51 protein-coding genes and 2 pseudogenes (1 of these 53 running past the window's edge) are annotated in these 57,671 nt (G+C 45.8%); 33 read left to right on the top strand and 20 right to left on the bottom strand.

What is annotated here, in order from left to right:
* Both PJF56_RS02455 and PJF56_RS02450 read left to right on the top strand, forming a co-directional pair.
* Positions 1-404, top strand: the 3' end of a protein-coding gene (locus tag PJF56_RS02455; protein WP_283761050.1) for an alpha-E domain-containing protein. 553 nt of this gene lie to the left of the window's left edge; the window shows 404 of its 957 coding nt (coding positions 554-957); its start codon lies off the left edge, out of view; the stop codon is at positions 402-404.
* Positions 405-428: 24 nt separating this feature from the next.
* Complete coding sequence (locus tag PJF56_RS02450) at positions 429-1,289, top strand: transglutaminase family protein (protein ID WP_283761049.1); 861 nt, start codon at positions 429-431, stop codon at positions 1,287-1,289.
* Position 1,290: 1 nt separating this feature from the next.
* On the opposite strand, the gene PJF56_RS02445 is transcribed toward PJF56_RS02450, so the two are convergent.
* Positions 1,291-2,058: a proteasome-type protease gene (locus tag PJF56_RS02445; protein ID WP_283761048.1), complete on the bottom strand. Its 768-nt coding sequence runs from the start codon at positions 2,056-2,058 to the stop codon at positions 1,291-1,293.
* A 98-nt stretch (positions 2,059-2,156) separates the two neighbouring features.
* On the opposite strand from PJF56_RS02445, the gene PJF56_RS02440 reads away from it, so the two are divergent.
* Positions 2,157-2,819: a PEP-CTERM sorting domain-containing protein gene (locus tag PJF56_RS02440; RefSeq protein WP_283761047.1), complete on the top strand. Its 663-nt coding sequence runs from the start codon at positions 2,157-2,159 to the stop codon at positions 2,817-2,819.
* Positions 2,820-2,851: 32 nt separating this feature from the next.
* Here the strand turns inward: PJF56_RS02440 and PJF56_RS02435 are convergent, their stop codons facing one another.
* The gene (locus tag PJF56_RS02435) at positions 2,852-3,802 is read right to left on the bottom strand and encodes an RpnC/YadD family protein (protein WP_283761046.1); all 951 of its coding nucleotides are present in this window, start codon (positions 3,800-3,802) and stop codon (positions 2,852-2,854) included.
* A 93-nt stretch (positions 3,803-3,895) separates the two neighbouring features.
* On the opposite strand from PJF56_RS02435, the gene folK reads away from it, so the two are divergent.
* The 3 genes from folK (at position 3,896) to PJF56_RS02420 (ending at position 6,288) form a co-directional block, all read left to right on the top strand.
* On the top strand, positions 3,896-4,417 hold the full coding sequence (folK, locus tag PJF56_RS02430) for a 2-amino-4-hydroxy-6-hydroxymethyldihydropteridine diphosphokinase (RefSeq protein ID WP_283761045.1): 522 nt from the start codon (positions 3,896-3,898) through the stop codon (positions 4,415-4,417).
* A gap of 58 nt (positions 4,418-4,475) precedes the next feature.
* Positions 4,476-5,366 carry a glycosyltransferase family 2 protein gene (locus PJF56_RS02425; protein ID WP_283761044.1) on the top strand — a complete coding sequence of 297 codons (891 nt, stop codon included), beginning with the start codon at positions 4,476-4,478 and terminating at the stop codon, positions 5,364-5,366.
* Between the two features lie 64 nt (positions 5,367-5,430).
* Positions 5,431-6,288, top strand: coding sequence for a glycosyltransferase family 2 protein (locus tag PJF56_RS02420; RefSeq protein ID WP_283761043.1), 858 nt, complete (start codon positions 5,431-5,433; stop codon positions 6,286-6,288).
* Here the strand turns inward: PJF56_RS02420 and PJF56_RS02415 are convergent.
* The 7 genes from PJF56_RS02415 to PJF56_RS02385 form a co-directional block, all read right to left on the bottom strand.
* Positions 6,275-6,958 (bottom strand): methyltransferase domain-containing protein, encoded by a 684-nt coding sequence (locus PJF56_RS02415; RefSeq protein WP_283761042.1) that lies wholly within the window; start codon positions 6,956-6,958, stop codon positions 6,275-6,277. The two genes, PJF56_RS02420 and PJF56_RS02415, sit on opposite strands and share 14 nt — an antisense overlap.
* Positions 6,959-7,137: 179 nt before the next feature.
* Positions 7,138-7,878: an SDR family oxidoreductase gene (locus PJF56_RS02410; protein ID WP_283761041.1), complete on the bottom strand. Its 741-nt coding sequence runs from the start codon at positions 7,876-7,878 to the stop codon at positions 7,138-7,140.
* Between the two features lie 79 nt (positions 7,879-7,957).
* The gene (locus tag PJF56_RS02405) at positions 7,958-8,752 is read right to left on the bottom strand and encodes a YdcF family protein (protein WP_283761040.1); all 795 of its coding nucleotides are present in this window, start codon (positions 8,750-8,752) and stop codon (positions 7,958-7,960) included.
* 195 nt (positions 8,753-8,947) lie between these two features.
* Entirely contained in the window at positions 8,948-9,271 is a 324-nt protein-coding gene (locus PJF56_RS02400; protein ID WP_283761039.1) for a hypothetical protein, read from the bottom strand.
* Positions 9,272-9,348: 77 nt separating this feature from the next.
* A complete protein-coding gene (cysH, locus tag PJF56_RS02395; protein WP_283761038.1) occupies positions 9,349-10,107 on the bottom strand; it encodes a phosphoadenosine phosphosulfate reductase in 759 nt (252 codons plus the stop codon).
* An 83-nt stretch (positions 10,108-10,190) separates the two neighbouring features.
* Positions 10,191-11,579 carry a folate/biopterin family MFS transporter gene (locus PJF56_RS02390; protein ID WP_283761037.1) on the bottom strand — a complete coding sequence of 463 codons (1,389 nt, stop codon included), beginning with the start codon at positions 11,577-11,579 and terminating at the stop codon, positions 10,191-10,193.
* A 131-nt stretch (positions 11,580-11,710) separates the two neighbouring features.
* The gene (locus PJF56_RS02385; RefSeq protein WP_283761036.1) at positions 11,711-12,121 is read right to left on the bottom strand and encodes a hypothetical protein; all 411 of its coding nucleotides are present in this window, start codon (positions 12,119-12,121) and stop codon (positions 11,711-11,713) included.
* 248 nt (positions 12,122-12,369) lie between these two features.
* Between PJF56_RS02385 and glpX the strand changes: the two genes are divergently transcribed.
* From glpX to PJF56_RS02370, 3 genes are all read left to right on the top strand, one after another.
* Positions 12,370-13,407 carry a class II fructose-bisphosphatase gene (glpX, locus tag PJF56_RS02380; RefSeq protein ID WP_347179420.1) on the top strand — a complete coding sequence of 346 codons (1,038 nt, stop codon included), beginning with the start codon at positions 12,370-12,372 and terminating at the stop codon, positions 13,405-13,407.
* 212 nt (positions 13,408-13,619) lie between these two features.
* On the top strand, positions 13,620-14,918 hold the full coding sequence (locus tag PJF56_RS02375) for a glutamyl-tRNA reductase (protein WP_283761034.1): 1,299 nt from the start codon (positions 13,620-13,622) through the stop codon (positions 14,916-14,918).
* A gap of 110 nt (positions 14,919-15,028) precedes the next feature.
* On the top strand, positions 15,029-15,583 hold the full coding sequence (locus tag PJF56_RS02370; RefSeq protein ID WP_283761033.1) for a zinc ribbon domain-containing protein: 555 nt from the start codon (positions 15,029-15,031) through the stop codon (positions 15,581-15,583).
* Between the two features lie 50 nt (positions 15,584-15,633).
* Here the strand turns inward: PJF56_RS02370 and PJF56_RS02365 are convergent, their stop codons facing one another.
* From PJF56_RS02365 to PJF56_RS02350, 4 genes are all read right to left on the bottom strand, one after another.
* Complete coding sequence (locus PJF56_RS02365) at positions 15,634-16,068, bottom strand: hypothetical protein (RefSeq protein WP_283761032.1); 435 nt, start codon at positions 16,066-16,068, stop codon at positions 15,634-15,636.
* Positions 16,069-16,343: 275 nt separating this feature from the next.
* A complete protein-coding gene (locus PJF56_RS02360) occupies positions 16,344-16,694 on the bottom strand; it encodes a phenylpyruvate tautomerase MIF-related protein (protein WP_283761031.1) in 351 nt (116 codons plus the stop codon).
* A 47-nt stretch (positions 16,695-16,741) separates the two neighbouring features.
* Entirely contained in the window at positions 16,742-17,221 is a 480-nt protein-coding gene (locus PJF56_RS02355; protein ID WP_283761030.1) for a flavin reductase family protein, read from the bottom strand.
* Between the two features lie 166 nt (positions 17,222-17,387).
* The gene (locus PJF56_RS02350) at positions 17,388-18,281 is read right to left on the bottom strand and encodes an S-methyl-5'-thioadenosine phosphorylase (RefSeq protein WP_283761029.1); all 894 of its coding nucleotides are present in this window, start codon (positions 18,279-18,281) and stop codon (positions 17,388-17,390) included.
* Positions 18,282-18,375: 94 nt separating this feature from the next.
* On the opposite strand from PJF56_RS02350, the gene PJF56_RS02345 reads away from it, so the two are divergent.
* The 3 genes from PJF56_RS02345 to PJF56_RS02335 all read left to right on the top strand — a co-directional run bounded on the left by PJF56_RS02345 (position 18,376) and on the right by PJF56_RS02335 (position 20,832).
* Positions 18,376-18,780, top strand: a complete 405-nt coding sequence (locus PJF56_RS02345) for a TMEM165/GDT1 family protein (RefSeq protein ID WP_283761028.1) — start codon at positions 18,376-18,378, stop codon at positions 18,778-18,780.
* A gap of 170 nt (positions 18,781-18,950) precedes the next feature.
* Positions 18,951-19,535, top strand: a complete 585-nt coding sequence (locus PJF56_RS02340; RefSeq protein WP_283761027.1) for an RNA 2'-phosphotransferase — start codon at positions 18,951-18,953, stop codon at positions 19,533-19,535.
* 40 nt (positions 19,536-19,575) lie between these two features.
* Positions 19,576-20,832 carry an AAA family ATPase gene (locus tag PJF56_RS02335; protein ID WP_283761026.1) on the top strand — a complete coding sequence of 419 codons (1,257 nt, stop codon included), beginning with the start codon at positions 19,576-19,578 and terminating at the stop codon, positions 20,830-20,832.
* A 38-nt stretch (positions 20,833-20,870) separates the two neighbouring features.
* Here the strand turns inward: PJF56_RS02335 and PJF56_RS02330 are convergent, their stop codons facing one another.
* A complete protein-coding gene (locus tag PJF56_RS02330) occupies positions 20,871-21,602 on the bottom strand; it encodes a phytochelatin synthase family protein (protein WP_283761025.1) in 732 nt (243 codons plus the stop codon).
* Between the two features lie 162 nt (positions 21,603-21,764).
* Between PJF56_RS02330 and PJF56_RS02325 the strand changes: the two genes are divergently transcribed.
* The 3 genes from PJF56_RS02325 (at position 21,765) to PJF56_RS02315 (ending at position 24,778) form a co-directional block, all read left to right on the top strand.
* Entirely contained in the window at positions 21,765-23,069 is a 1,305-nt protein-coding gene (locus tag PJF56_RS02325; RefSeq protein WP_283761024.1) for a glucose-1-phosphate adenylyltransferase, read from the top strand.
* A 3-nt stretch (positions 23,070-23,072) separates the two neighbouring features.
* Entirely contained in the window at positions 23,073-23,561 is a 489-nt protein-coding gene (locus PJF56_RS02320) for an AAA family ATPase (protein ID WP_283761023.1), read from the top strand.
* Between the two features lie 188 nt (positions 23,562-23,749).
* On the top strand, positions 23,750-24,778 hold the full coding sequence (locus PJF56_RS02315) for a DnaJ C-terminal domain-containing protein (RefSeq protein ID WP_283761022.1): 1,029 nt from the start codon (positions 23,750-23,752) through the stop codon (positions 24,776-24,778).
* Positions 24,779-24,804: 26 nt separating this feature from the next.
* Here PJF56_RS02315 and PJF56_RS02310 read toward each other — a convergent pair whose 3' ends face one another.
* Positions 24,805-25,347 carry a peroxiredoxin family protein gene (locus tag PJF56_RS02310; RefSeq protein WP_283761021.1) on the bottom strand — a complete coding sequence of 181 codons (543 nt, stop codon included), beginning with the start codon at positions 25,345-25,347 and terminating at the stop codon, positions 24,805-24,807.
* A gap of 179 nt (positions 25,348-25,526) precedes the next feature.
* Between PJF56_RS02310 and PJF56_RS02305 the strand changes: the two genes are divergently transcribed.
* The 15 genes from PJF56_RS02305 to PJF56_RS02235 all read left to right on the top strand — a co-directional run bounded on the left by PJF56_RS02305 (position 25,527) and on the right by PJF56_RS02235 (position 49,085).
* Positions 25,527-26,978 carry a polysaccharide deacetylase family protein gene (locus PJF56_RS02305; protein WP_283761020.1) on the top strand — a complete coding sequence of 484 codons (1,452 nt, stop codon included), beginning with the start codon at positions 25,527-25,529 and terminating at the stop codon, positions 26,976-26,978.
* Between the two features lie 167 nt (positions 26,979-27,145).
* Positions 27,146-28,438: a glutamate-5-semialdehyde dehydrogenase gene (locus PJF56_RS02300; RefSeq protein WP_283761019.1), complete on the top strand. Its 1,293-nt coding sequence runs from the start codon at positions 27,146-27,148 to the stop codon at positions 28,436-28,438.
* 163 nt (positions 28,439-28,601) lie between these two features.
* Positions 28,602-29,438: an ABC transporter permease gene (locus PJF56_RS02295; protein WP_283761018.1), complete on the top strand. Its 837-nt coding sequence runs from the start codon at positions 28,602-28,604 to the stop codon at positions 29,436-29,438.
* A gap of 554 nt (positions 29,439-29,992) precedes the next feature.
* Complete coding sequence (locus PJF56_RS02290; RefSeq protein WP_283761017.1) at positions 29,993-31,654, top strand: hypothetical protein; 1,662 nt, start codon at positions 29,993-29,995, stop codon at positions 31,652-31,654.
* A 19-nt stretch (positions 31,655-31,673) separates the two neighbouring features.
* A complete protein-coding gene (locus tag PJF56_RS02285) occupies positions 31,674-34,763 on the top strand; it encodes an alpha-mannosidase (protein ID WP_283761016.1) in 3,090 nt (1,029 codons plus the stop codon).
* A 161-nt stretch (positions 34,764-34,924) separates the two neighbouring features.
* Positions 34,925-35,206 (top strand): RNA-binding regulator, encoded by a 282-nt coding sequence (gene rbp, locus PJF56_RS02280; protein WP_283761015.1) that lies wholly within the window; start codon positions 34,925-34,927, stop codon positions 35,204-35,206.
* A gap of 30 nt (positions 35,207-35,236) precedes the next feature.
* Complete coding sequence (locus PJF56_RS02275) at positions 35,237-35,383, top strand: hypothetical protein (RefSeq protein WP_283761014.1); 147 nt, start codon at positions 35,237-35,239, stop codon at positions 35,381-35,383.
* Positions 35,384-35,487: 104 nt separating this feature from the next.
* Positions 35,488-35,778 (top strand): RNA-binding regulator, encoded by a 291-nt coding sequence (rbp, locus tag PJF56_RS02270; protein WP_283761013.1) that lies wholly within the window; start codon positions 35,488-35,490, stop codon positions 35,776-35,778.
* 130 nt (positions 35,779-35,908) lie between these two features.
* Complete coding sequence (gene rbp / locus PJF56_RS02265) at positions 35,909-36,196, top strand: RNA-binding regulator (protein ID WP_283761012.1); 288 nt, start codon at positions 35,909-35,911, stop codon at positions 36,194-36,196.
* Between the two features lie 313 nt (positions 36,197-36,509).
* Complete coding sequence (gene cbiQ, locus PJF56_RS02260) at positions 36,510-37,280, top strand: cobalt ECF transporter T component CbiQ (protein WP_283761011.1); 771 nt, start codon at positions 36,510-36,512, stop codon at positions 37,278-37,280.
* A gap of 36 nt (positions 37,281-37,316) precedes the next feature.
* Positions 37,317-39,545 carry an ATP-binding protein gene (locus PJF56_RS02255; protein ID WP_283761010.1) on the top strand — a complete coding sequence of 743 codons (2,229 nt, stop codon included), beginning with the start codon at positions 37,317-37,319 and terminating at the stop codon, positions 39,543-39,545.
* 111 nt (positions 39,546-39,656) lie between these two features.
* Entirely contained in the window at positions 39,657-40,097 is a 441-nt protein-coding gene (locus PJF56_RS02250; protein ID WP_283761009.1) for a response regulator, read from the top strand.
* 143 nt (positions 40,098-40,240) lie between these two features.
* Entirely contained in the window at positions 40,241-42,490 is a 2,250-nt protein-coding gene (locus PJF56_RS02245; protein WP_283761008.1) for an EAL domain-containing protein, read from the top strand.
* A gap of 132 nt (positions 42,491-42,622) precedes the next feature.
* The gene (locus PJF56_RS02240; RefSeq protein ID WP_283761007.1) at positions 42,623-43,624 is read left to right on the top strand and encodes a GNAT family N-acetyltransferase; all 1,002 of its coding nucleotides are present in this window, start codon (positions 42,623-42,625) and stop codon (positions 43,622-43,624) included.
* A 313-nt stretch (positions 43,625-43,937) separates the two neighbouring features.
* Positions 43,938-49,085: a CHAT domain-containing protein gene (locus PJF56_RS02235; protein ID WP_283761006.1), complete on the top strand. Its 5,148-nt coding sequence runs from the start codon at positions 43,938-43,940 to the stop codon at positions 49,083-49,085.
* A gap of 131 nt (positions 49,086-49,216) precedes the next feature.
* Here the strand turns inward: PJF56_RS02235 and PJF56_RS02230 are convergent, their stop codons facing one another.
* Complete coding sequence (locus PJF56_RS02230) at positions 49,217-49,798, bottom strand: hypothetical protein (RefSeq protein WP_283761005.1); 582 nt, start codon at positions 49,796-49,798, stop codon at positions 49,217-49,219.
* 17 nt (positions 49,799-49,815) lie between these two features.
* Positions 49,816-50,988: a glycoside hydrolase family 10-like protein gene (locus PJF56_RS02225; RefSeq protein WP_283761004.1), complete on the bottom strand. Its 1,173-nt coding sequence runs from the start codon at positions 50,986-50,988 to the stop codon at positions 49,816-49,818.
* Positions 50,989-51,144: 156 nt separating this feature from the next.
* Between PJF56_RS02225 and PJF56_RS02220 the strand changes: the two genes are divergently transcribed.
* Positions 51,145-52,164 carry a YihY/virulence factor BrkB family protein gene (locus PJF56_RS02220; protein ID WP_283761003.1) on the top strand — a complete coding sequence of 340 codons (1,020 nt, stop codon included), beginning with the start codon at positions 51,145-51,147 and terminating at the stop codon, positions 52,162-52,164.
* Positions 52,165-52,199: 35 nt separating this feature from the next.
* A complete protein-coding gene (locus PJF56_RS02215; protein ID WP_283761002.1) occupies positions 52,200-53,117 on the top strand; it encodes a hypothetical protein in 918 nt (305 codons plus the stop codon).
* 197 nt (positions 53,118-53,314) lie between these two features.
* Here PJF56_RS02215 and PJF56_RS02210 read toward each other — a convergent pair whose 3' ends face one another.
* Positions 53,315-54,748 (bottom strand): FAD-binding domain-containing protein, encoded by a 1,434-nt coding sequence (locus tag PJF56_RS02210; protein ID WP_283761001.1) that lies wholly within the window; start codon positions 54,746-54,748, stop codon positions 53,315-53,317.
* Between the two features lie 460 nt (positions 54,749-55,208).
* Between PJF56_RS02210 and PJF56_RS02205 the strand changes: the two genes are divergently transcribed.
* Positions 55,209-56,843 carry a ShlB/FhaC/HecB family hemolysin secretion/activation protein gene (locus PJF56_RS02205; protein ID WP_283761000.1) on the top strand — a complete coding sequence of 545 codons (1,635 nt, stop codon included), beginning with the start codon at positions 55,209-55,211 and terminating at the stop codon, positions 56,841-56,843.
* Between the two features lies 1 nt (position 56,844).
* Here PJF56_RS02205 and PJF56_RS02200 read toward each other — a convergent pair.
* Positions 56,845-57,474, bottom strand: a pseudogene (locus PJF56_RS02200) (Rpn family recombination-promoting nuclease/putative transposase); the annotation flags it as partial.
* Between the two features lie 70 nt (positions 57,475-57,544).
* A pseudogene (locus PJF56_RS02195) lies at positions 57,545-57,671 on the bottom strand (IS4 family transposase); the annotation flags it as partial.

Genomic DNA, 57,671 nt, shown 5'->3' with positions numbered 1-57,671 from the left:
CGGCTCAGGATGTGGGCACAACCCTAGATGAAATTCATTGGATTGCTTTATTAAAGTCTGCGAGTGCTTATGAGATGTATCGTAAACAGATGGATCGTCACCAAATTACCCCCATGGGAGTAGCCGGATTTTTGTTGCTCGATCGCGACTTTCCTCGTGCAGTGCGCTCCTGTCTGTTTCGCTCGGAGCAGTCCCTGCATAGAATTAATGGGACAGCACCAGGGACTTGGAGCGATCCGGCTGAACGGGCCTTGGGTCGTCTGCGATCGGAGTTGGAGTATATCACGATTGAGGATATTATTCAACAGGGATTACATGAATTCGTGGATAATTTACAACAACAGTTAAATGTTGTGGGTGAGGAGCTTTATCAAACCTATTTTTGTTTAGAGTCTGTGTGTTAACTCAAGAAGTGAAAAAGCTAAACCATGCGCTATAAAATTGTCCACACGACTCGTTATACTTATAGTGAGTTTGTAGCCCTGAGTCCCCATTGGTTGCGGTTGCGATCGCGATCGGATGGTCAGCAAACTCTGCATCACTTTCAGCTAGAGATTGACCCACCACCCACAGGTCGATCTTCTGTCCTGGATACGGATGGGAATGTGCTGGAAAAAATTTGGTTTGACCGTCAGGAACTCAAGGCCCTCAACATTACCGCAACGTCAGAAGTAGAAACCCATTGTACGAACCCGTTTAATTATCTCTTAGAGCCTTGGGCGATTCGGTTTCCGATTGATTATTCCTCTAGTCTACTGCCTCAGTTAACCCCCTATTTTGCCCCTAGAAGCTTACCGAGTCCAGTCGATCCGAGGGTCTATACTTGGGCGATGGAAATAGCCGATCGCGCTCAGTATCAAGTTACGTCGTTTCTGAGTGCCATCAATCAGGACATTTATGAACGGTGCGATTATTATATTCGCGATACGGGCGATCCTTTTCCTCCGGGCATTACGTGGGAGCAAAAAGGGGGCACTTGTCGAGATTATGCGGTCTTGTTTATGGAAGCATGTCGCGCTATGGGGTTAGCTGCAAGATTTGTCAGTGGCTATCAAGAAGGCGATCGCGATACGACAAACCGTCACCTCCATGCTTGGGCCGAGGTCTACCTTCCCGGAGCCGGGTGGCGGGGTTATGATCCCACCCTCGGCCTCGCGGTTAGTAATGGCCATATTGCCGTAGCAGCGAGTGCCATACCCCAAAATACGGCTCCGGTTTCTGGCAGACTGCGCCGCTCTCAGGTACAAAGTCAAATGGACTTTGATTTGGCGATCGCATTTTTAGATTAAATTAATCCGTGCTGAGATCGATTTCGTCTCCCTGGGCATAATATTCCCAATCAATATTGGGAATACTTTCTACAGCCTGATTCAGAGCCGCTTCCCAGGTTTTACGCAGTTTACCTAAATAGGGGTCTCTCAGGGGCAGCTCAAGCTGGTGGCGAATCACTAAACTATCGGTTTCGTACATGACCAGATTGATGGGCGGCCCCACGGAAATATTGGATTTCATGGTAGAATCGATAGACAAAATTGCCGCTTTCGCCGCCACATCTACCGGAGTGTCAAAGTGGAGGGTGCGATCGAGAATCGGTTTACCATACTTGGTTTCCCCAATTTGTAAAAATGGAGTTTCTGGAGTCGCTTGAATGGAATTCCCTTCGGTATAAACCAGATAAAGCTCCGGCTCTTCTCCCTGAATCTGTCCCCCCACTAAAAAGTTACAATGGTAGTCAATACCATCTTTTTCTAGCCAAGCTCGGTCTTGCTCTAGCAATTGTCGGACTTTGCTGCCAATATAGCGGGCAATTTCGTGAAACGTGGGTAGAGAATGTAAATTAACGTCCTGCTGCACTTTAATATCTTTCTTCAAACTAGCGATCACCGCCTGGGTAACCGAGAGGTTCCCCGAAGTACACAGGACAATCACTCGTTCTTCAGGTAAGGAGAAATCAAACAACTTGCGATAGGTGGAAATATAATCCACTCCGGCATTAGTTCGCGAGTCTGCCGCCATTACAAGCCCAGAACGGGTGATAATGCCAAGACAATAGGTCATAGAAGCCAGATAACAACACCTTACTGATTGTACGGAATTTAGGGAATCTAGTATGGCTGAGGTGTATCTTTACCTATTGAGTTAATCAGGGAAAGGGTATGAATGCCCTCAAAACTACTGCCTTAATCTTCACAGGTGCTTGCTTGGGTCTCTGTTTGACTGCCTCTAAAACGTCAGCGCTTCAATTTCACTTTCAATCTCCCGATGGTCGGACGAGTGCGGATCTTTCCTTCGATCCGGCTCGATTAATGCCAAAAGGGTCTTGGGGTTCAGTGACCGTTTATGAAACTTCTATGGAAGCACAGGTGATACAACCTGTTTATCCTTCTAATCTCTACTCTAGTTTTCCAGCTCTGATCGCTGAGTATACCAATTCTGTATGGGAGATCAAAACCACTTGGATTACTCATTGGTATTCACAACCCTTGTCTACAAGTTCTTGGCCACAACCGATTGTATTTGCTAATGCCTCTTTATCGATCCAGTTACGATGTGCCTTGGATTTAGGCTCTTGTGCGGGAACTTCTGGAACGATGAATATGTATGCTTCTAGCAGTCATTTATTGTTGTACGATGGCCCGATACAACTGACGAGTATTTCTGAGCCTTTAGCACCCATTCCCCAGCCTTCACCAACTCCAATACCAACTCCAACTCCAGTAACCACTCCAGAAAGTCCAACTTCAGTTCCTGAGCCTTCTACTGTATTCGGCTTGTTGTTGTTCGGGAGTTGGGGGTGGTTGAAGTATCGGAGAAGTTAAATTATAGAATGACGGTGAGTATCTCAACTCCCCTATTCTCTTTCCTTTGCAAATCGCTCTAATAGATCTTCGCGAGACAGTTGTAGCAACAGAGGAGTAAACTCTGCTGATGGCAGAGTTGCTATTTCCTCCACAATAGCTGCCAGTTCCTCATCTACTTCTTGAAAACGGACGCGCAAGATATCTGCTATCAACCGGAGGGTTGCTCGTTGTTCCCCCCGTTGTTCTCCCCGTTGTTCTCCCCGTTGTTCTCCCTGTTGTTCTCCCTCTTGTCGCCCTTCTTCACGCAGTTGGGCGATCGCCTCTTCATACAATTGAGTTAGAGTCACAATTAGCACCTCATCATCTCGATCGGCTTCTTGGTTTTGCCGCGTGGCTAAAATAGTTAAAAGATTATAGATCAATCTTATCACATTCCCTCGCCATCGGTTAGTTTGGGGTAGGCTCTGCAATTCTTGAATGGCTTGTTGTTGCACTGTTCCTCTGCCTAGAAGTCTTAACCATAAGGTTTCTGGAGTTCTCCGCAATTGATGGATAACGATGATGGCACTTTTATACAGATCGCCTAAATAATAGACTCCTGGAGGGCCGTTTTCTGCCTCCTTTGCACGAGCATTATCTAGCAAATTCTTGGATGCGGTTGGCGTTAATATCCACAGTCTAGGTAGATCGGTTTCCCTAAGTTTTCTGCTCTCTTGATCCCGTTCCCATTTGGCTTGCACCATGAATAATTTCAACAGACAAGTGCGAATCTCATTGGCGGTTATGGGATTACGAAAGGGTTCAAAGAGTGCTGGAGTCACTATCAGTTGTCCCAATAATCCGAGTTCCCTGACATCGAGATCGCAAGAGGAGGGAGTAAACCAAACATCGACCTCGCGCACTTCTGAGGCAATCTTTTTGCTGGTTTCTACTGTTCCGAACCGGGAGAGTAGTTCACTGAGGTAATCTTTGGCGAATTGATCGTGAATGAATCGAGTCACAATAGGCAGTTGAGCAACGAAATAATATTATAAGCGATCGCCTCAGATAACCTGGTAGACTATCGATCGCTACTCTCTACTAGGAAATCAGGTATGGTGACATCGAATTATGGAGAAGCTCAAACATCATCCAGAAGTGCGATCGCCTTGGGGAGTAACCTAGGTGACTCTAAAGCCACCTTTGACAGCACTCTGAACCTATTAGATGAAACGGCTGGCATTACGGTTCAAACTTGCTCTAGTTACTACAGAACGTTACCTATCGGCCCTTCACAACCAGATTTCCTCAACGCCTGTGCTATTTTGAGGGTAGAGTTAACCCCCCAAGCCCTACTCAAGATTTTACTCGATATCGAACGGCATTTTGGTAGAGTCCGCCGAGAACGTTGGGGGCCTCGCACCCTTGATTTAGATATCCTCTTATTTGAAGATTTAGTTCTCTCTACACCCGAACTGCAAATCCCTCACCCCTGCATGACACAAAGAGCCTTTGTGTTGGTTCCTTTGGCAGAAATCGCTTCTAAGTGGATCGAACCCGTTTCTGGAGAGGCGATCGCCCAATTAGTCGAAAAGGTAGACTGTTCTGGAGTGAGTTTATCCATTAAGCAGGACTAATCCTGTACCACTTCAGTAGAAATATGGTTTTATATAAATAAACGATTTCACTTGTGCCATGTCCGACAAGAGTCAACCCCTAGTCAGCATTATCATTCCAGCCTACAAAGCCGAAAAAACCATCGCTTCGACCGTTACAAGCCTGATTAATCAAACCTATAGCCATTGGGAAGCGGCGATCGCCTCCGACGATACCATAGACTATCTTTCCCTCCTAGCCCAACAAGGCATCACCGACCCTCGCATAAAACAAACTTTTACCGGCAGTATCGGCAATGGAGAAGCCGTCGCCCGCAATGCAGCTGTTGGCATTAGCAAAGGAGAAATTTTAGCCAACCTCGATGCCGACGATGCCTACAGTCCCAACCGTTTGCAAGAACTGGTTCCCTTAGCCATAGAATACGGCGCAGCCATTGATAACACTGGGGTTTACAACACAGAATTAATCCTCTACAAACAGCCTTTCCCAGAACGCACTGCCCTCACCTTTGCCACCCCCGATGATATCCTCAAACCCCGCGTTCCCTTCTTCCCCGTCTTCCAAAGACAATATCTCGGTACAGGTTGGACGAAAGTACCCTTCGCCGCCGACGTACTGTTCAACCTAGAACTATTAAGTCGAATCGAGAAAGTCGCCATTCACCCCCAACCCCTCTATCAATATTACAAACGAGAGAACTCCATCACCCAGTCCGCCAACGCCTTTGAAACCGCCGAACGTGCCTATAAACAAATTCTGGCACTGCTAGAAGCAGGAACACTCGATCTGACTCCGGCAATTCGGATCGCAGCCAGAGACGAATTTTCCCAAAACCTACTCCTCAACCGCCTATTCCGCCAATATATGCAGCAAAAACGTTGCCAAAACCTTGAAGAATTTCTTGATATGACCGACAATGGACACGCAGACTGGCTCAAGCTAGAACTTCAGGCAATAAATAAAGAATGATATCTAATTAAGGTAGAGCTAAATTGCTCTATACTTAGAAAGTCATTTTATTTTTCCATCAAAAATGAAAAATCCCTTGGTTTCTATTATTACTCCTGTTTATTATGGGGAAGATACCCTAGAACGAGCTATCCGTAGTGTGCTTAAACAAGATTTTCCTGATTGGGAAATGATAATCATTAGTGACGATCGGAAAAACTACGAAAAGATTGTACAAAAATCTGGACTTGACGATCGCCGTTTGCGTTTTACTTCGACAGGTCAAATAGGTTCTGGAGAGAGTAATGCCAGAAATAAAGGATTAGATATAGCTAGAGGTCAATATATAAGCTGTTTAGATTGTGATGATGCTTTTAAACCGCAAAAATTATCGACTTTAATTCCTTTGGTAAAAAAGTATGGCGCTGCAATTTCTAGTATTGAGTATAGAGACAGCAAAACCAATCTACTTTTAGAAAATTTAAGCAAACAACCTAATACTGAATTCATTACACCTACAGACGTTTTTCATGTATGTTTCTATACGGCAAGTATGCATATTTACGATCGCAGCAAAATAGAGTTATATTATGATGTAGATCTACCTGCTATGCCTGATGGAATATTCTTGATGTCATTTTTCAATACAATTGAAACTATTGGATATTGCCAGGAACCATTGCATATTTATTACCGTCGTGAAAATTCTGTTTGTAATTCAAAAGATACAGCCAAAGTCTTTGCTTTAAGCAAAAAGATAATTTTGGATAAGTTAAATTCTGGCACAATCAGCATTAAAAATGGGTTAGCAAAATCAGTAACGAAAAAACATATTGAGTTAAAGTTAGAAATGGAAGAGGTTTATGCTGAGGAAAAAATTAAAAATTCTAGCATTACTTTTCTGGAATTCTTAAAGCATCATCCACGCTTCAGCCAGACTTAGGATCTGTAACGTTGTATAGATATGTCTCAGGGTGAACTAATGCAAGTGGTAAAGATTGTTTTCTCTCTATTTCTTTTTTGACCTGAGGATATCTATCGGTAAAATCTTCTCTAATATAAAGTAAAATGTTTTGACGATACCAAGGTTCCACTGCTTCATCATTCCAGATTTTCGCTCTGATAACATCAAATACCACATATCCATACTTACGAAAATAATCTTGCCAATACTCAGGCCATTGTTCATTAACATGGCCTGTACCTCCTTGATAAGGGATAGCTGCGGAAAACATTACAACTGGCCCTAGTTCTGTCAGAGTTTTTACAAAATCTTGTGCGTAATTTGGTAAAATGTGTTCTGCCACTTCTAGAGAAACAACTAAATCAAATTCTCGACTTAAATCAATAGGCTGTTCTGGCTTAAAAGTTTGAAACTTATCTTGGGGTATCATCAGCATTTTGGGATCTACATAAGCCCCATCTATCCCTAAATAATCATCAATTCCACACTGGTTAAATACAGATAACCAAGTTCCCACCCCACAACCCACATCAATAATACTTTTGGGTTGAATTAAATCCATAATCATAGGAACGACTACTTGAGCTGATTGAATCGACCCCTGTTGTTGGGTTTTATAGAATTCCCGATCGTAGAGTGTTTCTGTCATAAATAATTGTTAGATTTTGTATATCTTGGTGAGTATACTTACTATTGAATACTATAGTAACACTGGTTGGACGGATGTTGTATCGTAGTTGATGAACTGTGTTCGCGATCGCTAAATAGTCTCTAGCGCTATTAATTAGGATTAGTCGAAAATCCTATCAATAGCGACTTCCACTAATTCTAAAGATATTCTCCACCATCGAGGGTGATTGTACTTCCGGTGAGAAAGTCTTGTTGGAGTAAAAATAAAGCGCTATCGGTTACCACTTTGGGATTCCCAGATCTTTTTAAAGGAATCCTCCGATTCGCATACTCTTGCATGAATTTTTCTGGGTTAGATTCATAGTGAGGTTCAAGAATTTGGCCGAGGGCTAAACCATTAACGGTAATTCGGGGAGCTAATTCTAAGGCTAACATTTCTGTCATATCCCACAATCCTCGCTTAGTTAACCGATAGGAAAAGTTTCCTGGTTTTGGATGAGGGATTCGGGCATCATTAATATTGATAATTTTGCCTTTTGCATTGGGTGGAAGGTGCTGGGCAAAGGCTTGAGAAAGTTGAAATGGGGCACGTAAGTTAATGGCAAAAATTCTATCCCATGATTCTACATCAATCTGGTTAAATTGATCGTCTAGAGGATAAATTGAAGCACTATTGATTAAAATATCCACTTTGCCGAAGGATTCAATGGCTTTAGGAATAACTGTATTGGTTACTGATGTATCCGCCAGATCTGCTGCATAGGTAACCGCTCGTACTCCCAAAGATTCTGCTTTTTCCTTGACTTCGGAGGCCGCATCAGCCGAGTTTCCATAATGGATAAATACATCACATCCGGCTTCCGCGAGAGCCAGAACGAGAGCGCGTCCGACGCGAACACCACCACCAGTGATCAGGGCTACCTTGTTATTTAAGTCCATGAGATTAGCGAATTATTTCTCTCTATACTCATAACCACAAAATGACTCATTTTACAAGCGATCTGGAGAAATTTAGGGTTTAAATCCAGCCTCTGAGACCATAGACAAATAGGCCGATATACTCTTTTATGGCATTGGTGGTATCTCGAAGGCGACTGCTGTCGGGAATCAGACTCATGAGGGCAGATTGCCAGGTAGTGTCGATTTCAGCCGGAGAGCGACCGGGGGGACTGAGAAAGTCCGTAGGCGCGGGAATGGCTTCGATACCTTGTTTTTGGAAGACGAGGAGCGATCGCGGCATATGAGTAGCAGACGTTACCAACAATACTCGATTAATCCCCTCTTTGTCCAGAATTCGGCGCACATTCACCGCATTCTGATGGGTATTTAAGGAACTGGGATCTTCTAAAATCGCTTCTTCAGGAACCCCCAGAGCAGTAGCAATTTTCGCCATATCTGCCGATTCTGGCGGCCCCCCATCCTCCCAATCAATGCGTCCCCCCGTGAGGATTAACCGGGGGGCTTTCCCTTGCAGATACAACTGGGAGCCATGTAGAATGCGATCGCCAGCCTCCGAAACATCCACCCAAGGTCGGGGATAGATTTGGGCTTTAATCCCCCCACCCAACACCACAATAGCCTCCGCAGCAGGCAACTCCTCCGGCGGAATATGGCGCAGTTCCAGAGATTGGATTAACGTCTGATTCACCCAACTATTCCCACCCAACAACAACACCAGCAGCGCCAAAGAAAGAGAAATCGCCGCACGTTTGGGCCATTTCCACAACAGCACCAAAGACACCACCATCAAAACACAACTTAACCCCATCGGATAAACAAATAGGGGTAGTAACTTAGAGAGAAATAAAAACATAATAGCGCTTTGCGCTGGTAATGGGTAAATAGCTCATTTACATATAATTGTATCAAGTCCTGAACAACCCCCTTAAATTTTGGGGCTAGGGAGCGAGACGCTCCCACTCCAGTCATACAGCACTTTCCGCGAAGCGGACAGGACAAACTGAGGTATGTTCCTTTAAATTCTTACTCATTACTCATTACTCATTACTCATTTCCGCCAACGTTCTCCCTTCGTGCGATTTTGGGCCAAAGAATTATTTTCCGCCCTGGGATCGGTGGGTAAACTGGGAGTATCTTCATTAACCTCTTCCTCCGTCTGCCAAGAGGTTTCAATCCACCAACTCGCCACCCCTCCCACAATTCCCCAGAGTATACTAATGTGAGGAGAAAAGTTCACTATCAAAAAGGCAAGGGTAAATCCCAACCCCACCAGTACCCCTGGGGGTAACCCGATCCTAAATCGAGAGGAGACAGGCGGGGAATCCGATTTTTCAGAGGAAGAATTCACACTCTGATTGACTTCATCGGCCATACAGTGTTTTTCGATGTTATGAGGTACAGTAATCGAAATGTTCCTTGAGAGTGTTGACCCAACCCGCAATCATCCTTCTATAAACCACTAGAGTCAAGACTTTGAGCTTCATCTTGACTGGTTGGTAAATGTAATCCACATTCTTGTTTGAGACCTTGGAAGCGGGTATCTCGTTCATGTTCATCGTCCAAACTGAGAGGGCGAGAAGAATGCCAATCGCCAACGGTCATATATCCGCGATCGAACAAGGGATGATAGGGTAAATCATGGGCAACTAAATATTGATAAATATCTCGTGAATTCCAATTCAGAATCGGTAATACTTTATATATATCCCCTTGACGGTTAATAAACTGTAAATTCTTGCGATGATCGGTTTGGTCACGACGCAAACCCGCTAACCAAGCCGTCACCTTAAGTTCCTTTAACGCTCGTTGCATGGGTTCAACTTTACGCAGTTGATCGTATTGATTCAGGGCTTCTACTGTACCTTGTTCCCACAACTTGCCATAAATGGCTTCCATATGGGCAGGACTCATGGTGGATTGGTAAATTTTCAGGTTGAGATTGAGTTTGTGGGTTAAATCATGGGCAAAGCGATAGGTTTCTGGGGGTAAATAGCCCGTATCGACCCAAATTACGGGAATATTGGGCACAACTGAAGTGACCAAATGGAGCATCACAGCCGATTGAATGCCAAAACTGGTTGTCATGGCTAGACCTTCACCAAAGGTTCTGGCGGCCCATTGCACAATATCCCTCGCCTCAATATCGGACAATTGGTGATGTAGGGTTTGTGTGTCAAGATTGGGTAGCGCGGTTATGGTTTGATTCATTAATAATTCAGGTTCCTAATTGGTAGTAATGGACTTGATTATTGATATAAGGTTATCAAAGGATGGAGACTAGAGGGGAGAATTTAAACCTTAACTAAGGAATGGGTCTTTTCTGGATCGTCCTCTGGGTTAGGAAGAGGATGGCTTGGGTTTTCTGCTAGTTGTGGAGTGCTGAGGGTGTTGTCGCTTGGCAGGAGTTTGAGGAAGGGTAAGGGGAGTAGGGAGGAGAGGTTAGTGAGGGTAACGAGCAGGGCAAGGTTGTCGAAGGTGTTGGGGGTAATGCCAAAGCTATGCATGAGGAGAGCGCCTAATTCTTGGGAGAGAACATGGGCAAGGTTGGTAATGGACATTAAGAGGGCGAACAGGGTGGCTTCGATACCGGGGGGGCAGAGTTTGGCGCAGAGAACGAGAACGGGCATAAAGGCGATTTCACCGATGACGGTGAGGATGACGCTATCTCCGAGGCTAAACCAGCGATCGCCAATTCCCAAGAGTCGATTGGTATGGGTAACCAGAATTACCGGGGTGAAGCCAAACAGAACGGCAATTACGGTACTCCAGGCGAAGATTTGCCGAAAGGGAACGGCTTTGAGGAAGCGCTGGAAGATCCAAATGCCGATTAATCCGGCAATGCTGGTAAATAGGCGGACTCGACCGAGAAATTCGGGTTGAAAGCCTAATTCGTTGGTAGTGAAGAAGAAAAAGGCGGAGTCGGAGGAGGGGGTAGCTTGCCAGAGGAAGAGGAAAAGGGTGGGCTTCCAGATGGAGGGGAGCAAGATGGCTTTTTTGAGCTGTCTGACCTGGTGTTTGATGGTTTGCCAAGCTGGAGTATAGTTGGTCACTGGAAATTCTGCAATTAACCCGGCTGCCATGGCTACAATTAAGGGAAAAATGGCGGTAATGGCAAAGACTTGTTGGGGGGTGAAGAGTTCTAATAACCATCCACTCAGATAGGCTGTGATTAATCCGCCTGTGGCTGAAGTTGCCCAACAGAGAGATTGCAGGGAGCCAACTTGACTGGTGGATTCGGTTCTGGCTCGTTCGACTACCAGGGAGTCAGCAATTACGTCACTGATGGCAACGGAGAGGGAGCTAAGGGCGATCGCCCCCGTTGCTGCTCCTGCACTATCGACCACCGTCGCCAACAGTCCCCAAGATAAACTCCCCAACAAGCCGGACAAAATCAGATAGGGACGGCGACGATAGCCCAAAATGGGCAAACCATCGGAGATAAAGCCCCATATCGGTTTGATAATCCAAGGTAGAGCCGCCACCCCCGTCAGGGCTGCAACTTGGGCAGGAGAGAGACCTAAGTCATCTTTGAGAAAAAAGCTAATCGCTAATCGGGCTAGACTTAAAACCCCTTGGACGAAATACACCAACAAAATGGCCAGTAATTCTGGGGTGGGTTCATTACCCAATAGCAGTTTTTTTAACACACTCTGGGAGCCAGGAGAGGAAAAACCAATCATGTTACAAATCTTTATATTTCTGAGTAACTATGATAGCGCTCTTGTTGGGGGGGAGTGGGGGAATGGGGGGATAGGGACACGGAGATAGAAAACTATTCCCTGTTCTCTATTCCCTGTTCCCTATTCCCCATCTAATCCCTAGATTTCCTTGTCCCTGGAGCAGCCGTACCATAATTAATCCGACAGCCCACGTTAAAAATACTTGCGCCACATTCTAGGGGCACAACCTGCTCGTTGAGAATGGCGCTACAACTGACATATTGATCGTTATTGGTATCTTTGACCATACATTCAATTGGGGTTGCGCCTGCCTGTGCTGACCAGAGCTTCATACCCAAACCAGCCACTGCATGTTGCCAAAAGAAAACGGTTAGAGCGATCGCCACCAGCACCGCGCTCGCCAGTCCAACTTTAACTTTCCAACTGCCCAATATATTGCCTAACTTCGTTTGCAGAGGTTCCAGAAAGCTGGTCTCCTCCTTCTTTTGGGTCACCGTTTCCACGGGTTTAGATGATTCTGAATTTCCTTGAGTTTCAGACATGGTATGGCTCCTGTAGTTTTCAGCTCAAGTGAGTCTTTGTCGATAATTATAGGAGATTTGCCCAAAAGCTGGCTCTTTTAGACTCCAGCCGGTCTCAGAGCAGTGAAGGGGGGCTAAAAGATGCAAAACTTAACATAATCTCAGAGACTCTCTCGTCGAACATTGGCCCCAGACTCTGATAGACTGATACACTGAAACCGGCTAAATATAAGCATTTCATTGAATTACCTCTTGGGAGAAAAACTGTGATTGAAACTACGTTGGGATTAGAAATTATAGAAGTCGTCGAACAAGCGGCGATCGCCTCCGCTCGTTGGATGGGAAAAGGGGAAAAAAACACGGCTGACGAAGTAGCCGTAGAAGCCATGCGCGAACGCATGAACAAAATCCACATGCGCGGACGCATCGTCATCGGAGAAGGCGAACGGGATGACGCTCCCATGCTCTACATCGGCGAAGAAGTCGGCATCTGCTCCCGCGAAGATGCCAAAGATTACTGCAACCCCGATGAATTAGTCGAAATTGACATCGCCGTTGACCCCTGCGAAGGAACCAACCTCGTCGCCTACGGTCAACCCGGTTCCATGGCCGTACTCGCCATCTCCGAAAAAGGCGGCCTCTTCGCCGCTCCCGACTTCTACATGAAAAAACTCGCCGCTCCTCCGGCCGCCAGAAACCATGTAGACATCCGCAAATCTGCCACCGAAAACTTAAAACTGATCTCCGAGTGCCTCGCTCGCTCCGTAGAAGAATTAGTCGTTGTGGTCATGGATCGGCCCCGTCACAAAAACCTAATCAACGAAATCCGTAGCGCTGGCGCTCGCGTTCGTTTAATTGCCGATGGAGACGTATCCGCCGCCATTTCCTGCGCCTTTGCAGGAACCAACATCCACGCCTTAATGGGAATTGGAGCCGCTCCCGAAGGCGTAATCTCTGCTGCTGCCATGCGCTGCCTAGGCGGCCATTTCCAAGGGCAACTGATCTACGATCCAGACATCGTTAAAACCGGCTTAATTGGCGAAAGCAAAGAAAGCAACATTGACCGTCTACGCAGCATGGGCATTGAAGACCCAGACCGGGTATACAGCGCCGAAGAACTCGCCTGTGGAGAAACCGTCTTATTTGCCGCTTCCGGCATCACCCCAGGAACCCTCATGGACGGTGTGCGCTATTTCCATGGTGGCGCAAGAACCCACAGCCTGGTCATTTCCAGTCAGTCCCAAACCGCCCGGTTTGTAGATACCGTTCATATGTTTGACGCACCCAAAAACATCCAATTAAGATAGGATAATTTATAACTCCAACTACAGTTAGTTGTTTCTGCTGTAAAAGATCCTCCGATCCCCCCTTAAAAAGGGGGGCACTAGAAAAAAGTCCCCCTTAAAAAGAGGGAACATTAAAAAAAAGTCCCCCTTTCTAAGGGGGATTGAGGGGGATCGGACTTTTGTGTAGAATCTGCCCGAAATCTTAGCAAGTTGCCATTAACAAACCTTAAAAAATGAATGTCGCAGTTATCGGTTTAAGTCATAAAACAGCCTCCGTTGAAGTTCGCGAAAAACTCAGTATTCCCGAACCCCAACTCGAACAAGCCATAACCACCCTCAAGCTCTATCCTCATATCGAAGAAGTAGCCATTCTAAGCACCTGTAACCGCTTAGAAATCTATGTGGTGATCAGCGACAATCAACAGGGAGTCTGGGAAGTTACCCAATTTCTTTCCGAACATAGCCAACTGCCCCTGTCTCAATTGCGTCCTCACCTGTTTATTCTCCTCCATGAAGATGCAATCATGCATTTAATGCGCGTGGCAGCCGGATTAGACAGCTTGGTACTCGGTGAAGGGCAAATTTTATCCCAAGTTAAACAAGGTCATAAACTGGGACAACAATATAAAGGCGTGGGTCGAATTCTCAACCGCTTAATGAAACAAGCCATTACTGCTGGCAAACGAGTACGCACCGAAACCAACATCGGTACAGGAGCCGTTTCCATTAGTTCAGCCGCCGTTGAACTGGCCCAAATGAAACTGGAAACCCTGGAAGAATGCAAGATTGCCATTATCGGCGCGGGTAAAATGTCCCGGTTATTGGTACAGCATTTGCTCTCTAAAGGTGGTACTGAAATTAGGATTGTCAATCGCTCCATGCAGCGAGCCGAAGAATTAGCCCGCAAGTTTAGCGACGCTTCCATCGCCCTTCATCCCATCGGTGAAATGATGGATGTGGTTCAGGCATCTGATTTAGTCTTTACCAGTACCGGAGCAACCCAACCCTTATTAAATCGAGGGAATTTAGAACCGATTGTTAATCCAGAACGCCCCTTAACTTTGATTGATATTTCCGTTCCTCGGAATGTGGCTGCCGATGTCAGCGAACTGCCCTCGGTCAAACCCTATAATGTGGATGACCTCAAGGCAGTCGTCGCCCAAAATCAGGAAAGTCGCCGCCAGATGGCAATGGAAGCGGAAAGCCTATTAGAGGAAGAAGTCGAAGCCTTTGAGGTATGGTGGCGCAGTCTGGAAACCGTACCCACGATTAACTGTTTGCGCCATAAAGTGGAGACCATTCGCGAGCAAGAGTTAGAAAAAGCCCTTTCTCGTTTGGGGTCTGAGTTTGCGGAAAAACACCAAGAGGTGATTGAAGCGCTCACCCGTGGAATTGTGAATAAAATTCTTCATGACCCTATGGTGCAACTGCGGGCGCAACAGGATATTGAAGCCCGTAAGCAAGCGATGGACACTTTGAATACGTTGTTTAATTTAGAAATTGAGGCGGCTTCTAGTAATCAATATAGCTAGAGGGAACAATGAATAATTAACAATTAATAATGAACAATTAATAATGAATAATTAAGTTCTCTAAAACTGACGTTAAACTAGATGGAGAGAAAATTTTAAGGGGAACATAAATGACCTATATGTGTGATTTGGGTGCAGGACATCGCCTCTACTTGGATAATCAAGGGATGCAAACCCTGGTAACGGTGATCGCCAGTAGTCCAGGGCAACAACAGCAATCGAGTAATAGTTGGGAAACAGGCAGTTGGAGTAGTGCGCCGGAAGTGTTTGCAACGGGGGGTGGTGTGGTGGTTAAAATTAAAGCATCTGGGGGCGATCGCTTCCTTCAAGTTCAAGGAATGCAAATGGGAACCGTCAGTTCAACCAATGTTCCTTCCCAGCAACAGGCGATCGGCTTACAAACTGTTGAATCGATGCCTAATTCCCCCGAAACCATGAAACCCATGGAACCGATGAAACCCATGGAACCGATGAAAATGGGCAATATGGAAATGAGTTTTTCACCCATGGAAATGAAAATGGGCAATATGAACCTGAAAATGGGATCGGCTGCTTCTTCCGAGTCTTCCTCGACGACTCCTCAACCGCGCTTTTGCAGTCAATGCGGTACAGCGATCAAAGCAGACGATCGGTTTTGTTCGAGTTGTGGGCATCGTCTGAGATAGGGGACGCACCCATAGAGGTGAGTGAACAGTACCCATGTAGGAGAATTCCTCTAGAGTCCCCAATCTGTTAAAAAGCGATCGATGCTTTCTTCGACTACACTAGGGGCTTGGTTTTCTTCCGATTCCAGAGAACTATAGAGGTAGGAAAGTCCCAGTAGGGCAGGAATCAAAATTAAAATAAACGTCACACAAGCGAACAGATTACTAATATACTGAACGTTAAGCGGTATCCAGGCGTTCCATGGCTCAGAATCCGGTCGTTGATGGTGTCGGCGCTCCCGTCCTGCTAAAATCACTAGATAAAACCAACGGTTAAACACTGGAAAAGAGAGCCGTAAATCTACTGGATGGACTTCCCATTGGCGATCGCCCAATTGCTTCTTAATCTCCTCCAGTTGCTCTTCGCTAAAGGTGAGGGCGATATGAGTCGGCATTTTAGACAAAAAACGACTTAACATCGGATCGATGGGAGAAAATGGCTTCATAGCTCTAGAGGTCAAACAACAATTAATCTATCCATAGGTATACGGTAGATCCTACAAATGAGGCGATGTCCCCCGATCCGATCTAAGTTTGGAGGTAGGTTAACCGGATTTGCCAACCTACCCCCACTCTCCGATCATTATATCCAGTCCCGTTTCCGCAAGCGGACATGAAAATGGGATTCAAGAAGCGGGCAAGATGCCCGCACTCCTTCAATCCCTTGAGGTTACTGGAGTGGGAGCGTCTCGCTCCCTAGATTTGAATTTCGGACTTGATATTAAAAAGTCCCACTATTCCAACCCCACATTTTACCCTCAGCACCGGCAAACTCAATATAAGTACGATTAGCGGCTACTCCTAATTTTTCAGCGATCGCTTGGCAAAAGTCCTGACTCATACTCTTAGTTTGAGCCGCACTCATTCCGCCAATATTCTTCACCTCAATGTAGCATACCGGATCGAACGTTCCCCCAAATGTCATCGGCACATCAGATTCAAAGGCCGTCATCACATAGGATTCTGGTTTACCCACATGCTGGGCTAACTGAGTCGATAGAGTTTTGAGCAAATCGTCAATTTTTGGACGCTCTGGGGATGGAGCCGATGTTTTCACTTTGATCAATGGCATAGATTAAATTAACCTCCTAGTTGTTATGTCTGACGATCGCTATTGTCCTAACCGCCATAATTCCAACCCGTAGTTTCGAGTAAAAGCGGTTCACCTTCCCGGTGAATTCCGGCGGCAATCACTTCCCCAACAAATACCGTATGATCCCCTTTGGCTACCGATCCGACCACCTGACATTCCACATAGCCTAATGTATCGGTAATAATCGGACATCCAGTTTCACCCAGATAAAATTCCACCGATTCAAACTTATTTCCCACTCGACGTTGAGGCTTGAAAAATTGCTGGGCTAAATCCTTTTGTCCTGCTTCCAAAATACTTAAGGCAAAGACCCCACTCGATTCAATCATGGAATGAGAGATAGAGCTAGTATTCACACAATTCACCACCAAAGGCGGTGCAAAAGAGCCTTGCATCACCCAACTGGCAGTAAAACCATTGACTTCTTCCCCATTTTTCACCCCACAGATATACAGTCCATGGGGAATTTTCCGTAACATGGTTTTTTTAGCCTGTTCATCTAACACAGGAATTTCTCCCAATACGTTGTCTACCCAGGTTAGTTTAACAAAAAATAGAGCCAGCAAAGGATAAAGAATCCTAAAGTTTGACGACTCCCGAAGAAACAGCCCTTGTTGAAGCACGATGTACGGCAGACCAGAGGGAACTCCTGTAAGCCATTGATGGAGATCATTACTTCTGCAAATACTTATCCACCAACAGGCCTAACTTTTTGCGCGTAGCTTCCGGCATAAATTCCGGTCGAGTGACAATGGCATATTTTAAGGCAGAATGGGCTTCAGAGACGGGGGGATTTTCGTGCAGCCGACCCACAGTTTCTTGGATCACTTTTTGAGCGTTTTCTGCATTATGATGTAAGTTATCTAGAATCATCTCAACACTCACATGATCGTGATCGGGATGCCAACAATCATAATCGGTGACTAAATTCAAACTGGCATAGGCTATTTCTGCTTCTCTGGCTAATTTGGCTTCTGGGATATTGGTCATACCAATCACGGTTGCGCCCCAACTGCGATAGAGTTCTGATTCGGCTTGGGTGGAAAAAGCTGGGCCTTCCATGCACAAGTACGTGCCCTGTTTATGTAGGGTAAGATCGGGTAAGTCTAAGCTTTCAATGGCTTCTGCTAACACTTGACTCAATTGGGCACAAACGGGATGGCCAAACCCAATATGGGCCACGATTCCATCGCCAAAAAACGTGGATAATCGATGTTTTGTGCGGTCAATAAATTGATGAGAAATGACTAAATCGCGGGGTTTTATTTCTGCTTTCAGAGATCCTACCGCCGAGGCAGAAATGAGATATTCAACCCCTAATTGTTTCAGGGCGTAAATATTGGCTCGAAAAGGAATATCAGACGGCATCAGGTGATGGCCGCGGCCGTGACGGGCGAGAAAGGCGACCTGAGCGCCGGAAAGTTTGCCCACAATTAGATCATCGGAAGGGGAACCAAATGGCGTTTCGATCTGAATTTCTTGTACATCTTGCAGTGCTTCCATCTGATAGAGTCCACTGCCACCAATAATGCCGATTTTAGCGCGAATTTTTGTTGAGTCAGTCATAGAAAAGAAGAGTCGAGAAAGGGGCTTTTTCCCTACTTTATCATCAAACTCGGATCGTTTATGAGGAGGGGGTCGGGAATCAGGAGCCGATTTTATGTTACTCTGTAGTGCAAGTTATGATAAGCGATCGCCAAGCGCGAAACGGAGTTTTATCGCTGTGACCCTCAATCCTCCTGATACCCTGAAAAAAGAACCGGACACTGCCCCCAAAGGACGTAAACCTGCTACTCGGATTTTTCTGTCTACGTTCATCACCATTTTTTTGGCCGAGATTGGGGATAAAACTCAAGTCACTACCCTGCTGATGACCGCAGAATCCCATGCTCCTTGGATTGTTTTCCTGGGTGCAGGTAGTGCTTTAGTCTTAACCAGTTTTCTGGGGGTCTGGTTGGGTCAGTGGTTAGCCTCCCATCTGACTCCTCGTCTCCTCGATACCTTGGGTGGAGGGGTTTTGTTGGTTATTTCCGTGGCACTGTTGTGGGATATGTTACAGATTTAAGGGGAGAGAGAAGGGTTAATGAACTTAAGAGAGGCGATAAAACTCCGTTTCGCTCACGCGATCGCCCAAATTGACAAGCAAACCTAAAGCTTGTAGTATGAATGTAGTATATCGCCAGCCTTTCTCTTTAATCATCTGATTTTTTCACCGTATCCACCCTGATAAGATTCATGACTCCAAACCGTTTAACTCAGATCGGCAAATATCTCAGTAAACATCTGCGTCATCAACCCGAACGGATTGGATTAACCCTGGAGATGGGAGGTTGGGTGGAGGTGCATCAACTGCTCCACGCTTGTCGCAATCATCAATTTCCCATTGCTTTTATCGAATTAGAGGAAGTGGTAAACAATAATGATAAAAAACGTTTTTCTTTTAACGAAACCCAGACCAAAATCCGTGCCAATCAAGGTCATAGCTATCCTGTAGATTTACAACTAGAACCCATCGAACCACCGCCGATCCTTTACCATGGCACACATAAAAAAGCGATTCAATCCATCCTCAAAAATGGACTGTTGAAACAATCCAGGCATCACGTTCATCTATCGCTAGACCTACCAACCGCCATCCAAGTCGGTCAACGGCGCGGTAAACCCGTCGTCTTAGAAATTGCCACCCAAACCATGTGCGATCGAGGTTACTGCTTTTACCGATCCGATAATGGAGTCTGGTTAGTCGAAAGTGTACCACCAGAGTATCTCAAAATTATCCCCAACCCTAGGAAAGACAAGCCTAAGCTGATGACCGTTTAACGGTTGATTGTTGAGAAAACGCCTATTTTATCCGTAAATTATGGACTCTTTTTATTTCGATTATCCTCCAAGCTATCCGAACTCTAACAACCAAGCTCAAAGTCGAGGGTTATTGAGCAGTGGCTGGCGACCTTTAAATCGTGAATTTGATTGGGAGCATTTTTCATATTTACTCGCCAATGACTTTTGGGAACTCAACAACAAAACCATGGGAGCCATGAGTGACTTGGCTGATGCTCTGGGTCGGAACCAGTATGCTTGGTGGGCGAATATTTTCAACCTCTTTTCTGAAAATACCCGCTATAACCTGGAAGAGTATTGGGATTATATTACGCCCCAGCCCCCGTTTCCGGACTATCGCTATAAGGATGTGTTGATGACGGAAACGCCTGTAGTACAATCAGTGAGTCGCGATCGCATTCCCATTGATTTCGTCCTCAACCGTCTACAAGAAATCACCGTCTTCAAAATCCTGGCTATCCTGGATAAACCCGACGTAATCACCCAATACTATCTTGACCGCTACTTCTACTATCCCATCAATCGATTCAGCCAAAAAACCGGCATTAACTCCTCCTCTAGCAAATCCTCCAAAGACTTTTGGGAGCGTCTAGAAATCCTGGGAACCGTCTATGCGTGCTGGGAAGAAGCCAAAGTATGGCTACAAGTCGAAAACATGGGACGGGGAAAACGGCGCTATACTCTCATTGCCAACAACATTGCCCCCTTGGTCAATAAAGCCACCTATAACCTAGCGGTCATGCTCAGTGGCTATCAAAGTCGAGTCGGACAAGTGCAAAGCCACTTTCCGATTCGCACCTTTCCCGCCGATATCCAAGGATTTACGGACACTGTACAACAAGCCATCCTCGACCAACAACAACTGGCCATTCTTGTTCATGGGGAACCCGGAACCGGCAAAACCGCCTGGACGCAAGCGGTGGCCAAAGAAATTCTCATGCCCCTAGGATATGTGATTTTCATCCTCGATCATGATGCGGTGGAAAACTTTGTGCCTCCCACCTATCTGGAAAAAATTTGTCTGGTGATCAACGAAGCGGATAATCTGGCCCAAGACCGTTCTGTGACTGCCCGTCACGACCATACTAAAACCGAGCATATCTTGAGTTTATTAGATGGAACCCTCTATCAAAGCGTTATTGATGAAGACGGGATTCAACTGCAACAACGGCTCGTGGTGATGATGACCTGCAACACCACAGAACGCCTCGATCGCGCCATGCTGCGTAAAGGTCGAGTCGATCTGATGCATCACTTTGCCCATCACTTTGTCTAATTAGTTGCCTCGATCTGCTGGCCAACTCCCCTGGTTTGCTAGTCATCTCTTGAGGTGACTAGCACTAACCCCCTGGTTTTCCCCGAAACTGAATCTAGAGTGCGGGTGGAGTTCCAGAGATCTTCAGCACTGACCCAAATTGGAGGATACTTATAGCGGGCCACATCCAGAATTAGGAAGCGATCGCTCTGACGATGATAAGCCGCTACTGGAGAAATATGGCCGCCTAACTCCTGTTCAATCGACTTTCGCAGATAATTCACCAGGACAAAATCATCCGGTTGTTGTAAATTTTTCACCATTAACTGGCGAAATTCCTGTAAACTCACATCACCCCCGTGATAGACCTGAGTGTTCACCGGATAACGGGCTAAAAAAGCCCCTAACTCTTCTAACGTCATCCCTTGCCTAGCGATCGTCTCTTGAGTAATCACCCGATCCGTTTTACGGTTAAAAATATTCTCTTGAGTAAACCGCTTCCGACCATACTCCAGTGCATCCGGAGCCTCAATACCCAAAGCATTCAACACCATTACCATACTCGCCACCCCACAAAATGCCTGATTTTGCTGGGTTTCAAACTGAATGCTCAACGGTAGATAATCTTCGCGAGCGCGGCTGTCGATTAACCACTCCTCTCCTAGTGATGAATCCAACTCAATTAACCGTTCAGCAAGGGGCAAAGTTTGGGCAACCGTTCTGCCCCCCAGCAGAACCATCCCTAAAACCAGGATAGAGAGAGGACGACGAATATTGAACAATCGATACATTGGTATTTTCCCCAGAGACGACCTTCAATTAAAAATTAACAATTCCCCTAATATAACCGTTCCTTAACCCAAGCTTCTCGGCGATCCCCCTTGCCAACTGCCCGGTTCAGTCAGACACTGGACTAGGAAGGCTATTAGTTTTTGATATAAGAGGGTTTTTTCGTGAAAAATGTCTTAGGGATTATTCTTGGAGGAGGGGCAGGAACCAGACTGTACCCTCTGACCAAATTACGGGCTAAACCGGCTGTACCGTTAGCCGGTAAATACCGGTTGATTGATATTCCCGTTAGTAACTGTGTCAACTCCGAGATTTACAAAATCTACGTTCTCACTCAATTCAACTCGGCTTCTCTGAACCGCCATGTAACCCGTGCTTACAGCTTTTCTAGTTTTTCGGAAGGCTTTGTAGAAATCCTGGCGGCTCAACAAACGGCAAGCGATCGCACCAGTTGGTTTGAAGGAACTGCCGACGCGGTGCGTAAATACCTGTGGTTAGTAGAAGAATGGGATATTGATGAATACTTAATCCTATCGGGGGATCATCTGTACCGTATGGATTATCGGGATTTCATCAACTACCACCGGGAAAGCCAGGCTGATGTTACTCTGTCAGTGGTTCCCATCGATGAAGAGCGAGCCTCTGATTTTGGGTTAATGAAAATCGATGATACCGGACGCATCATTGATTTCAGCGAGAAACCCAAGGGAGACGATCTCAAGAAAATGGCAGTGGATACCACCGTTTTGGGACTGTCCCCAGAAGAAGCGAAACAAAAGCCCTATATTGCCTCCATGGGGATTTATATCTTCAACAAGGATTTGATGGGTAAACTGCTTACAGAAAATCCCGATCAAAAAGATTTTGGTAAGGAAGTTCTCCCCTTTGCCGCGACTCAGGGTTATAAAGTGCAGGCTTACCTGTTTAATGATTATTGGGAAGATATCGGAACGATTAAAGCGTTTTATGACGCGAACCTGGCGCTGACGGAACAACCGACACCCCCGTTTAGCTTCTATAATGAAATCGCCCCGATTTACAGCCGTTCCCGGTTCCTACCTCCCTCTAAGTTGTTAGATGCGAAGGTCACTGAATCGATTGTGGCGGAGGGCTGTATTCTCAAGAATTGCACAATCCATCATTCGGTTTTGGGTGTGCGATCGCGCGTAGAAGGCGATTGTGTGGTCGAAGATTCCATGCTCATGGGGGCAGACTTCTACGAACCCTTTGCCGAGCGTCAATCTGGGATTCAGCAAGGAAAAATTCCCGTCGGTATTGGTGAAGGAAGCACCATCCGAGGGGCAATTATTGATAAGAATGCTCACATTGGTCGCAATGTGCAAATTATCAATAAAGACCATGTGGAAGAAGGCAACAATGAAGAGACTGAAAAGCTGGGCTTCTTGATTCGTGGTGGAGTCGTTGTGATTATCAAAAATGCCACGATTCCTGATGGCACGGTGATTTAAGATATGACTGACTGCTGCCGACTGATTATTTTAATTGGTCTTCCAGGTAGCGGGAAATCCACCCTAGCTTACCAGTTGATGGCGGCCTGGCCGACCTATCGACTGGTTTCTACTGATGCCATTCGCGGGCAGTTGTTTGGCGATCCGGCGGTTCAAGGGGATTGGCGTTTAGTTTGGGATCGGGTGAGGTTGCAGTTTCAATCGGCTCTACTTGAAGGAGCCTCGACGATTTATGATGCAACTAATGTCAAACGAGGAAACCGTCATGATGTGATTAACCTCGGCCGTGAGTTGGGGTTTTCTTCGATTACTGGGATTTGGATTAGGACGCGGTTACAGGAGTGTTTGGCGAGAAATCGATCGCGCGATCGCCAGGTTCCCGAAGAGGTTATCTTAAGCATGTACCGCCAGCTCTGGGGTGCTACTCCGAGCCTGAGCGAAGGAATGGATCATTTGATTTTTTATCAACCCAGGCGATCGCCGGAAGTCTAGAAACCGGGTTTCTCAAGCAAGATTGGGGTTGAGCGTCCGAAAGGGTGACACCAACCCGGTTTCTGTATGGGGTTCGGAAATTGCGATCGCAACCGAACTGCGAGCCAGACTCAACCTTTGATACTCTTAAGCTGATATTGCTATATAAACCCATTAGACTAAAGACACAACAGCGTTAAGGAGTGTATATGGTGGCTACTGATTTTAAGGACTACTATTCCGTGTTGGGGGTTAGTCGCACTGCGAGTGCGGATGAGATTAAGAAGAGTTTCCGTCGTCTAGCCCGGAAATACCACCCGGATATGAATCCTGGAAATCAGAAAGCGGAGGCTCGGTTTAAGGAAGTTAGCGAAGCCTACGAAGTCCTGTCAGATCCGGAAAAGCGCAAAAAATACGACCAGTTTGGCCAATATTGGAAGCAAGCGGGTACATCGTCGGCTTATGGACGGGGTGCTTCTCCTGGTGTAGACTTTAATGGCTTTGATTTTAGTCAATATACGACCTTTGATGAGTTTATTAATGAACTCCTCGGACGCATGGGCACGGGCAGCCCTGGAGCAACTGCGGGCCGCAGAACGAACTATAATTCCAACTATAATTACCGCACCACCGGACGCTCTACGGGATTTGGTGGATTTGAGGATTTTGCCAGTTATGGAGCGCCTCCGAAAACCAGTAATGTCTCTCAAGAGGCTTCTATTGTCCTCTCCTTTGCAGAAGCCTTTCATGGAGTCCAAAAGCGAATTAACTTAGGGCTTCAAGAAGTGATTGAGGTGCGGATTCCTCCCGGAGCGAAACCCGGTACTCGCATTCGAGTGCGGGGGAAAGGTAGTGTCAACCCGCAGACAGCACAACGGGGAGATTTGTATTTAACCGTGTCGTTGCAACCCCATAGCTTTTTCCAGTTTGAGGGAGATAATTTAGTCTGTGAGTTGCCCATTTCTCCTGAAGAGGCGGTTTTAGGAGCCAGTATAGAAGTCCCCACCCCCGATGGACGGGTTCAGATGAGTATTCCGGCGGGGATTCGTCATGGGCAATCCTTGCGTTTGCGGGGTAAGGGATGGCCGAATCCGAAAGGTGCGAGAGGGGATCAGTTGGTGAAAATTGCGATCGCCGTTCCCAAAACTCTCAGTAAAAGCGAACGGGAATGTTACGAGAAACTCAAAACCCTTCGCACCCAGAATCCAAGAGCCAATTTTGGATCGGTTCGACTCTAACTTCTCATCCGACTTGTTAGATCGGATTAGAGTCCATCTAAAACGGTCAGTAAGGTCTGAATCTCTGCATTAGGGTGAAGGAAGGAAAAGAGGTGCTTGTAGCGCAAAATTCCCCGGTTATCGAGGACAAATTGGGCCGGCAGGGGTGCGCCCAAAGCTTGGCCGACAGCATAGGCGCGGAAGGTGATACAGTCGGGATCGCAGAGTAGAGGCATTTTCAGGCCTAAATCTCGAACCACGATTTCGCTCTGTTGGGCATCGGTGCTAGTAATTAATAGCACTTCTGCGCCCCGATCCGTAAACGCTTCATACTGTTCATTCAGTTCTTTGATGTGGGGAAAGCAGAGGGGACAGTATTGTTTCTCCGTGAAAATGCGGGTAAACGCAACGATCGCCGGTTTTCGATCGCGATACTCAGACAGACGCACCGTTCCCCCCTGGGTGATATTGGGCAGTTGAAAATCAGGGGGCATCAATCCCACATCCCAACGACTGGTTGCGGGAATCGGGAAGAAATTGCTGGCAAAGCGTTGATTGAGTAAACCGCGAAAGTCTGTAGAAGTAACCATTTTATCTAATGGGTGATGGTTCTTAAGGTAGCAATTATAGTCGATAATACTATTTTATCCTATTGTTTGCACCAATGATTTAAAAATACAAAAAGAACCCTCTTTTTCCGGTCATGGCTGATAAGCTATAGATCAAAGACTCAGAAAATTCCCAGTCAAAATACCGCCCTCTAAACCCCATGACTCTAACCTCCTTACCTCCTATCTGTGGCTCTGAAGCAGAAATCACTACCCTTGTCCAAGAACAAACGCCCATCTATGGCTCTACATCCACCTGGAATATCAACCAAATTAGCGCCGCCTTTGCTTGTGCCTTGCATATGCATCAACCCACCATTCCCGCCGGTGAAAATGGGGCATTAATCAGTAATTTGCACTATATGTTTGACCGTCCCCAAGAAGGAGATAATCATAACGCGGCTCCCTTCGCTTGGTGTTATCAACGGATGGGAGAATTTATCCCGCAATTGGTTAACCAAGGCAGTCATCCACGCATCATGTTGGATTATTCGGGTAACCTACTTTGGGGATTACAACAAATGGGGCGCGAGGATATTCTAGAGTCACTCAAAACCTTGACAAAATCCCCTTATTCTGATTGCGTGGAATGGTTGGGTACGATGTGGAGTCATGCCGTGGTTCCCTCTACACCGATTCCCGATATTAAATTGCATATCCTGGCGTGGCAACATCAATTTAGGGCAATTTTTGGTACAGAAGCGCTCAAGCGAGTTAAGGGGTTTTCGCCGCCAGAAATGCATCTTCCTAACCATCCCGATACCTTGTATGAATATATTAAAGCCTTGAAAGACTGTGGCTATCGTTGGTTATTGGTACAGGAAAGTTCAGTCGAGCGTTTAGAGGGTAGTCCCCTACATCATGACGATAAATATGTACCCAATTGTTTGATCGCTCGAAATTCTCAAGGAAAAGAAATCGGGATTACGGCTCTGATTAAAACCCAAGGTTCGGATACGAAATTAGTGGCGCAAATGCAACCCTATCATGAAGCAAAAACGCGCTCTAGAAAAACCTTGGGAAATTTGGATGTCCCCAGTTGCGTTAGCCAAATTGCTGATGGTGAAAATGGGGGCGTGATGATGAATGAATATCCCCGTGATTTTATTCCGGTTTGGGAGGAGATTAAAGGAAATGGTCGAGAGAAGGAGGGAGTAGTGGGATTAAATGGTACGGAATATTTAGAGTTGCTGGAAAATGCCGGAGTGAAGCGAGAAGATTATCCCCGGTGTCAGGCGGTACAGCAGCATAAAATTTGGCAAATGGTGGGGGATGATGTGACTCCAGAGAGGGTGCAAACGGTGTTAAGTCAATTAAAGGAAACCGATCCCCAGTTCGATCTCGATGGAGCCTCTTGGACGAATGATATTAGTTGGGTGCAAGGCTATGAAAATGTCTTAGAACCGATGCAGCATTTAAGTGCTTTGTTTCATCAGAAGTATGATGCTTTGGTGGAACAAGATCCAACGGTGACTCAAAAGCCAGAGTATCAAGAGGCGCTGCTTTATGTTTTGCTGCTGGAAACGAGTTGTTTTCGCTATTGGGGACAGGGGACTTGGACTGATTATGCGCGAATATTGTATGAGCGGGGGATGGAGAGGTTGAAGTCTTAAAACCTACGTTAAAATTTACGGCTGATGGGGAATGGGTATTGGTGAGAAGTTCAAGGGATGTGGTAAACTTTTGGAAATCCTGGCTTCTGGTTTGAGGTAGAGATAATATCAAGTCCGGAAAAATAACCCTAATACCGATCGGGAAAACTGTTAATTTTTAATGACTTATGGCTTCTCCTACATTAATTGAACTTGCCCAAAAGACGCGACAAGGAGCGCGTCAGTTAGCTGGCTTAACGACAGAAGAGAAAAATCAGGCGATTGAGGCGATCGCCCAATCCTTGGAACAGGCTACACCGGAAATTGTAGCCGCAAACCAAGCCGACTGTGAAGCTGCAACTGCCGCAGGGATTGCAAAACCGCTTTATCATCGCCTGAAATTGGATGAAACGAAGCTGAAAACCAATATCGCTGGGGTGCGGGATGTACAAAAGTTACCCGATCCGGTGGGTAGGGTACAAATCCATCGGGAGCTAGATGAAGGTTTGGTTCTGAAGCGGATCAGTTGTCCGTTGGGGGTTTTGGGTGTTATTTTTGAAGCGCGTCCGGAAGCTGCGATCCAGATTTCTACCCTGGCGATTAAGTCGGGCAATGGGGTGATTCTCAAGGGTGGAAAGGAGGCGCTACAGTCTTGTGAGGCGATTGTGAAGGCGATTCGCCAAGGGTTATCGCAAACGGCGGTGAGTCCGGATGTGGTGCAACTTTTGACCAGCCGTGAGGAGACGGTGGCGCTGTTGAAGTTAGACCCATATGTGGATCTGATTATTCCTAGGGGTTCTAATTCCTTTGTGCGTTTTGTGCAGGAGAATACCAATATTCCGGTGTTGGGTCACGCTGATGGTGTTTGTCACCTGTATCTGGATGAATCTGCGGAGAGGGAAAAGGCGATCGCCATTACGGTGGATGCTAAAACCCAATATCCGGCTGCCTGTAACGCCATCGAAACCCTGTTAGTGCATCGCTCCTGCGCTCCGCAAATTCTGCCCCCGGTTGCCCAAGCGCTACAGGAAAAAGGGGTAAAATTACTTGGAGATGAGGCCAGTGTTGAATTGCTAGGGATTCCCGCAGCCACAGAAGCAGACTGGTCTACGGAATACAGCGATCTGATTTTGGCGATTAAACAGGTGGACTCTCTAGAGGAGGCGCTGAATCATATTAATACTTATGGATCTAAGCATACTGATGCGATCGTCACCGAAAACCCCCAAGCGGCGCAACTGTTCCTCAATCAAGTTGATGCTGCGGGGGTATATCATAACTGTTCCACCCGGTTTGCCGACGGGTTCCGCTACGGTTTTGGCGCAGAAGTCGGCATCAGTACCCAACAAATGCCCCCACGCGGCCCGGTAGGATTAGAAGGGTTAATCACCTATAAATATCAGGTCACCGGTAACGGTCATATTTCCGCTACCTACTCCGGAGCGAATGCCAAACCCTTTACCCACAGGGATATGGGGTAGGGAGATGGGGAGATGGGGAGATGGGGAGATGGGGAGACGCGGGGACGCGGGGACGCGGGGACACGGGGACGCGGGGACGCGGGGACGCGGAGAGAGTCAATCACTCATTACTCATTACTCATTACTCATTACTTATTACTCATTACTCATTACTTATTCTCCCATGACACAATCTCTCCAACCACCTGAAGAAACGGTAATCCCTGACTCCTTGGGGAGTAAATCTAAATTGTCCTTTTCCTGGCAAATTGGGTTTACCCTGGTGATGTTTGGGTTTATGTACTTACCCATTGCCGTCTTAGCCTTTTATAGTTTTAACCAATCTGCCTATAGTGCCAATTGGAAAGGCTTTACCTTTGATTGGTATGTGAAATTATTCTCGGATGGGAGAATTTTATCCTCTCTGCAAAATAGCTTAATTGTGGCCTTTTGTGCCGTGGGCATTTCGGCGGTGTTGGGCACTCTGATGGCGGTGGGATTAGCGAAATATCAGTTTCGGGGGAAATCTCTGTATTTGGGAGTTTCCTATTTACCTCTAATTATTCCGGATATTGCGATCGCCGTTGCCACCCTCGTCTTCCTTGCCGTCTTTGCCATTCCCCTCAACCTCTGGACAATTGTCGCCGCTCATATCGTCTTTTGCCTCGCCTATATTGCCCTCGTCGTCTCCACCCGACTGGCAGATTTAGACCCGCACCTGGAAGAAGCCGCCCTAGACTTAGGTGCAACGCCATTTAACGCCTTTATTCAAGTTCTCTTACCCCAATTAATTCCTGGTATTGTCTCCGGTTGCCTCCTGGCATTTGTCCTCAGCATGGATGATTTCCTGATCGCCAGTTTCACCGCAGGCAGTGGCTTCAACACCCTGCCCATGGAAATCTTTAGCCGCATCAGAACCGGCGTAAAACCCGATATTAACGCCCTCAGCGTGATCCTGATTGTCATGTCCGGATTAGTGGCATTCCTGGGCGAATTTTGGCGCTATAAGAGTGAGAAATAAATGGGATTTAGGGGTCTTCTGATAGAAGAGGATCAGAGCAACCATGTCCAGCCAGAGTATCGAGCGCTTTTGGTTACCGAAGAATTGGGTTTAAAGCCCCGTCCTTAAAGGACGGCTTTGTGTTAAGATGTAAGAGGTTTGAATCCCCTGAGTGGGCGGTAGTAAAATAGCTTAGGCTTGAACCCTTGAACTCAAAAGTCAGCGCAAGAGACAAAAAAGTAGGGTAGCGAAAACCTCGTAAAACATAGCGCAGTAAGTCTTCAAAAAGACGGAATGAAAACCCATAAGAGTTTTTGTCACAAGACAGGTAGGGTAGGGCAGACCCGAACCTCTCCTAAAATGGAGAAACGCTTGGAGAGTGAACCCCTAAAGGACATCTAGATAACAAGTGATCTTCTAGCAAGTTCGGTTCAGATATAATCGTGTAAGACCTAAGTAGAGGTGACTTGAAAGGGCTGTGATTAGCTCAAGAATCCCCGTACCTTTAGATCGGGGAGTGTCAAAATAGCCATACACTGTTTCGTTTTCTCCCGGTTGAAGGGTTTCGGCTGACTATGGTGACTCAACAGGAGTGTAGCCCACTCCAAGTTCTCAGAAAGCATCTCCAAAAAACACTCAATAGCAAACTCCCCTATGGTGGGCAAGCGTTTCGGGTTCAATGTTTACTACAAAAAGGCAGTTTAATGGTTTTAGCCCAACATAGGGCTAAAATTCAACCCGATGTTGAACGGATCGTTGTCCAACTGCAAGAGGATATACAGAACTATCGCCCCTGGATTAGTCATCAGGGACGGATCTTTGTGCGGGTTGCTGGGGAAAAACGGCCTTACTTTTGGCGATCGTTTAAGCTTGAGGAGCAAAGTACGGCTCAATCCTTGCCAGAAGCCACACCTGCTCGCTCCCAGTCTCTTCCCCCAACTCAAAATTCTTCCCGTTTATCGATGTGGGCTTGGGGAATTGGGGGGCTGTTAGGGCTGATGGTGGCTGGAGGGATCATGTATATGATGACTCGTCCCTGTGCGATCGCCACTTGTGTTCCCCTGGAAACCGCCCAACGTCTGCGCCAAGTCGCCGTGCAAACCTCGGAAACGACGGATAACCCCCAAAAATTAATACAAGCGCAACAACAGTTAGAACAAGCGATCGCCCAAGCCAAAAGTATTCCCGTTTGGTCTCCCTATTTTCAACAGGCTCAAGACTTTGTGCGCGTCAATGAACAGCGCTTTGATAACCTCAATTATATCGTCACCGCCTTTTCCCAAGCCACGGAAGCCGCTCAACTGAGCCTTAACCCACCCCATCCTCTAGAAACTTGGCAAACAGTCGAGAACCTTTGGCAGGGAGCTATTCAAAATTTAGAACAAGCCTTGAGTGCTGAAACCCTCTATCCCTTAGTCAACATTAAGCTCAAAGAATATCAACAAAATTTAGAAGCCATCCAAAACCGTATCCAAGTTGAACAGCAAGCGAACCAAAATTTAGAACGGGCAAAACAAGCCGCCGATCTGGCCAAAACTCGTCAAGGAATTGCCCAATCCTTAGAAAATTGGCAACAAGCCTATGCCAGTTGGGAAACGGCCATTAATGGCTTGAGAAATATTCCCCAAGGGACTCAAGCCCAGGTGGAAGCGAGTCAACTGTTGGATGTTTATAAAACTCAGTTTCAAGCCAGCCGGGAACGACTCTTAAAAGAAGAAATTGCCAGCAAAACTTATGAGGAAGCGTTAACCTTGGCCGATAAAGCAAAGGACTTTGAACAAAACCAAGAACTCGCCCTAGCGGTGGGTCATTGGAGTCAAGCTTTAAATTATTTACAGCAAGTCCCCAGGGATAGTTTTTATTATAGTAAAGCCTCTCCTTTGATGAATGCTTATCAAGGGTCGTTACAATTAGCGGAGAATAAACTTCAGCAAGCCAATCGTTTGGAACAAGCCCGGAATGATTTAAATCAAACTTGTGCGGGGTTACCGAAAATTTGTGAATATACGGTGAGTGATAATTTATTAAAAGTTACTTTAACGTCTGATTATGTGACCACAGTTCGCCAAACCCTAATTCAAGCGAGGGGAAGTGGAGATTTAACTACGTTTACTTCTGTGGATGAGCATGTGAAAAGTGTACAAAATGCCTTGGAAAGTATCAGTCAAACGGCGGGGGTTGCGTTGGAGTTATACGATCCGGAAGGGACACTGATGGGGACTCATGTTCCCAATTAAGTTAATTTCTGATGGAATCATGGATTTTGCTTTATTTCAACAAACGCTGGATCGGTTGCGATCGCTCACTTACCTGGATTTACAATCCCAATGGTTATGCTCTGCTGAAGATCTACCCATCAACCAGGGGATTAATCCCGATGTTTGGTCGTCCTGGACTCCGGTTGAGATCAATGCCAAAGGGCATGTGGCTTGGGAAAAGGGGCAGGTTCTCTGGTTTGGCCAACGGTTTACGGTTCCCCCACAGTTGCAAGGGTATCCCCTAGAGGGATTAGGCCTGAGATGGAGCCTAATGTGGTGGGCGGAAGTGGCGCAGGTGTTTGTGAATGGGAACTGTGTCCAGGAGGGGGATCTGTTTGATTGCGCCACTCGGATTTTATTGAGTCCCGAAGTTGCCCCTGGAATGGGGTTTAATTTGGCTGTGCGCTTGGTGAGTCCGGGGCACGATCGGGGGGCTATGGTGCGGAGTTTAGCCGTGTTTGAGGGGAAAATAGGGCACGATCCGGGGTTTATTGCCGATGAGCTGGAATGCTTGCGCTTGTGTGGGGCGGATGACCCGGTTTTTTTGCAGGGATTGATGGGGGCAATTTCTAAGTTAGACTGGTTTAGAGTTAGCGATCGCCCAGAATTCAATCGCCAGTTAGAAAGGTTAGGCGATCGGCTTTTGTCTCTCCATCTTCCTCCAACTCCGCAGATTTTCCTGCTCGGCCATGCTCATCTCGATTTAGCCTGGTTATGGCCAGTTTCTGAAACCTGGGAAGCAGCCGAGCGCACCTTTACCTCCGTGTTGCAATTGCAGGCAGAATTTCCCCAGCTTACGTTTGGCCATTCTACCCCGGCTTTATATGCTTGGCTCGAAGAACATCAGCCCCATTTATTTGCAGCCATTCAAAATCGAGTACGGGAGGGGAGATGGGAAATCATTGCTGGATTGTGGGTAGAACCGGAATTTAATTTAGTTAGTGGCGAGTCAATTATTCGTCAAGTGTTGTATGGACAACGTTATGTTCGCGATCGTTTTGGAGTGCTGAATCGGGTGGCTTGGTTGCCAGATAGTTTTGGATTTTGTTGGCAATTACCCCAAATTTTTAAGTTAGGAAAAATTGATTATTTTGTCACTCAAAAGCTGCGTTGGAATGATACAAATCAGTTTCCCCATGAGGTGTTTTGGTGGCAAGGTTTGGATGGCACTCAGATATTAAGCCTGATGTCTGTACCCATTGGCGAAGGGATTGATTTGGTGAAGTTAACTGGTTATGCCATGGCAGCCAAAGAGAAGACCGGAAAGGCGCAAGTGCTGGGTTTACCAGGGGTTGGCGATCATGGAGGGGGGCCGAGTCGGGATATGCTGGAGATTGGGAAGCGATCGCTCGACTCTCGTTTTTTTCCTCGCCTTCAGTTTACCACCGCCCATAGTTATTTAGATCGTTTAGCCCAAGAAAAAGACTATCCAATTTGGACAGATGAGTTATATTTAGAGTTTCATCGGGGCTGTTATACCAGTCACGCCGATCAGAAATATTATAATCGTCGATGTGAGCGGTTGTTATATCAGGCAGAACTCTGGTCAAGTTGTGCAAGTTTGTTAGCTGACTATGAGTATCCGCAATCCCGGTTAGAGCAGGCATGGAAAGCGGTTTTATTTAATCAATTTCATGATATTTTACCGGGTTCTTCTATTCCGGAAGTGTTTCAAGAAGCCAATCACACCTGGAAGAGGGTTATTGAGACAACAGAAGAAATCATGCAGCAGGCTTTGGAGGCGATCGCAACTCAAATCGTTCTCCCGGAACCTCCCCAGTTTCCGGCGCAACCGATGCTGATTTTTAATCCTCTCAATTGGTCGCGATCTGAGGTCGTTTCTGTGGCTCTTCCGGATGGGTTTTTGTCTGCTCAAGTTTGGGATACAGAAGGGAAAGAGTTAAGCAGCCAAGTTGAGGGTAACTCCATCTATTTTTGGGTTCCCGATCTTCCTTCAGTGGGCTATCAACTGGTTTGGTTAGTCCCCAGTTCTAAGCCGGTAGACTCAGTTCAGTTTCCTCCCCAGTTCATCCTGGAAAACGATGCGCTCAGAGTTGAAATCGATCCCCAAACGGGGGATATCCTAGAGTTGCGCGATCGCCCCAACCATCGCTCTGTTCTTAGGGGATTGGGCAATCAACTGCAAGGATTTGGCGATCGGGGGCAATATTGGGATGCTTGGAATATCGATCCAGAGTATGAAACCCATTCTTTACCGCCAACAGAGTTAGAGTCTATCACCTGGATCGCTTATGGCGAACTGGTGAAAACGATTCAAGTGGTTCGCCGGTTGGGAGACTCAACATTAACTCAAAACTATACCGTATTAGCCCATGAAAATCAACTCAGAATCACCAGTCATGTAGATTGGCAAGACCGCCACACCCTACTGAAAGTGGGCTTTCCGCTCCAGTTACGCGCTGATGTTATTACCTATGAAATTCCCTGCGGTGCAATTCGCCGCTCTACCCGTTCTCAGACTCAGGAAGAACAGGCTAAATGGGAAGTACCGGCGCTCAATTGGGCCGATTTAACCGATGAGGAACAAGAGTATGGGGTTAGTCTTTTAACGGATTATAAATCCGGGTACGATCCCCACCCGGATCGATTACGATTGAGTTTATTACGTGGCTCAACTTGGCCCGATCCAGAGGCAGATTTTGGGGAGCATGAATTCAAGTATGCTCTCTATCCCCATGCCGGGAGTTGGGAAGCCGCAGGAACGGTCAAACGGGGATATGAATTTAACTGTCCCTTATCCGTTTATCTAGGCCCTGTATCTAAGGGGTATAAAACCAGAAATTTGGGTGTCAAATCGAGTTTTTGGGAGTTCTCGGCCGACGGGTTTATTTTGACGGCTTTTAAGAGGGCGGAGGACAACCGGCACCATTGGATTATCCGAGGTTATGAGTGCCAAGGGAAAAGGGATATTCTGACTAGGAAGAATAACTTAGGTCTCCATGGGGGGAAGAGGGTTAATTTATTAGAAGAAGAGGAGCAAAACCAGGGCTTACAGATTAACCCTTGGGAAATTCTGACCCTGAAGTTATGGAACCCGACTGCTTCAGAAGGGCGATCGCCTTTCTGAAGCATCAGAAAAATTAATATGATTCAGAATTGTTACCCTATGCTAAACTAAGAGGTGAAGATTAAAATCGGTAGATGACTTGGTTCACTTTAATTGGCTTGAAGGGTAAGAGTATCTCCGAATCTAAAACTTCGATACGCTATTGATTCTAGAGTGAGTTCATGACTGTATATATTGGTAACCTTTCTTTTCAGGCCGAAGAAGAGGATCTCAGGGAGATCTTTCAAGACTATGGCACAGTGACCAACGTTTTTCTGCCGACTGACCGGGACACAGGGAAGAAGCGGGGTTTTGCCTTTGTAGATATGAGTTCGGAAGACGAAGAGCAACAGGCCATAGAGACCCTCGATGGAGCAGAATGGATGGGGAGAGTGATTAAAGTCAATAAGGCGAAACCTCGCGAATCCCGTCGTGATAACCGCAGTCGAGGTGCTTCTCGCTAAGTCCCCAGCCTGATGTGGGGAGCTTTTACCTTGACTAAGGGAGAAGACTTGAGGGGAGGGCGATCGCCGAAAACAGGTGAGTCTTGGATCGGGAAGGTCGCCAACCCAATTTTGGCCAAAACCAGTAGCCAAAAAGAATCTAAAGAGATCGGCAATATCAGCCCTAGTCTGTGCTAAACTATCTACTGAAGACTAAAATCGGTAGATCACTGTGTTTGTGTTAATGCTTGGCGTATCTCCGAATAGAAACTTCTGCACCTAATTGATTCCGGAGGTATCGCGTGTCCGTTTATATTGGAAATTTATCCTACAACTTAGAAGAAGATGATGTGAGAGAAGTCTTTGCTGAATATGGCAGTGTAACGCGGGTGAGTTTGCCCATCGATCGTGAAACTGGACGTAAGCGTGGCTTTGGCTTTGTGGAAATGCAAACTGAAGCTGAAGAAGAGAAAGCCATTGATGAACTCGATGGAGCTGAATGGATGGAGCGGGTTTTGAAGGTGAATAAAGCCAAACCCCGTGAAAACCGGTCAAACAATCGAGATCGAGGATTTTCTGGTTCACGCCGCTAAGACGCAACATCAACAATAAAGGATTCAGACAGAACAAGATTGGACTTCGGAACTGAATCCTTTGTGACTCAAACCCTATGATACTTAGTCAACTCATAGGGTTACATGCAATTGATTCTAGAGGTAATTCATGACTATTTATATCGGTAATTTATCCTATGATGCCACAGAAGAAGACCTGAAATTGGTGTTTACCGACTACGGTTCTGTTAAGCGTGTCACTTTACCAACGGACCGGGAAACGGGACGCATTAGGGGATTTGGTTTTGTAGACATGGAAAATGAATCGGATGAACAAAGTGCCATTTCTACCCTGGATGGGGCAGAATGGATGGGTCGCCAGATCAAAGTCAATAAAGCAAAACCCCGTGAGGATAGAGATAGACGGGAGAAATTTTCTCGCTCGCGGAGCTACTAAAAAACTGATACAGCGCTTTGGGCTGTGGCGGACATCTATCCGCCGCAGTCGGAAACGCGCGGCAGAAGGGTAATGGGTAATTGGAAAACTATTTTTCACGCTATAATGCCCATTTTTCAAGCTTTTCATGGGAAGGCCTTCTCAAGGAAAATTGCGATTTAGCCTAAAGCCGATCAGTTTTATCTGATAAGCATATACCAATATAGAGAAAAACGTTCAGACACAGAAAGCACAGAGACTCAATCTTGGTGTTATTTGTGTCTTTTTTCAGGCCTTGGTTTAAGGTCTAAGGTTTCTGGAGTGCCAATTTTCGATGAGATTAGAACTGGATACTTACGCAGATCTCAACTCTCCCGTACATCGTTGGGAACCTCGATGTAAGTTAATTGGATTAATGGGGTTAATTTTTTCTTTCTCAGGGATTCAATCTTTAGTCTTGTTACCGGTAATGTCGGGAATTACCTGGGTTTTATACGCAATATCTCAGTTACCTTGGTCTTTTTTGCGCCAACGTTTGCGCTATCCGGGTTGGTTTTTGTTAGGAATTGTAATCTTTTTACCCTTTATCGCTGGGGAAACGGTGTTGTGGGAATGGGGCATGGTTTCATTGCGTTTGGAGGGGTGTTTGGCAGTGCTTTTAATTAGCGTGCGGTTTGTTTGTATTTTGGTGGTGGCACTGATTTTGTTTGGTACAGCGCCATTTTTGACGATGATTAAGGCTATGGGGCAATTGGGTTTGCCGTCGGTTTTAGGGGATATGATGCTTCTGAGCTATCGTTACTTAACGGAATTTGGCGATCGCCTGAAAACCCTGAAAACGGCTTCTCGTTTGCGGGGGTTTGATGGAAAGCACTTGAGTTGGCGACACCTTCAAATCTTAGCCGCTTTAATGGGAACCCTGTTGGTGAGAACTTACGAACAGTCGGAAAGAGTTTATCAGGCCATGCGTTTGCGTGGGTATGGTCACAGTCGTGGCATGTTAAAATATAGCTTATCGATTGCTCCCCTAGATCGCATAGCGACTATCGGAGTGCTGGGAATTGCCCTAGGGTTGGCGATCGCGCAAAGGATTCTTAACTCTTGATCCTGGCTGTTCCTGATTACTGAGTTGGAATATCCCATGTTACTCAACGATGGCCAAGACATCCCCCCCTACGAACAAGATATTGCTCGTATTGGCTCCATTCAAAGCTATGGGGCTTTAATTGCTCTAGACGAACACACCTTCAGGGTGATTTACGTCAGTGAGAACATTGGCGATCTTTTCGGACTGACTCCGAACGAATTACTCGGTCAGAGGGTAGATATACTGATTTCTGAAGGGCACTTAAAAGAGGCGCTCGCTCAATTACCAGCCTCTCCAAGTCTGCCCGTCTATGCCCAACTTCCCATCCAACACCACAATTTTCCATCTCTCCCTGTCTTCCTTCATCGCAACTTAGATCGTCAAATTATTCTAGAATTTGAGAAAACTTCATCCGTAAAATCTTTCGATCTTTTTTCTACATTAGATATCACGCAAGACGTTAGTCAAAAACTTAAAAATGCTTCCAATTTACAACGTTCTTGTGAAATTCTAGCGGAAGAAATTAAAACAATTATGCAGTTCGATCGAGTAATGATTTATCAATACGATCGAGACTTTAATGGTAAAGTTATTGCTGAAGCCAAAAACTCCGATATAGAACCCTTTCTCGGTTTACATTTTCCCCGACAAGATACCCAGCCTACCTTAGCAATATTAGAAAAAATTTGGGTAAGATTAATTCCTGATGTAGCAGCAGAAAGAGTTCCTGTACTTGCCGATCGCTCGTCCGTAGGCGATAGAGATTTGAATTTAAGCTATGCAACTTTAAGAGGGGTGTCCAGTTGTCATCAGGAATATCTGAAAAATATGGATGTTGACGCTACCCTAGTTTTTTCTTTAAAGAAACAAAATCAGTTATGGGGATTAGTCGCTTGCCATCATTATAACCCCAAATATCTGCCCCATGAGGTCAGAAAAATTGGTGAATTTATTTGTCAATTTTTCTCCTTAGAACTACGAACTAAAACTGAACATCAAATCTATGAATATCGAGTAGAATCAACAAGCATTCAATCTCAACTTCTCGCATTTATGGGTCAAGATCATACATTGATTGATGGCCTAGTCAAGCATCACCCCAATTTATTAGATTTAGTCAACGCACAAGGAGCAGCAGTTTTCTGGAATGGCTTGCAGACAACCATAGGAGTAACGCCAGAACCAAAACAGATTGAACGGTTAATTGAATGGCTCAGTCTCGATCGGGAAAACAATCTTTTTTATACTCAAAATTTATCACAGGACTATCCTGAAGCCAAAGCATTTCAGCTTATAGCAGTGGGCTTGTTAGCTCTGCATATCCCCCAAAATAACTATCTACTCTGGTTTCGCCCAGAAGTGCTACAGACAGTCCATTGGGGAGGAAATCCTTATGAGACTTATCGAGAAACCAGGGATGCATACAACAAATTGAAGTTATCACCTCGCAATTCATTTGAAGCCTGGAAAGAAATTATTCGAGGTGAATCTTTGCCCTGGGAACCCCATGAAATTGAAGCGGTGAAAGAGCTACGCAAATCATTGATTCATATTATTTTAAATCAAGTGGATGAATTATCCAAATTGACGAAAGAGCTAGAGCGCTCTAATGCGGATCTGGAAAAATTTGCTTATATTGCCTCCCATGATTTGCAAGAACCTTTGAATCTGATTGGCAGTTATGTGGAATTGCTAGAAATGCGTTATGAAGATCGATTCGATCAAGATGGCAAAGATTTCCTGGGGTTTGTGGTGGAAGGAGTAACCCATATGCAAGGGTTGATTGATGATTTATTAGCCTATTCGAGGGTGGGCAGAAAAGCAGATGGATTTGCTTTAATCCATGCGGAGGAGAGTCTGAAGCGGAGTTTGAGTCATTTACAGGTTCGGATTGCCCAAGTGGGGGCCCAGATTACTTATGATGCTCTTCCAGAGATTGTGGCTGATTCGACCCAATTAACGCAACTGTTTCAGAATTTAATGAGTAATGCCCTTAAGTTTCACCGAGATAACAGTCCTAAGATTCATATCGGAGTTCGAGAAGATACAGAAGAATGGCTATTTTGGGTGGAGGATAATGGTATTGGTATTGATAAAGAAATGACGGATCGTATTTTTACGATTTTTCAGCGCCTCCATACCCGTGAAGAATACCCAGGTACGGGGATTGGACTAGCTATTTGTAAAAAAATAGTTGAGTTCCACGGAGGGAAAATATGGGTTGAATCGAAACTGGGTGAAGGGTCAACTTTTTACTTTACCATCCCTAAGCAGATTGTCTAGGCGCTGAATGGTTTGGTGGGGAATAAGTTAGACTTGACATTGTATATGCCGATGATTATGATTGCTGCAAAGTAGTTAAAATTTTGTAATAAAAAACGGCTGTAACTTAAAATGACTCATTTGGAGCAAGCTCATCGGATTTTAATGATCGAGGATAATTCGGCCCATGTGCGTTTAATTCAAGAAGGGTTCAAGAAGATGACAGAACCTTATCAAATTCAGTCTGTGGGTAATGGAGTAGATGCGATCGCTTATTTGCGTTCGGAACCCCCGTTTACGGAACGCACTCTCCCTGATTTGGTACTGCTAGACTTAAATTTACCTCGAAAAAATGGTCGAGAAGTGTTAGCCGAAATCAAAGCCGATCCGAATCTTAAACATATTCCAGTCTTGATTTTAAGCACGTCTCAACGGCTAGAAGATATCCAAGAAACTTACAATTTACATGCGAATTGTTATCTTCATAAACCGAATAATCTCAAGCAACTTTTTCATCTGGTTGAACAAATTGAAACGTTTTGGTTTCGTACAGTTTCTCTTCCCATTGCTTGATCCCCTAGAGTTTTTACGGAAAGTTAAGTTTTGTAAAATAACTATAAATTTAATCTTATGGTGGAGAAAAAGTGTTCTAAAATGTGAAGGTAAGCCCAAAAGTAGTCTAAGCTACTATTTTTGTTTAAAAAGGGTGATGCACTGTGGAAGATCCCTTAATTCAAATCCTGTTAATTGAAGACAATCGAGCTGAAGCTCGTCTGCTACAGGAGCGTTTGAAACAAGCACCCTCGATGGGGGTTGAGGTGACCCATGTGAGTCGGTTGTCAGAAGCCCTTGAGCAACTGGAAGCGCAGGTGTTTAAGGTGGTCTTACTGGATCTGAGTTTACCGGATGCACAAGGACTAGAGTCTTTGAGTCCTCTAATCGAGAAAGCGCCAGATGTGGCGATTATTGTACTCACCAATAATACAGATAGTGTCTTGGCGGTCGATGCAGTGCGCCAAGGGGCGCAGGATTATTTGATTAAACGCCAGTTAAATACGGAGTTGCTGATGCGATCGCTACGTTATGCGATTGAACGTAAGCAAGCTTCTGATGCTTTGCGGAAAGTGAACGAAACCCTAGAGCAGCGAGTGATTCAGCGCACCAGTGACCTGGTGCAAACCAATGTGCGCTTGCAACAAGAGATTAGCGATCGCCGGAACCTGGAACAAGCACTTCAACAAGAAAAGGAACTGGCTCAAATCACCCTCAACTCGATTGGGGATGCGGTTATTGTCACCAATATCTATCACCAAATTGAATCTCTTAACCCAGTGGCTGAAAAGCTGATTGGTTTAACCAGTCATGTCACTCAAGGCAAATCGGTCAGTGAAATTTTCTCCACCAGCGATGTTAACCAAAAACCGATTCAAATCCTGATGCATCAAAGCCTGACTACGGGCAGGATCATTAAAGTCTCTAACTACACCCTTTATTCTAAGAGCGATCGCCAACCCTACATTATCGAACTCTCTATTGCTCCCATCCGCTTAAAGGGCGATCGCATGGTGGGAACTGTGATCGTTTGCCGAGATGTCACCTCAGCCCGTAAGCTTGCCCATCAACTCTCTTGGCAAGCCAGCCACGATCCCCTCACGGGCTTAATTAATCGACGGGAATTTGAGCAATGTCTCAAAGCCGCTCTCCAGGAAACCCATCACTTGAATCAACAACATATTTTATGCTATTTAGACTTAGACCAATTCAAAATTGTCAATGATACCTGTGGTCATTCTGCTGGCGATAAACTCCTGCGTCAAATTACTGGAGTTCTCCAAAGTAAAATTCGCAAAACGGATACCTTTGCCCGTTTAGGGGGCGATGAATTTGGGTTATTGTTGCATTACTGTTCCCTAGGTGAAGGGCAAAAAGTGGCCCAGAAAATCATTGAAACGATTCAAAATTTTCGATTTGTTTGGGAAGATAAACTATTTACGATAGGAGTCAGTATTGGCTTAGTCCCAATCGATCGATCGATTGACAATGAACATATTGCCCTGAGTGCAGCCGATACGGCCATGTATGCGGCTAAAGATGGGGGACGCAACCGCATTCACATCTATCAAATTGAAGATCGAGAAGTGGTTAAACGTCAAGGTGATATGCAATGGGTAGCTCGCATTAATCAAGCCTTAGAAGAAGATCGGTTCTGCTTGTATGTTCAACAGATTATTGCCCTCAATTCTGCGTCGAAGATGCGACCTTGCGGTGAATTATTTATCCGTATGATTGATGGCAGTGGAACTATAATTCCTCCTATGGCATTTCTCCCAGCCGCAGAACGGTATGACCTGATGCCAGCGATCGATCGCTGGGTAATCCGCAATTTATTTCAAAAGTTATCGACTCATATGAGTCAAGGATCGGCAAGTCAATCGACTCGCCTTGCAAAGCCGATTTATTTAGTCAATTTATCGGGAGCAAGTTTTAATGACTTTTCGTTTTTAGAGTTCCTCAAAGAGCAATTTTGGTTACATCACATTCCCCCCTCTCTGATTGGGTTTGAGATTACAGAAACTGTGGCGATTACCCACTTAAATCAGGCGATTAGATTTATTACGGAATTAAAAGAGTTGGGCTGTCAGTTTGCGTTGGATGATTTTGGCAGTGGTATGTCTTCGTTTACTTATTTGAAACAATTACCGATTGATTATTTGAAAATTGATGGGACGTTTATTAAAAGTTTGATTAACGATCCAGTTAATCGGGTGATGGTAGAATCGATTCAGCGTATTGCCCAAGTGATGGGGTTAAAGACGATTGCTGAATCGATTGAGAATAAAGAAATCCTGGAACAAGTGCAAGCCTTGGGGATTAACTATGCTCAGGGTTATGGGATTCATAAGCCCCATCTGTTTAGCTTGGAAAAAAAGTCGGAAGTTAGTTATTGGGTAATGGGGAATAGGTAATCCCCCCATCTCTCCATTCCCCCAAGAGATTGTAACGTTTTATGACAATTTTCGGGAATTTGCATAAAATCGCCTTGAAAAAATAGAGATCCCTATAGAAGCGCATAAATTTGATTGATTAGGGATGGAACTATGAATTATAGTTATCGACTGGCTACTCTGGAAGATGCAGAAGCGATCGCCCCCTTATGGGCTGAATTTGCCGCAGAGCGCCAAGATATTGACCCGTCTATGGGGGTGAAACCGAATTTTGACTTTGAGGCGTATATTCGCCATCAACTGGCTAAACCGCTCACCTATGGGTGGGTTTTGGAGGTTGAAGGGGCGATCGCCGGTTGCTTGATTATCTACTTCTATGATGAAGCTCCCCCTCCAGAGCTACCGGAGACTTTGGCGGTGGATCAAGATTTAGAAAGTCCGTTCATTTCCCGTCGGGTGGGTTCGGTGTTGGGATTGTATGTGAAACCGGAACATCGACAAGGAGAGGCTATCTCTAGTTTAGCAAAAACGGCGATCGCCAAAGCCGAAGAACTCAACGTCACCGATATCGACTTACTCATCAGCGCCGATCAAACCGGCATTCAAGCCCTACTCAAACGCTCTGGATTTACCCAAGCTGCCGTCCAATTTACCAAACATTATCCGCTTACCCCCAGTGCAGAGCTACCCCGACTGCATCCCCCCTATCCCGAAATGGATACCCCACCACCACCCCATCCCGATGCTATTCCCCTACGAGATACCGCCAGTGGGGATTTAATTTGCGATCGCCACGGCGATCCCGTCTTCATCTTTCCCTTAACCGATGCATCCGGAGAACTGATTAAAACCGACTCCGGATTACCCATTTATCCCACCCCCCTACGCGATCCCCAAACCCAAGAATTCATCTTCAGCGAACAAGGAAAACTCGTCACCTGTCCCGTCGTGCGCGACTCCACCGGCAACATTGTCGAATATCAAGGCATCGCCCAATTCCATCCCCCCGTTTATCAAGTCATCAATGGCAAAATCCACTTGCAGAAAAATGAGTCAGGAGAATTCCAATTTTGTGATATAGAGAAAGATGAACAGGGTGAATTAGTGCGATCGCCTTCCGGAATGCCCCTATTCAAAAAGGATTTGGTCACCTGATTTCGCCCTATCACCCGCCATTGTCCCGTAGGTTGGGTTGAACGAAGTGAAACCCAACATCAACCGAACCTATTGGTTAGGTTTCCTTCCTCAACCCAACCAATAGGTTGGGCTTCCTTCCTCAACCCAACCTACGAATCAATTACTTTTCAATGAATCATCAAAACTTGCCCTCATCCCCCAGCCCCTCATCCCCCAGCCCCTTCTCCCACAGGAGAAGGGGAGAAAAGTCCCTCTCCCGTGGGAGAGGGATTTAGGGAGAGGGCATTTCCAATACTCACCCCACCCTTAACCTCGTATCTACCTAAAAATCATGAAACTCAATACCTTCACCTTCCTCACCACCTCTGCCACCCTCCTTTCCCTTACCCTTTCTCCCCTCAACCATAAAACCCTCGCCCAAAACATTGTCCCCGCAATGGACGGCACCGGAACCATCATCAATCATCAAGGCAATCAATTCAACATTCAAGGCGGACAACTTTCCGGAAACGGGCGTAACCTATTCCATAGTTTTCAACAACTCGGATTATCTCAAGGGCAAATTGCCAACTTCATGAGTAATCCTCAAATTCAGAATATCCTAGGACGAATTAACGGCGGCGATCCCTCCATTATTAACGGTTTAATTCAAGTTACCGGCGGCAACTCCAACCTCTACTTAATGAACCCCGCCGGAATTGTATTTGGCCCCAACGCCCAGCTCAATATTCCCGCCGACTTCGCCGCCACAACTGCCACTGGAATCGGCTTTGGTAATGGCCAATGGTTTAATGCAGTAGGCGACAATAACTGGAGTCAATTAGTCGGCACGCCCAACGAATTTCGCTTCGATGTCAACGGCTCTGGCAGTATCGTCAACTTCGGAGACTTGAAACTTTCCGAAGGTTCCAATCTCACCTTAATGGGCGCGAATGTCATTAACCTCGGAACCTTAGAAGCCCCTGGCGGAACCATCACCGTCGTCGCCATTCCCGACCAACAAATTATTAGAATCACCCAAGAAGGACACCTCTTAAGCCTCGATATTCCCCTAGAAGATGAGCGCCAAGAACCCGAAATCACTCCCCTAAAACTCCCCGAACTCCTCACCCATTCCGGACTCGATCATGCCGAACAAATTCAAATCAACGAACAAGGGCAAATTGTCCTATCCGGAAGTGGCGTAGAAATTCCCGACGTTAATGGAATCTCCATCATCTCCGGAACCGTCAATACATCCGCCGAAAATGGCGGCACAATTAACATTATGGCAGAGCGCATCGGAGTCATTGACGCAACCCTAGATGCTTCCGGACTATTTGATGGTGGAACGCTAAGAATTGGCGGTGACTTTAAGGGAAATCCTACCTTTCCCACAGCCGACATTACTTACATCAATGAAAACTCCATCCTCAACGCCGGATCGCAACAATTAGGAGACGGTGGCAACATCTTCATTTGGTCAGAAAACCTGACTCGATTTGACGGACAAATTAGCGCTACTGGCGGCATAGAAGGCGGAGATGGCGGTTTTGCCGAAATTTCCAGCCGCAACGCTCTGAGAGTGGACGGAGACGTGGATTTAAGCGCAATTAATGGAGATACCGGACAAGTTTTATTCGATCCGAAAAACGTCACCATTGTCGATGGAGCAGATGGAGCGAATGATTCAGAATTAGAGGATAGCAAAATTTTATGGGATGAAGATCCAGATGCAGATTGGATTATTTCCGAAGAAAAACTAGAAGAAATTTGGGCAACCAGCGATATCACGATTGAAGCCACAAATAATATCACGATTGAAGACCTCAGCGATAATATACTAGGAGGCTCTAAATACACATTAACCTTTGTCGCTGATGCTGATAAAGATGGGCAAGGCTCATTTGCGATGGATGCAGGAGATAGCATTGACACCAATGGATCGGTTGATATTTCTGGAGCGGGTTTAAGACTTGGCACAATTTACATTTCATCCGCAGTAGGAGATAGTGGAGACATTACCCTCAATAGTAGCAACACAATTGAAGCCGAAAGACTCTCTACCTATTCTGAAAAGTATTCGGCTGGAGATATAACTATTCAGAGTGAAGGAGATGTGTTTATCCGGGATAGAATTATGGCCCGTGCTGAAGCAAAACTGACTAACCACCCTCATGGCGGTAATGTGGAAATTATTAGTCAGAGTGGAAATATCACCATTACCAATGAAGTTAATACTTCTAGTGGAATCTTGACAAACAATCCAGGGGATGGAGGAGATATTACGATTAGATCTGTTGATGGATATATTGAAACTGGGGAAATAACCAGTTCTGTAGAAGACGGGAAGGCAGGCAATATTGTTCTAGAAGCTGGCGAACATCTTACCGTTGACAAAGTGTTAGCTTTTGCGGAAACCGCAGGAAATGGTGGTCATGTTACCATTACTGCTGGAGAAGATGTTCAAACAGCTAGGATTGCTACGGGTACAATTGGTTCGAGTTCAGGCGATAATAATGGAGGAAATGTAGAAATTACCAGCGAGAACGGAACGGTGACCACCGATTCTATTATCACGGGTGTTTTTGGTAATGGTGATGGAGGGCATATTACTATCTCTAGCTATGGGGATATTAGAACTGAAGAACTCTTATCAGGAACCCTATCAGGCACACCTGGAGATATTACCATTACCTCTGAAAATGGCAGTTTTACAATTGAGTCTGGACTTTTAAGAGACTACATCATTAGTCGCTGTGGAGGATCTTTCGATTGCGATCATTCTGGTGATACGATTACTTTTGCTAGAGACTTGGAGTTTCCAGGGCAAATAGTACCTATAGCCGGAAAACTATCAGGGACAATTGAGATTAGTCTTGGTCAAGCCAATTCTAACCAACAATCCGGTGGTGGCTCCAGTAGCTCTAGCGGCTCTACAGGTAACCAACAATCCGGTGGTGGCTCCAGTAGCTCTGGCGGCTCGACAGACCCCCAACAAGGCGGAGACTCCAGTAGCTCTGGCGGCTCGACAGACCCCCAACAAGGCGGAGACTCCAGTAGCTCTGGCGGTTCTACAGACAACCAACAAGCTGGTGACTCCAGTAGCTCTGGTGGCTCTACAGACAACCAGCAAGGTGGTGACTCCAGTAGCTCTGGTGGCTCTACAGACAACCAGCAAGGTGGTGACTCCAGTGGCTCTGGCGGCTCTACAGACAACCAACAAGCTGGTGACTCCAGTAGCGACTCCACTGCAACTCAGCAATCTGATGATTCAAGTAGCTCTCCAGAGACAATTACTAAAATCATTGAAGATGGTAATAATAATCCACTGGAAATTACTGGAGTGGTTTTTGTACCACAAGAGAGCAACTCAACTAACCCGGATAACTCCATTCCAGAAAATCAGCCTGAATTGGCTGAAATTATTGAGGAAGTTCAAATCCTAATTAATCCTGAGTTTGAAAATCCTGCCTTATTCCTGCCCACGCTCCTCAATAATGCTGGTAACGTCAATATTCAAACAGCAACAGGAATTGGAATTGGTACTTCTGTCTCATCCTCTTTTGTGCAAGGAGATGGGGGAGATTTTACGGGTAGAACCGATGGAGCGGTTCAAGCGGCTAATATTGATACGTCTGCTCGTGATGGAGATGGCGGAAATATTATGGTAGAGGGGGTACAAGGCGTTGCAACGGGTGACTTGAATTCATCCTCTTCATATAGAGGAGATGGAGGCAATATTCAGGTTTCTAGTCCCCAAAGTTCAGTGACTATTGGAAATATTGATAGCTCGACGAATGATGGCAATAGTGGAGATGTGGGAGTTAGGGCACTTGGCAATATTACGACAGAAGATATTGATACGAGTAGTAATCAAGGTAATGCTGGAGATGTTTCGTTAAACTCGCAAACGGGAACGGTTTCGACAGGACTGATTAATACTGCTGCTCCCCAAGGTATTCCAGGAACGGTGACGATTGAGAGTAATGCCACACCGGTTAATTCACCGGTAAATCAATCGGTGAATCCATCGGTAACCCAGAGCGTAATTCAGCCTCAAATCCCAGTTAATCCTCCTTTAACTCCGTTGACTTCTGTGCCTCCAGTTTCTGTGAGTGTCAATCCGAATATTCCTGGATCTTCTAATGTTACTGTAACGACTGATTTAACGGACTTGGATCGCTTTGCGATTGATTTAGCGTCTCTGAATTTAGAGTTGGGAGGACTACAAGAAACCTGGGATCAACGGTTGCAAGAACTGGATCAGTTGATGACGGAAGAGTATAGTCAATATGTGAAAAAAGATCCTTCGGAGATTGTGACGATCGCCGGAATCAAGGATATGCTCAGTACAATCGAGGCGCAAACTGGCAATAAACCGGCAGTCGTCTATGCTCTCTCTCATCCTAATGTCGATCGCGAAGGCATTAAATTAGAAGGTGGACTGGTGTTAGTCTTAGTCACCTCTGAAGGTGTTGCTGAAGTCGAAACGGTGCAGATCGATCGCTTTTTCGGCCATAATGTATCCAACAAGCCAGAGCGAATTGCTACAGCCATGTACAATGAATTAGAGGGCAGTAGACACAAGGCTCCTATCCTGGCTACTGCACAAAAAGCCTATAAAGCCATCATTGCCCCCTTAGAAGAACAGATGGAAGCGCAAGGGATTGATACCCTCATGTTTAGCGTGGATAATGGGTTGCGATCGATTCCCTTGGGCATGTTGCATGATGGGGAACAATTCCTGATTGAGAAGTATAATATTGCTCTGATTCCCAGTGTGACGTTAACCAATTCCACGTATGAAGGATTAGAGAATGCCAGGGTATTGGCTATGGGAGCATCTGAATTTCCCAATGCCAAACGCGATCCTCTGCCCAGTGTACCCTTAGAGTTAGAAATGATTGGCAGTGGAAATTGGCATAGCGATCGCTTCTTAAATCAAGACTTTACCCTAGAGAACATGAAAACCCAGCGCCTCAGTCGTCGCTATGATATCGTCCATCTGGCAACCCATGCTGATTTTGACTCTAGGGATAGCACCAAACTAGAATTTTGGGATCGCACCATTGCCTTAGAAACCCTACGTGACTTTGACTGGCACGAGCAGCCACAAGTAGAACTTTTGGTACTCAGTGCTTGCCAAACGGCGATCGGGGATTTAGACGCAGAACTGGGCTTTGCAGGATTAGCCGTTCGTGCCGGAGTAAAATCTTCCGTTGCCAGTCTCTGGAAAGTAGATGACTTGTCTACGGTAGCATTAATGACCGCATTTTACGAATACCTGCAAACCGAACCCATTAAAGCCGAAGCCCTGCGTCAAGCACAACTGGCGATGTTACGAGGGGAAATTTTCGTCGAGAACGGAGAATTAGTGACTCCCCATAACCGGGTTACCCTTCCTGCAACCGTGGTTTCCCAATTGAAAAATGGCGATCGCTCCCTCTCCCATCCATTTCATTGGGCTGGCTTTACCGTAGTCGGCAGCCCTTGGTAAATACAGCCGATTCCTCTGCTATGGGGTACATCAAATGGCAGTTTTTAAGGATAGGCAAAATAGTTCACTCGCTAGATTGAGTCTGTTGTTCACTCCCCCATTCCCCCACGGAGGGCGCGAAGCGCTGTATTCTAAAACTTGCGACGGTTCAATAGTAGGGTGAGGGCAAAACCGGTTAAGCCGCCCACGATTAACCAGGCACATCCTAAACCCATGACATCTCCGAGAAATTGACGAAACTGGAGCCGGAGCAACCCCCCTAGGGCCCAACCACAGGCTAAGGCGATCGCCCAGTCGAGGACACTAGCAAGAATCCAACGCCAGGCTTGGGGAACCTGGTGGGAGAGCAGTACATATTGACCCACACCCAGAACCAACCCCACTTTGGCCCCCTCCCAAAGGCCATAGATCAAGCGCACAGAAATATCCAGGGTTCTGGGGGCGATCCAACCGATCGCCCCTAAATCACCCCATCCCATAATCCCCCAACAGATGGCACTCACAACCATCCACCAGCCAGCGTGTTTGAGATGAGGCAAAAGCACCATCGATTGCATCAGGCCAACGATCGCGCCCCCAATGAATCCTTCTGTGATTCCCATATCGGGTCGTTCGCCAATTTCAATCAGCAACAGACTCAGTAGAAATCCGATTAAGGTATGTACCGTCCATTGAATTCCAAAGCCCGCTTCAATCATTTGGGAATTAGACATTAGATATTAAACCTGGATTATGACTCATGGGCAATAATCTCTCGAAATCCTCGACGGCGAACTTGGGGAGACTCTGGGGCAATGTATCCCCATAAACTTTCCCAATAAAAGAATGAAAAGCCATCCAAAGAGCGATCGCGCACCGCTTGCACTTGCTGTTCAATCAAATCTAAGGCGATCGGAGTTCTCAAAGTTCCCGTAGAAATGCCGATCGTCACCGGAATCTTCTCCTGCAACTTGGGAATCACCGGATCGGGCAAATCGCGCAGAAACGTTTCCATCCCGCTCCGATACACTTGAATCACCAACTCATCAATTAAACCCAACTCTACCCAAGAAAGCCAATTTTGTAGATAATTGCGATACGCAAACTCACGGGGATTAGGCGACAAAGAAATAACACAATCCGGTTTAATCTCTTTTACCCGGTCATGAATCCGCTTCATCACTTGAGTCAGTTTAGCCGCCCTCCAGCGCATCCATTGCTCATTTTGATAATTTTCCGGCGGAATTTCTCCATTATGTTCCTGTTGATAAAGCCACAGGGTAAACGGATCGTACCCCAACTCTACGGGTAAACTAAAATGGTCATCGAGTTGAATACCATCCACATCATACCGGGTGACCACTTCCACAATCAGATCGATCAACAACTGCTGCACTTCTGGATGCAGAGGATTGAGCCACTCTAGACCATATTTTCCATGGTGGGTTAACGGTTGTCCATCTCGACTTTGGGCTAACCAACTGGGATGACGTTTCACCAATAAGGAATTTTGGGGAGCCATAAACCCATACTCAAACCAGGGAATCACGCGCAACCCCTGCTGATGACCCAAGGTAATGATTTCTTCGAGGGTATCCTGACGAAAACGAATCGCATCAAGTAATAAATCTTGTTTGCGACCGATAACTTCTTTCGCTTTATCGCTAGGATAAAACGTCACCCCTCGGTTCCAAGCCACCGGATAGATCGTGTTAAAATTCAGTTCAGAGAGTTGGGCGATCGCCCGATTAATACCCCAAGGACTATACAAAACCCCACTACTGACATTGGTTAACCAAACCCCCCGAATTTCATCCACCACTTTTGGGGGTTTAGCCGATATGGGTTTAACCACTTGCAGTCCCATCATCAAAACCATGATGATGAGGGCCAAGCTTACCCACTGCCATCGTCTTTGAATCATTCCTCTCATGGTTGGAGTGTCTACCGCATACCTTAGCCGTACTTTAACAAAATTCTACATCCTACTCTTACAGAATTCGGAGAACTCGAACACTAGCCGGATGGCAATAGATAAGCTTTGATAGTAGTGTACTCCCGTTCTTTCTGCGTCAGTTCCATGAAACTCTACGCCATTTGGAGATTACTCAAAGAAACCTTCGTGCAATGGCAGCAAGACCGGGTTCCCATCCTGGCAGCCGCCCTAGCCTATTATATGGTGTTTTCCTTAGCCCCCATGCTGATTATTGCTGTGGCGGTAGCTGGCTTTGTGATTGGACACGAAGCAGCCCAAGAACAACTAGCCATTCAATTACAACAATTTATTGGTTCAGAGGCCGCCCAGTCCATTCAAACCTTAATTCAGGAACGCTATCAACCCCAATCGGGTCTCATGGCCACTATAATCGCGATCGCCACCTTATTGTTTGGCTCAACCACCGTCTTTGCCCAACTCAAAGTCGCCCTCAATATCATTTGGGGCGTTACCCCCAAACCCGAACGCGGCTTCCTGAATTTTCTCATGGCTAGAGTTCTATCCGTTTTAATGATCTTAGCGATCGGTTTTCTCTTGCTCCTCTCCCTCGTCTTTAGCTCCGTTTTAGCCGGAGTCAGTGAATGGCTCGAACAATGGATGAATACCCCCGCCAGTATTTGGCGTTGGACAGATCTTGGAGTTTCTTTTCTCGTCGTTACCCTTTTGTTTGGAGCCATTTATAAAATCTTACCCGATGCCAAAGTCGCTTGGTCAGATGTTTGGGTTGGCTCTACCCTTACATCTATCCTCTTTACCCTAGGCAAATGGGGAATTAGTTTATATTTAGGACACAGTAGCGTCAAATCCTTTTATGGCGCTGCCGGATCGTTTGTGATCTTATTATTATGGATTTTCTTTACTGCCCAAATCTTACTCATTGGCGCAGAATTTACCCAAGTTTGGGCTAATCGCTATGGCGAAACCATTCGCCCTCGCAGCCATGCCATTCCTACAGGAGAAGCCTCCTGGAGTCCGCCCCAGACTTCTCCCTCCAATTCTCAGCCCTTAGAGAACAGTCGCAAAAAACGCAAGAAAATTGTCAAACTTAAACGATTTTTACGTCAAGTCAAAAACACTCTAGATCCTCCGGAAGATCGACCTTAATTGTTAATTGTTCAGACTCTACCAGGTTTGCATCTATGAATAATCTTACCCATTCTTTAGAATATAACCGCCTGCAAATGCTATCTTTTGTTGAGCATCTAGAAACCAAAATGCCCCAGGCTTCTCCCTATGAGATTGCCAATGAGTTGCGCCGCTATACCCGCGAATCCTATACCAATCACTTATTTCGTTGGGCAACTTTATCTGATGTAGAATATATCGATAATCGCTTAGATAAGACCGTAGTATTATGCGGACAAAGTACAGATTTTGCTCATTTTATTGCCTCTTTATCCGATCAAATTCAACTTCCAAGTTGGAAAAGCTTATTCAATTTTACCACATCTTGGACAAGTAAGCATAGTTCTTGGAGCGGAGATTTAGCCCAATCGGTTCTCGATTTTCGTTCTGGCAAGTTTTCGACGATTTATAAAGCCTTAGAAGCGGATGCGTCTGAACCCGATTTAGCCGCTAATGTGGCAGCTTTTCGAGTGGGCTATATGGTCAATCAACAGACTCATTCAGGAATTCCTGGATTCCGTAAACCGGAGTATGGCTTAAAAATTTCAGAAGCAATTGTAGCTTATGATAGCGGATTTTACAGTGGTCAAGTGCGAGAATTTATTATTGAAGCCCTGAAGGGTAAAATTGAGAAGGATAAAATCATTAATCCGGGAGAAGTAGAAGCGAAAATCCGCAAGTCTATTGTTGAATTTTTGGCGTTTATGCAGCTTTATCAGTTGGGAGTAAAAATTAAAAGCATGACTAAAGTTCAGGAAAATTACCGCAGACTCTCTAAGATGACGCACCACGAGATTACACCAGAGGAAGAAGCGGGGGAAGATGATGTGCGTATGGCGACTCTTTATTTATTCAATTATTTGGTTGAGCAAGGCAAACTCGATCCGGTGCAAATGTATTTTATGCACGATCTTTGGAATGGTCGAGTTTAAAAGCGCTAGGAAATAGGGAATGACTTGTAATCTTATATCAAATCCGGTTAATTGGATTCAAGAAGCGGGCAAGATGCCCGCACTCCTCGATTTTTTTGATCTGACTGGAGTGGGAGCATCTTGCTCCCTGGATTTTTAATTAGGGTATTTCCGCTTCGCGGACATGAATAAGCGGACTGGATATAAGATAGTTCCAATTATAGGTTTTCTTTCACTTGTTTATAGCGCTGCTTAAATTCCCGTTGTTGTTGATTATGGTTGACAATGGGTAAGGGATAATTGCAGGCTTGACGGACTAAAGGCGGAATATCTCCCGTGAGTAAATCCTTGGTTTCCACTGAGGTTAATTCTGGTAACCATTGGCGGATATAGTCGGCTTTGGGATCGAATTTTTGTGCTTGACTGGCAGGATTAAAAATTCGTAAGGGTTTGGCATCCATGCCACTGGAGGCGCTCCATTGCCATCCCCCATTGTTGGCGGCTAAGTCTCCATCAATAAGGTGCTGCATAAAATAACGCTCGCCCCATTGCCAATTGATGATTAAATCCTTGGTTAAAAAGCTGGCAACAATCATCCGACAACGGTTATGCATCCATCCGGTGGTATTGAGTTGGCGCATGGCTGCATCGACGATGGGATAACCGGTTTTGCCTTCGCACCAAGCTTGAAAGCGTTGGGGATTATTATCCCAAGGAAAGTGTTTAAAATGCTCTCGATAGGGGCCGTCGGCGAGTTGTGGAAAGTGGTAGAGTACATGCTGGTAGAATTCTCGCCAGGCGAGTTCTTGTTGCCAAGTGAGGATGTTTTGACGGCTTTTATCGCTCTCAGATTTGGCGATCGCCTCTTGGGTGGTTTGCCAAACCCTGCGAATGCCGATCGCTCCCAACTTCAAAGCCGCACTCAGCTTCGATGTGCCCTCTATACTGGGGGTGTTGCGCTGCTGCTCATAAAATTCTAGGGAGCGATCGCCAAACCTTTGTAGTTGTTCTTGAGCTGCACCCTCTCCCGGTACAATCAATAACTCCCCTGGCTCCCCATATCCCCAATCTTTCAAACTCGGCAACGGCATAACCTCAAGCCGATCCAAAGCTTTTTTCTGCCCTTCCGTTAACCCTCCTCCCGGTTGTAAATCAACCACCGGATCGAGCTTCTTTTGTCCTCGCCAATTCTTCCAAAACGGCGTATACACCGTATACGGATTTCCCGACTGCGTGCGAATTGCTTCTGGAGCCACCAAAAGCTGATCCCAAACCGTTTTCACCTCAATTCCTTTTTCCTTTAAGCCTTCAGTCACTCGGCGATCGCGCAGTTGACTATAGGGTTCCACATCCCGATTCCAAACCACCTCAACCACCCCTAAATCCCTAGCCACATTAGGAATCACCTGTTCCGGTTTTCCTTGCAGTAACAGAAACGGATGCTCAAGTCGTTGATAATTTTCTTGTAACTCTTGTAAACAGCCCAAAAGATAATGCAGCCGCATCGGTGCAACATCATCCCCATGCAAAATAAGTGGATCGAAACAAAAACAACCCACCACAGAATTCGCCCTAGATTGGGCATAGCTTAAGCCCAAATTATCCGTAACTCTTAAATCGCGGCGATGCCAAAATAAAACCAGGTTAGCCATAGAACTTTAACTTACTTGAGTCAGTAATACCTTCACCATTATCCCGGCTGGTGGGATACAGAGGGAAATTTATTACTGAGTGGAGAAGAGCGGGCGCAGGAAGCGGAGCGTCGAGCCAATCTTCTAGGGGCTAAACTCCAGGAATTAGGCATTGATGCTAATGAAATTCAATAGCCCTTGCACTTATCCTCTGGAGTTGGCTAATAATTCAGTTGGAAAGTCCGCGTAATCCCCCTGAATGCCTAGGGGGATTGTCGATCTGAGCCAATATCCTAATCTAAATGTCTTACTCTATAGGATGACTGCTAGATCAAGCAATCTACCCCAAACGTCAACCCCTATCTATGAGGTCTGTAGTGTGAGGAGTGCCTTATTTATTTCCAGTCTATCAGTGAGTGCCTTAACGTCCCTGATAGCTCCGAGTTGGGCAAGTTCGCCCATAGCTCCTGATTCGCTGGAAATGACATCTGACCCCCTTTCCCCTAATCTTGAATGGGTTCCTGAACCCCTAGAACCTATAGCACCTCCTGAATCCTTCTCTTGGAGTTTGTCCCCGGTTTCTCCCCTCTCGCAAAATACGGAGACTTCAGAACCCACCCAACCGATTGAGGTGCGGGAAATTCAGGTTACAGGAAGCACGATTTTTAGTCAGGAAGAACTCAAGGAAGTCGTTAGCCCATATGAAGGTGAGTCCCAAACTTTAGAGCAACTGAGGGAAGCAGCCGATAGAATTACTGAACTCTACTTGAATGGGGGGTATATTAATAGTCGGGCACTTTTGGGCGATCAGGTGGTGGACAATGGCATTGTGGAAATCCAAGTGATTGAAGGCCGTTTGCAAGAGATTGTAGTAGAAGGGGCAGGGCGTTTAAATCCGAGTTATATTACCCGTCGAATTCGCCGAGGGGCAGGAGTTCCGTTAAATAGTGCTTCTTTGGAAAATCAATTAAGACTGCTGAAAACTGACCCTCTGTTTGAAAGTGTAGAGGCGAGTTTGCAACCAGGAGCGGAGATTGGTCAAAGTAAGTTGACAGTGCGGGTGAGTTTAAAGAAACCTCTGACGGTTAATTTATTTGCGGATAACTATTCACCAGCGAGTGTGGGATCGGAGCGACTGGGGGTTCGGTTAGGATATCAAAATTTGACAGGTTTGGGCGATCGCCTCATCCTGGGCTATAACCGTACCACCACTGGCGGAGATACCAGTCGCTACGAGTTTATCTATCGTATTCCCTTAAATGCCATGGATGGCTCATTAACCGTCCAATTTTTACCCGATAATAATGAAATTAGTAATATTGAACTGCAAGATTTAGGCATTCGTGGGGAAACCCAACGCTATGAATTTGACTATCGCCAGCCGATTATTCGCTCTCCCCGTCAAGAATTCGCCCTCTCCCTAGGATTTTCCCACCATCGCGGCCAAACCTTCTTAGGCGATGTTCCCTTTGGTTTTGGAGCAGGGCCGGACGATCGCGGTAGAACCCGTAGTAGCGCCATTCGCTTTGGTCAAGAATACTTGCGTCGGGATGCCAGGGGAATTTGGGGAGTGCGATCGCAGTTTAATTTGGGTATAGATGCCTTTGGTGCAACCCTAAATGCCGGATCGACCCCCGATAGCCGTTTTTTCAGTTGGCTTCTCAGTCTACAGCGCTTACAACGATTAGGCGACACTCATTTACTCACCTTTCGAGGAGACCTACAACTGGCCACCACAAGCTTACTTCCCTCACGGCAATACGTCATTGGTGGCGGTCAATCCGTTCGAGGATATCGACAAAACGCCCGGTCTGGCGATAATGGCTTTTTCATCTCCATCGAAGACCGGATTACCATCCAACGGGATACCAAAGGTCAACCCACCCTGATGGTTGCCCCTTTTCTCGACTTGGGTCAAGTTTGGAATAGTGGAAATAATCCCAATATTTTAGCCTCTGAGAACTTTTTAATGGGCGTGGGAGTCGGATTACTCTGGGAAGTCGCCCCCGGATGGAATATTCGCTTTGATTATGGCTATCCGATTATCGATCTCCCTGACCGAGGGAATAATGCCCAGGATGATGGGTTTTACTTTAGTGTCAATGTGGAGCTTTAAATTAGAAACTTTTTAGCCAGTTAGCTACATCATCAAGACTGTTGAAGTCTAAAAAATCTTCTCCTAGACTTTCTAAATGTTCAATGGATAAGCTTTCAATTTGATCGCTTATCTCCTTTGGCATTTCTCCAAAACGTTTTTTAAGTTGACGCATAATTAAGGCAATCGCTTGTTCTTTTTTGCCTTCTTTTTTACCTTGTTTTCTGCCTTTTTCTTCCGCATAAGTTATTCTGCCTCTTTCATCTTGCAGCATCATCCCTCGCTGATCTACTATTTCAAATTCTTCGGGAGTCATGTTGGCTTGACTGGCTAGATTTAACGCCAATTCTATCTCCGATACTTCTCCCAAATTCTCTGGTACTTCCTCTAACGTTGCCGCTTCTTTGAGAAAATAAATCCATTTGTCTGTTAAGGTCTTTAACTCCGATAAATTTTTCTTGAATTTGGGAATTTCTACAAAAATCAATCGTAATTCTTTCTCTAGGATTTTCAGGTTTTTTTTCTCTTCTTCTTGAAACACAAATTTATTGATGATTTTTGAACTTTCTTTCAGTAAAATAAAATCGGTTATTGTTACTGCTATGGCTGGATTTAATCGGGGGTAGTATTCTCCTTTTATTAACTGATTGGCCAGAAGTGTTGAACGGCATCCGTAGCATGTCTAAAATTAGACACACTACACCGGCAATCGGGCGATTTCGTCAAAAAAAGATCAACTTGGGTAGCCAATGGACATAACTTATTTGACTACACATACATGCCTGTAAATATCTCAATTTATCTAAGGATTTTTCTCCAAATTCTTTTGGTATTTTTATCAATTTCAAT

The sequence above is a fragment of the Roseofilum halophilum BLCC-M91 genome (assembly GCF_030068445.1).
Classification (GTDB): Bacteria; Cyanobacteriota; Cyanobacteriia; order Cyanobacteriales; family Desertifilaceae; genus Roseofilum; species Roseofilum halophilum.
Note: the sequence above shows the minus strand (reverse complement) of the source record. Positions and strands in the feature narration are given on the sequence as shown.

Excerpts from the sequence above, each read along its gene's own strand:
- rbp (WP_283761015.1), top strand. The coding sequence starts at position 34,925 with ATGACTGTATATATTGGTAACCTTTCTTTTCAGGCCGAAGAAGAGGAT.
- PJF56_RS02445 (WP_283761048.1), bottom strand. The coding sequence starts at position 2,058 with ATGACCTATTGTCTTGGCATTATCACCCGTTCTGGGCTTGTAATGGCG.
- PJF56_RS02225 (WP_283761004.1), bottom strand. The coding sequence starts at position 50,988 with ATGATTCAAAGACGATGGCAGTGGGTAAGCTTGGCCCTCATCATCATG.
- PJF56_RS02220 (WP_283761003.1), top strand. The coding sequence starts at position 51,145 with ATGAAACTCTACGCCATTTGGAGATTACTCAAAGAAACCTTCGTGCAA.
- PJF56_RS02360 (WP_283761031.1), bottom strand. The coding sequence starts at position 16,694 with ATGCCATTGATCAAAGTGAAAACATCGGCTCCATCCCCAGAGCGTCCA.
- cbiQ (WP_283761011.1), top strand. The coding sequence starts at position 36,510 with ATGAGATTAGAACTGGATACTTACGCAGATCTCAACTCTCCCGTACAT.
- PJF56_RS02255 (WP_283761010.1), top strand. The coding sequence starts at position 37,317 with ATGTTACTCAACGATGGCCAAGACATCCCCCCCTACGAACAAGATATT.
- PJF56_RS02425 (WP_283761044.1), top strand. The coding sequence starts at position 4,476 with ATGTCCGACAAGAGTCAACCCCTAGTCAGCATTATCATTCCAGCCTAC.
- PJF56_RS02290 (WP_283761017.1), top strand. The coding sequence starts at position 29,993 with ATGGTGACTCAACAGGAGTGTAGCCCACTCCAAGTTCTCAGAAAGCAT.
- PJF56_RS02375 (WP_283761034.1), top strand. The coding sequence starts at position 13,620 with ATGAATGTCGCAGTTATCGGTTTAAGTCATAAAACAGCCTCCGTTGAA.
- folK (WP_283761045.1), top strand. The coding sequence starts at position 3,896 with ATGGTGACATCGAATTATGGAGAAGCTCAAACATCATCCAGAAGTGCG.
- PJF56_RS02235 (WP_283761006.1), top strand. The coding sequence starts at position 43,938 with ATGAAACTCAATACCTTCACCTTCCTCACCACCTCTGCCACCCTCCTT.
- PJF56_RS02230 (WP_283761005.1), bottom strand. The coding sequence starts at position 49,798 with ATGTCTAATTCCCAAATGATTGAAGCGGGCTTTGGAATTCAATGGACG.
- PJF56_RS02415 (WP_283761042.1), bottom strand. The coding sequence starts at position 6,958 with ATGACAGAAACACTCTACGATCGGGAATTCTATAAAACCCAACAACAG.
- PJF56_RS02410 (WP_283761041.1), bottom strand. The coding sequence starts at position 7,878 with ATGGACTTAAATAACAAGGTAGCCCTGATCACTGGTGGTGGTGTTCGC.
- PJF56_RS02400 (WP_283761039.1), bottom strand. The coding sequence starts at position 9,271 with ATGGCCGATGAAGTCAATCAGAGTGTGAATTCTTCCTCTGAAAAATCG.
- PJF56_RS02320 (WP_283761023.1), top strand. The coding sequence starts at position 23,073 with ATGACTGACTGCTGCCGACTGATTATTTTAATTGGTCTTCCAGGTAGC.
- PJF56_RS02345 (WP_283761028.1), top strand. The coding sequence starts at position 18,376 with ATGTTACTCTGTAGTGCAAGTTATGATAAGCGATCGCCAAGCGCGAAA.
- PJF56_RS02405 (WP_283761040.1), bottom strand. The coding sequence starts at position 8,752 with ATGTTTTTATTTCTCTCTAAGTTACTACCCCTATTTGTTTATCCGATG.
- PJF56_RS02390 (WP_283761037.1), bottom strand. The coding sequence starts at position 11,579 with ATGATTGGTTTTTCCTCTCCTGGCTCCCAGAGTGTGTTAAAAAAACTG.
- PJF56_RS02205 (WP_283761000.1), top strand. The coding sequence starts at position 55,209 with ATGACATCTGACCCCCTTTCCCCTAATCTTGAATGGGTTCCTGAACCC.
- PJF56_RS02210 (WP_283761001.1), bottom strand. The coding sequence starts at position 54,748 with ATGGCTAACCTGGTTTTATTTTGGCATCGCCGCGATTTAAGAGTTACG.
- PJF56_RS02420 (WP_283761043.1), top strand. The coding sequence starts at position 5,431 with ATGAAAAATCCCTTGGTTTCTATTATTACTCCTGTTTATTATGGGGAA.
- PJF56_RS02440 (WP_283761047.1), top strand. The coding sequence starts at position 2,157 with ATGAATGCCCTCAAAACTACTGCCTTAATCTTCACAGGTGCTTGCTTG.
- PJF56_RS02335 (WP_283761026.1), top strand. The coding sequence starts at position 19,576 with ATGGACTCTTTTTATTTCGATTATCCTCCAAGCTATCCGAACTCTAAC.
- PJF56_RS02300 (WP_283761019.1), top strand. The coding sequence starts at position 27,146 with ATGGCTTCTCCTACATTAATTGAACTTGCCCAAAAGACGCGACAAGGA.
- cysH (WP_283761038.1), bottom strand. The coding sequence starts at position 10,107 with ATGAATCAAACCATAACCGCGCTACCCAATCTTGACACACAAACCCTA.
- PJF56_RS02250 (WP_283761009.1), top strand. The coding sequence starts at position 39,657 with ATGACTCATTTGGAGCAAGCTCATCGGATTTTAATGATCGAGGATAAT.
- PJF56_RS02295 (WP_283761018.1), top strand. The coding sequence starts at position 28,602 with ATGACACAATCTCTCCAACCACCTGAAGAAACGGTAATCCCTGACTCC.
- PJF56_RS02240 (WP_283761007.1), top strand. The coding sequence starts at position 42,623 with ATGAATTATAGTTATCGACTGGCTACTCTGGAAGATGCAGAAGCGATC.
- rbp (WP_283761012.1), top strand. The coding sequence starts at position 35,909 with ATGACTATTTATATCGGTAATTTATCCTATGATGCCACAGAAGAAGAC.
- PJF56_RS02315 (WP_283761022.1), top strand. The coding sequence starts at position 23,750 with ATGGTGGCTACTGATTTTAAGGACTACTATTCCGTGTTGGGGGTTAGT.
- PJF56_RS02285 (WP_283761016.1), top strand. The coding sequence starts at position 31,674 with ATGGATTTTGCTTTATTTCAACAAACGCTGGATCGGTTGCGATCGCTC.
- PJF56_RS02370 (WP_283761033.1), top strand. The coding sequence starts at position 15,029 with ATGACCTATATGTGTGATTTGGGTGCAGGACATCGCCTCTACTTGGAT.
- PJF56_RS02330 (WP_283761025.1), bottom strand. The coding sequence starts at position 21,602 with ATGTATCGATTGTTCAATATTCGTCGTCCTCTCTCTATCCTGGTTTTA.
- PJF56_RS02365 (WP_283761032.1), bottom strand. The coding sequence starts at position 16,068 with ATGAAGCCATTTTCTCCCATCGATCCGATGTTAAGTCGTTTTTTGTCT.
- PJF56_RS02305 (WP_283761020.1), top strand. The coding sequence starts at position 25,527 with ATGACTCTAACCTCCTTACCTCCTATCTGTGGCTCTGAAGCAGAAATC.
- PJF56_RS02310 (WP_283761021.1), bottom strand. The coding sequence starts at position 25,347 with ATGGTTACTTCTACAGACTTTCGCGGTTTACTCAATCAACGCTTTGCC.
- PJF56_RS02385 (WP_283761036.1), bottom strand. The coding sequence starts at position 12,121 with ATGTCTGAAACTCAAGGAAATTCAGAATCATCTAAACCCGTGGAAACG.
- PJF56_RS02450 (WP_283761049.1), top strand. The coding sequence starts at position 429 with ATGCGCTATAAAATTGTCCACACGACTCGTTATACTTATAGTGAGTTT.
- PJF56_RS02215 (WP_283761002.1), top strand. The coding sequence starts at position 52,200 with ATGAATAATCTTACCCATTCTTTAGAATATAACCGCCTGCAAATGCTA.
- PJF56_RS02340 (WP_283761027.1), top strand. The coding sequence starts at position 18,951 with ATGACTCCAAACCGTTTAACTCAGATCGGCAAATATCTCAGTAAACAT.
- PJF56_RS02350 (WP_283761029.1), bottom strand. The coding sequence starts at position 18,281 with ATGACTGACTCAACAAAAATTCGCGCTAAAATCGGCATTATTGGTGGC.